The organism is Thermodesulfobacteriota bacterium (genome assembly GCA_040757775.1).
Classification (GTDB): domain Bacteria; phylum Desulfobacterota; class UBA8473; order UBA8473; family UBA8473; genus UBA8473.
This window is the reverse complement of the sequence record JBFLWQ010000021.1, coordinates 1-57,671: the sequence shown is the minus strand read 5'-3', so window position 1 is coordinate 57,671 and position 57,671 is coordinate 1. Positions and strand designations below refer to the sequence as shown.

Sequence of the window (57,671 nt, the reverse complement as noted above, 5' to 3'; positions counted from 1 at the left end):
CATTGTTATAACCAATGGCCTTGCACCTTTTGCTATGACACTCCTTCCACCTGCCCCTGAAAAACACGAATCAAGTGCAACTATTATCTCTTTTGCCTGAAGTTTTCCAAGGGATTCATAGAGCCTTTTTATAGAATACCCTGTCTGGTCAATAAAGGATGGGTCTCCATCATAAGGTACAAGATAGGCATCCCCTGTCTTTGGGTTCGGAGCACCGTGTCCTGAATAGTAAACAAAGACTGTGCTATCTTTTTCAACATTGTTGGAAAGCCACTTTTCAAAATATTTTTCCATGTCACTTTTTAATGCTCTGTCATTTATAAGTGTAACCACATTTTCTTCCGGATAGCCCATTACCTTTGTGAGATAGTCTGTCATAATCTTTGCATCATGTACTGCAAAATCAGCCTTGGGAAGTTTCTGCCGGTATTGCTCAATGCCAATAACGATAGCGTAGGAGTTTTTGTTGGGTTTTGCTTTTATTGCAGGAAGTTCGTCAACATCAGTTTGAACGGATGGAGCAAAGGCTTTTTCAAAGGAACCCGAAACACTAGGTGTCTCTTCTTTTGCCAGAATTTTCTTGTAGCGTGCCTCTTCAGTATCGGTAAGCAAGCGGACAATTATCGTATAGCCTTTTTCTTGAGCTAATATGAGAGGTGTTTTGTTTTTATAATCTGCAATGCTGTTATTAGCACCTCGATCTATTAGAAGACGCACAATATAAACATGCCCATTATTTGCCGCATAATGCAAGGCTGTTCGACCCGTATCAGATTTTGCATTTATGTTAGCTCCTCTATCCAATAAAAGGCGCACTATATCAACATTGTCAACATCGGACATCGCAGCATAATGTAACGGTGTTAATGTCCGTTCAAAAAGTTGTGAAGGCCCTGCCTTAGCATTCACATCAGCACCATTGTCTAACAGAATACGCGCTATCTCTGTTTGGCCATTTATGGAGGCAAGATGCAAGGCTGTTCTGGCCCCAGAATCCTTCTCGTTCACATTTACACCCTTAGCCAATAAAGCCTTTACAGTGTTAATATCACCTTTGTATGCTGCATCTATAAATGGCGTTGCACATCCTGCCAGAACGATAATCACAGCAAAAATTAAAATGGATGCAGATATGGATGCAGATATTTTCTTCATAAGGCACCCTCTAAAAATCTATTCAAGATAAGTTAAATATTTCGATTATTCCAAAGTTTGTGCAGTCTGTCCAACTGAAACCTTTATCCATTTTAGTCTGCCTGATAATACTCGGTTATGATCTGCAGAACCTTCAGGTAGTGGTTGTCAGTAGTTACAACTTTTAACCCATGCTGCATGGCAGAAGCAGAAATCCATAAATCATTGGTAGGTATCGGGGTGCCTTCCTTCCTGAGATGATTAACAATCACAGCATATCTTTCTGATGTCTCTTCATCAATAGCCACAACCCTAACCCTTGGAGAGGAAAGAAATTCCTCAAGAATCGCCTTGTTTTTTTCCATAATTCCTCATCCACTTTTTGCTGTAGCTGAAGGTTGTTATTGAATATTGCAGCATCGTTTTTTGACCACACACCAGACAGATTGTCCAGATCATGATAAAACGCTTTCTTCTTTCTGTCCTTTGTTTTCACACCTGTTGCCTTTTCCAATAGGGTAATGAAAGCCTTATTAAGACTTAAACCTTTTGCTTTTGCTTCCTTCTTAACCATCGCTTCAATCTCATCAGGTATACTTCTCAGCGTAATCTGTTTCACGTGCATCACCCCCCCCTTGACCCTAAAAGTAATTCATTATGATTCTATTGTTGCAGTAATATCCATTTATGTCAAGAATATACATGATAGGAAATCGCTGAATTGAATACCACATAGCGACACATCACCTTACCCTTAACGTCCTCATCCTGTTTATAGCCGCTGCCACCTCAAATATCCTGGGAAGGGCGTAATTGCCCATCTTATTATGGGAGAGTATGTCCAATCCTCCCTTTCCCAAATCATTCATTACTTTATTCAAGCCATCTCTAAGGGGATCCCCTTCCCTCAAGTATTTCTGGGAATAATAGTGGATTATCTCTCCTATAGCCCTCGTCTGACTCATATCAAGAAGCTGTTCAACATGAGACAGGTCAATGGAGATCCTACCGTAAAGGATAGTCCTCAAACCTTTAGCATCTATCTTTACATCTCTCTTGCCCCTCTGTGGATTGAAACTCTCTGACAATGGAACACGATGGGATACCTTACCAAAATTGCCTCCCCCCTCCTTTTTTCGTTCACCTGGAAAGCTTTTTATTATCTCCCTGGTTTGATTAGTAACATCCATTGGTCGGTATTCGTCCAGCATCAAGACCGTGTCTGCCACATCGAAATAGTCTCCGGACCCACCCATAACAAGGACAGTAGAAACACCCAGTTCTTCGTACAGTTGTCTCACCTTATCAATAAAGGGGGTAATAGGCTCTTTGTCCTTGGAGACCAGTTCCTGCATGCGGAGATCCCTTATCATAAAGTTTGTAGCAGAGGTATCTTCATCCATCAGGAGAACCGATGCCCCTGCTTCCAGTGCCTCCATTATATTTGCCGCCTGAGATGTGCTTCCACTGGCATTATCGGTAGAGAACGCAGCAGTCTCCTTTTCAAAAGGGAGATTCTGTATAAAAGGGCTTATGTCCACTTTTTCAATCCGTCTTCCGTCCTCAGCCCTTATCTTCACCGCTGCCGGATGTGTTACCACATTCTCCCTTCCATCTCCAGGAATATGGCAATATACACCCCTTTCTACAGCATTCAGGAGGGTGGATTTTCCGTGAAATCCACCTCCCACTATCAGAGTAACCCCTTTTGGGATACCCATTCCTTTTATCCTCCCTCTGTTCGGGGTCGTTAACTCCACTTCAAGGGATGGAGGGGATTGGAATGAAACAACATGGCAGGAATGCTCCAGAGAAGGCAACAGAGGACGATCATCTACCCCGCTTCTGCGGGGAAGAATGGAACCATTGGCTATAAACGAAATTAAATCAGAATCCTCTAATTTTCCCCGAATGAATTCCTGATCCTCCACCACTTCTACATGACCTGCCAGTTCCTTTGAGTTCAGACTACGGAACACCAGAGACCTTTTCGCAAGCACAGGGACTTCATGTAAGAACATATCAGAAGCCTCCCGTGAGAGAACGGTTCTTCCTGAAGCAGGCAAACCCATTACAAACCTTGCCTCAACAAAATCCCTGGTTATCAGGACAGAAGTCCTCTCCAACACCTCCTGGCATGGGGCATCGATCCCTATGACTCCGCTGTTCCCTATCCCCCTGCCACCTTTGACAGAGCTCTTTATATTTCTCTGGAATTGCCTTGTAAGGTAATCTCCCAAGGCAATTCTCCTTGTCCTGGTGTTCAACAGCTCATCCGGGAATCCTGCTATTCTCTGAGAAACCCTGACCCTAGCTCTTGAAGGAGAGGCAAAAGGGTCGCCCTGAACATGGTCTATAAAGAGAGTGAAGTCTGAGAAGTCATATTCTCCCTCTATGTCTTTATATGCCTTATATCCTCTGCGATCAATACGGTCTAATATCCTTCGCAGGTCTTCTCTGGATCTCATATTTTTCCGGTTCTTCTCCCTCATTTAGTTTATACTGAAAAATGAAAAATTTCCTTTGGAGCAAACATGGGCAGGATTTTTGGGGTACCCATCTTGGCGAGCGTAATGCAGAAAATTCACATGTTTGACCCGCCAGAGGCGGGGAGTTTGTGAATTTTCAATAGAGCAAGCTTAGATGGGTCAAAAAACCTGAACCAGAGAGCGGAAAAGGTAATTTTTCAGGATGGACTATTTATGTTTCACAAACCAGACAAAAAGCCCAATGGATACAAACCCTGCAAACCCTCCAAAGAGGAAAATGAAATCTATTCCCAGAAAATCCATAAGGATTCCCCCGAGCAGCGGACCCCCGGCAACACCCAAACTCATGGACATGTCGAATACCCCCATTATAGCCCCCATACCCATATTCCTTCCCTCTTCTATTGCTAAGGCAGTTGTCGCAGGTAAAGAGATGGCTCCGGCAACTCCCATTGCCATGTTTAAAACCAACAAATGAGTGAAATCAGATGTATAAGGTATCAGTAATATTGCCAGGGAAGCTATAAACCCTCCGACAATAACCAGCTTTTTTCGACTCACCCTGTCTGCCAATTTTCCAAAGGGTGCCTGCAGAAAGGAGGTCAGTAATATATTTGCTGAGATCAAAAGCCCTATTTCAGAACCGCTCAATCTAAGGTATTGGTGGGCAAAGACAGGCAGAAAGGTCGCAACCATCCCCCTTCCCATAGAATTGATGAGCCTGAATGCTGTTATCCCCTTAACTATGTTGTTGTTCAGCATCGTCCAGTAAGACATCCTGGGATTTCCCCACTGTTTCTTATACAGATGGAGTTCAGGGAGAAATAACAGAACCAGTACAAAGGCTATAAAGCTCAGCCCCCCCATAGCATAAAAGGCTGCATTCATGCCGAAATGGTCCTTTAAAGCCCCACCCATAAAAGGACCAACACCAAACCCGGCAAATAGAGAAATATTAAATGCCCCTATAAATGTCCCTTCTTTATTCACGGGCGATATTTCACCTATGTAAGCCATTGCTATGGGGACAATCATGGCTCCAAAAAAACCCTGCAAAAAACGAAATATGGCAAGCTCATAAACATTACCCGCATAGATATAGATAATTGAAACCAGGGCATATCCAAACAGTCCGATGCAGATGAATATCTTTCTGCCCTTTTTATCAGACAGCCTGGTTATGAGAGGCACGAATATAGAACGGGAGATGGCAAAGCCAGAAAAGATTATACCCAGCCAGATTCCGGTGGCTCCGAGGTTCTGGGCATAAAGGGGAAAGAGAGGGACGATGATCCCTATCCCAATCATAGCAGAAAAAACAGCCAAAAACAACGTTATGAATACCCTTTTTACCAATCAGATACCTCTCCAGCCCTCAGTTTATCTCAAAAATCCTGCGGTTATTGTCCCAATTAAAAAGCTTCACTGAGTAACCTCTGGATTTTTTTAGCTCTCTCCCCCATTCCATGTATTCCGGATGACAGCTAAAGAATATTACCTGTCTGCTCTCGGCTAACTCCTCAAGTATCTTTAAAGATTTCGCCTGGCAATGGGGATCATAGTTGGCAAAGGAATCGTCTATCATCAACGGCAGGGTTACACCCTTTCCCAACAGTTCCAGAGAGGCAATTCTGAGGCTGAGGTAGAGCTGATCAATGGTTCCAAGACTGAGACTGGCTATGGGGATACTGCTGTTAACCTTCGAGGAAAGGATTATCTTTGGCCATGCTTTGACCAACTGGACACTGTCAAACTCCTCCGGCACAATCTCTTTAAAGTATTGATTGGTTGTCTTCTCCATCTCTGGCAGATACTCTTCCTGTAACTCTCTTACCGCTTCTTCAAAGGTTGCTATAGCCTTTCCGTAGGCTTTATAGATTAAATCCAGTTCCTTCAATCTGCCTTCGATATAGGTCCTTCTCTCCTCCAGCCCTACAGGGTCTTGTATTGTGTCTTTCAGGGTATCCAGCCTCTCCTTCGCCCTTATCAACTCGTGCTCATCACCCTTGAGTTTTGGTTCCAGTTCTTTCTCAACCTGTCGCCACTTTTCTGTCTCTTCTGTAGCAGGACAGAAAGAAGTCAAATCAGACTCGGTCAATTCCAGATTGTATTGACGGACTCTGCTATCCAGAGTCCTCTGTTTACCCTCCAACTCCTTTAGCCCCTCTTTACCCAGGATTCCCTGCCTTTCGGATTCTCTGTTTCTCTTTTCATCTGTCAGTCTTTGATAATCATTCAATCTCTCTCTCAGCTCACTTACAGAACCCGTACTGGTATCATTGAGGACATTCCTGAACATCCCTTCATACATTTCGTATTGCTCATTAGCCTCCAGGAATTCTTCTTCGGTATCAGCGACATTTGAGTCAAGAACAGATTTTAGCCCGCTCAATTCCTTATATCTCCCCCATTCCTTCTTTAAAGTTTCAATGTCCTTCTGCCGGGTATCCTGAAGAAGAGCGATAATCCTCTCCTCTATATCTCTCAACTGGGCATGGTTTCTTTCGATACCATCCCTCAATATCCGGAGTCTGGTTGACAGCCGTCTTTTATTTTTCAATGCAGGATACAATGCCAGAAGGAACGTCGAAACCCCTATCAGGACAAGCAGCCCTCCAATCCATTTTAACATTCCATGGAGGCTGAACAACAGAATTATCCCTGCTAAAGAGAGCAGTACGCCGCCAATCTTTCCCCATAAAGGAATTCTGGAAGACTGATACTCTGATTCCACACTGGTCAACTCGGCATTAGCAGCCTCAATCTCTTCTTTAATCTCTGAACTGCGATACTCCCACCCTGGAAGGTCCTGATCGATGGATTTTCCACAATTCTCAACTGGCTTCAATCTGTCGAGCTCTATCTGAACCTTGTGCCTCTCTTCCCCGGTTATTTTCTTCTTTTTCTCCAATCTTATGAGTTTATCCTCTATAGCCTCTTTAGACGCTATCCAGTCAGGCACTTCATTCTTTATGATATCCCTATGACCTTCGATAGACTGTAATGCCTCAATTCTCTTATTAATCCTGGAAAGGCTTTCATCAATTGCTTTAACCCTTTGAATTTGCTCTGAAATCCTATCTAAATCTTCAGCAGACTTCTGTAGCTCTTTCTGGATATTACTCTTCTTTTCTAGTTTCTCCAGCAAATATCTGACCTCTTTCAGTTGTTCTCTCTCTACTGGAATCTCCTCTTCCAGTTTACTTATAGTATCTGTCAGCCTTGATAGCTCTTTAAATCCGTCTTTTGCATGTTCGAAGGCAGAAGTAACTGACTCTCTCTCCTCCTGGAGTATGTCATATTCCCGTTTCGTGGTCGGGGTATGCCTTATTTCAGTTGTTTTTGAAGCCTTTATTGCGAGTCTTTTTGTCCTGAAGATATCTATTATCTCTTTTGCATTGCTCTTGATGGAACCCGTAAACACCCTCTGGATTAAATGCCCTACCTCGGACAGATTCTCGCTTACCTTAGACAGCTCCTGCTGTCTTATACAGCAGGTAGAGGTAAACAGACCCAGATTTTCCATGCCGGTGTGCTCAGACACATACTGTTTTACCTTTTCTGAGTCATTTGTTAACTCTCTATATGTCTCATTATCAACAAGTTCTCCGAAGGAAACCCTGTTCTTTATAAAATCCCTTTCGATTTGAAAGAGCCTGCTGTTAACCTGGTATCGAATTACTGTACAGAACTCGTTGGGATTGGTCCATGACCACACAAAAGACCTGTTCAGCCGCTCACTCTGTTTACCCATGCCAAAAAGCCCGATCACAAGTGCATCCTGAAGGCTTGATTTACCAGCCCTGTTTCTTCCAACAAGTATATTAATATTATCGCCAAATTCCACTCTCTGGTTATCAGAGTAAACCCTTATTCCGGCAAATTCGATGGACCTGATTTTCATTTCTTTTCGGCCTCTCTGATGGCATTGATTCCAAGGTTAAGGGCTGTCTTAAGAAGCTGCTTTTCCTCCTCATTCTCTGCTCTGTCTATCTGGTCTTCTAATTTGCGGCAGAACCTTCCGATTATGAACCTTGGATCCACAGGAATGTCTATGGGGGTATCTAACTGGTTTTTATTGATCTTCAACATGTAGAAGTACCCACTGAACCTCTCCTGTAACTCGTCAATGGTCTCTAATATATCCATTGTCGGCTTGCCGGTCAGGTTAAGTTTGAGAATCTTATTATCACCGGCATGCTCCCTGATCTTCATCTCCAGCGTGTCTTTTTCCTGGAAGTGTGTACAGTCAATGTTTAATATCTCTATGATCTTCCTTTGAACCTCTTCAATGGTTATGTTAACTTCACCGTGGTCAGAGATCTCCCCCAATATTACATACCGCTTCCCGGCATTTCGCTCATCCAGGTTCAGTCCCTCCGGGACACCGGGATAGAAACATACCCTTTTCTCCTCTGAAAAAATCTCCATGTGCCGATGGTAGTGCCCCAGGGCTATATAGTTGAATGGCAATCTTTTCAGCTCTTCCAATGAGAAAGGCTGATCCCGGTACTCCTGATTTGGATACTCATATGAACCGTGAAAAAGCAGGATAGAGTTTTGCTGACTGATCTTGAATTCAGGTCTCTCAAACAACCTGGAATTGGATTGATGCCTGTTGTAAGCACATCCGGCTACTGAGACTTTGAAACGCTCAAGACCTATTGTTTCAAACTCTGAAGAAGTAAATATGTGGAGGTTCCGGCCAAGAGAACTAAATTCTCTATCCCAGATTCCATCTGGAATATAATAATCGTGATTCCCGGGGGTTATGAAAATAACCACATTGTTATCGCTTAACATCCTGAAGGTTTCAAAGACAAATTCCAGATCCTTTTTGGATGGATTGGGTGAATTAAACAGATCGCCGGATATAAGAAAAAGATTAACACCCTTTTCTATAGCCAGACTCGCTATTCGACGAAAGGTGAGACGGATGTCTTCCCTCCTTTCTTCCCCTTTTTCATCGAATTGATCAAACTCTCTTCCTAAATGGATGTCGGCAGTATGTATAAATTTAATCATAATAGAAACCTACCATAAAAAAATTCTCTTTGTCAAAGCTATTTTCAGTGTCTGAATCACAGACCCCGACTTCTGACTTGACACAGATATTAACTCTTATATATACTGCTTCAATCTATTGATGGACTCGCAAAAAGTCCTGTTTCGTCATTCCGAGGATCGAAAGCAACGAGGAATCTTTAACGATATCAGATTTCTCGTCCACCAGAGGCGGACTCGAAATGACATGAGGCCAGGATATTATCAGGAGGGATAATGGAACACGTACTAAAGGCGTTCTTAGAACCAAAAAGTATTGCAATAGTTGGAGTCTTCAAGACACCTAATAAAGCAGGACACCTTATCACAAGAAACTTAAGAGAGTTCGGCTTTAATGGAAAGATATATCCCGTTAATCCTGAAGGAGGTGATGTTTTAGGGTTTAAAATATACAAAAGCATCAAAGATCTCCCTGAAAATATAGACCTTGCCGTCTCTCTGGTGCCTGCAGATAATACCCCTAAATTGCTGCACGACTGTGCAGCCAAAGGAACCAGGAATGTATTGCTGGTCTCCGGAGGGTTTTCTGAATCTGGTGAAGCTGGGTCAAAACGGCAGATGGAGGTAGTTAACCTGGCAAAACAGAAGGGAATAAGAATAATGGGGCCCAATGCAGTTGGCCCTGTTAATACCTTTAACAACCTTGTGCTCCACTTTTATCCCCTGGATTACCTTAAGGAAGGAGGAGTAGCATTTATAGCTCAAAGCGGCCAATTCTGCTGTCCTGTTATGGAATATATTATATCATCTATGCATGTCGGGATAAGCAAATCCATAGACCTTGGAAACTGCTGTGATATAGACGAAGCTGAGGTAATGGAATATCTGGAAGAAGACCCTGAAACAAGGGTTATTGCTATGTATATGGAGAGCATTAAGGCAGGCAAACGATTTTTAGAGGTTGCAAAAAAGGTTTCTAAAAAGAAACCTATAGTGGTATTTAAAACAGGAAGGACGGAGGATGGACAGAAGACCGCTGCTTCTCACACAGGTGCTATAGCCGTAGATGACACAATATTCGATGTTGCGCTCAGGCAGGCCGGGATTATTAGGGCTCAAGACCTGGATGAATTCCTTGATTTTACAAAGATATTTGACTCTTTACATACACCAAAAGGCAACAGGATAGCGGTTATAACTTACAGTGGAGGTATTGGGTCAATGGTTGCCGATGCCTGTGAAGAGTTTGACATGAAACTGGCTGAATTCTCAAAGGACACCATTGAAAAGATTAAACAGGTCTTGCTTCCGTCCACAAAGATAGCAAATCCCTTAGACTGTTTTTCTGTTGGATTCCCACCGAATATTAATGATGTATACGGTGTACCTCTGGTTGCCTTTATGCATGAACCCAATGTGGATATTGTCCTTTTCTGCCTCATGGTAAACAGGCGGATTTGGAAAATAGATTTAAAACAAGTGTTAAGTGACTTAAAGCAATGCCAGAATAAACCGGTGGTAGGATGGGTAATAGGTGAGGATAAGGTGGTGAGAGAACATACCAGGATACTTGAAGAAAACGGTATCCCTGTATTTGCATCCCCTGAAAGGGCAATAAGGGCATCAGGTGCCTTATGGAGATATTATTCCCGTATCTTTGAAGGATAGGGGCTAAAACTGGAGTGGGTAATTTTTCAGGTCGGCGAGATCAGCGATGGAAGATAGTTCAAATAACAGTGACTTGAAAAGAGAAGTAGGCCTGTTTTCTGCATTCATTCTGGTGGTTGCCAACATAGTAGGAACAGGAATATTTACTACATCCGGCTTTATTATAAGGGAACTTGGCAACCCTCAAAGTATGCTCCTTTGCTGGTTTCTCGGTGGTCTCTTTGCCCTTTCAGGTGCACTCTGTTATGGGGAACTCGGCGCCATCTTTCCCAGGGCAGGAGGAGAATATGTCTTTTTAAGGGAGAGCTTTGGGAGGGGGGTAGCATTTCTATCCGGATGGATATCCCTCATTGTTGGATTCTCAGCCCCTATAGCCGCAGCTTCCATTGCCTCTGCCACCTACCTTTTACGTACCCTGCCAGCTCCACTAAACCCAATTATCACTATTCCATGCTCTGGTATTAATATCCTTACCATATCACCGATTACCGTACTGGCCGCAGCAATTATCATCATCCTCTCTCTGATTCATTATCACGGTCTGTCTTTGGGGACATTCATTCAAAACTCTCTCACTGTATTCAAAATAACCGTTATTATCGCTCTTATTGTAGCCGGTCTATCCTTTGGCAGTGGTTCATTAAGCAACCTTTCTGAAGGGATGAATTTAAAATCAATTTTAACTGACAAGTTTGCAATATCGCTAATATTTATCTCTTTTGCTTACAGCGGCTGGAACGCTGCTGCCTACCTGGGGAGTGAGATTAAAAAGCCAGCCAGGAATATTCCTCTTTCCCTTTTTTATGGCACATTTTTTGTGATGGGTCTCTATATGCTTTTAAATATTCTGTATATCTATGCCCTCCCCGTAGAAGATATGAGTGGTGTTCTGGAAATAGGAAATCTGGCTGCTGTTTCGCTATTCGGGGAACATGTGAGCAGATATTTCACAGCAGCCATTGCTATAGGCATTCTGTCAGCTCTGAGCGCCATGATAATGACCGGACCCAGAGTCTATTATGCCATGTCCAGAGACGGTGTGTTTTTTAAGCTTTTCAGTAAGGTGAGCAGTATTCACAGAACGCCAGCCCATTCCATTTTTCTGCAGGGTGCTATTGCTGTATTAATGGTTATTACATCCTCCTTTTATAAATTACTCCTCTACATTGGATTTACACTGGCATTGTTCTCTATGATAACAGTGATGGGGATGATTGTTCTAAGGATAAAAAAACCTTTCCTGAAACGCAGCTACAGAACGTTTGGATACCCGATTACACCGTTGTTATTTATCTCGGGGAATCTATGGATTATCTATTTTTCCATAAAGAGCAAACCTATTATTTCGCTTTTTGGTATAGGAACAATAGGATTAGGTTTTTTGTTTTACCTGTATTTCAAGATAAGGAACAATACGGCGAAAAGGGAAATTTTCAGGGGAGACTAACTATAGCAGTATTCTGTGCCAACAACACACTTAAGTGTGTTGTTGTATGTGTTTCGACATCTATTGCTTCTTATAGACAGTAATCCTCTTTCCTATTCTGCCTGCTGAATTCAGCTCCTTAAATGCTTCGTGTTCAATATAGCCAACGAGTATGGCTCCAGGCTTCAACTCTTTAGCCAATTTATCTTCAAGACGTTTCTCTTCAAAGCTGCCGCTCATAAAATAGTAGATAACATCGTATCCGGAAAAGTCCGCATCAAAGAAATCACCTCTGATAAGTTCTGTTTTAGACAGGTCAAACCTCTTGGACAGTTTTTCCCGAGCCTTGAGACTCGAATTAAATATATCCTCATCGAATTCAATCCCGGTTGAGGCAGCACCAAAAAGAGATGCTAAAAAAACCACCCTTCCATCACCACTTCCAAGGTCGAGAAAGTGAACTCCCGGTTTCAATACTTTGTTGAAGGCTGTCAATACGTTTGGGTCCTTTATTCTGGTTGGAACAAAGATACCTTTTTCGACATAATAGCCCCCTGTTTTATAACTGAACAATTGATTCTCAATCTTCTTTGACAGGGACTGGTCACACGCTTCTACTATAATATCCAGCATTTCCTCTGTAATTACCTGAGATGACTGAGTATGAACAGGAAATAGACCTCCTTTAATTGAGGACTTATCCTCTGCAATGCAATAAGGGGCTATAGAATAAGAAATAAAGAAGAAAAAAATAGACAGGACAAACCTTAGAAGCAAAGTATCGTTTTTTTTGTTGGTATGAACAGCTTTTATATTTGACATTATATTCTCGTCAATAATTGTATTGCCATCATCCAACATAAACTTCACCGGGAAAGCCGCTTTTTGGGCAATCCGGTGGAACGTATTGTTGGGCAAGCTTTAGGGACTAATTTGATTTCCAAATCGCAGCCTACGGCTTGTGCATACTGAATATGCTTGTCTGCAGATTCCAGCCGTGATACTGCACTTTTTGTCGTTCCCATTAGTTCTGCAACAGCCTCTTGAGTGAGGCCGGACTTTGAGCGCGCCGATAGCATCTCACGGGCAAGGAGATATTCTCCCTCCAAATTTTCGTATGCTTTACGGAACCCTTCACGCTTCTTAGCCTTCTTGAGAAATGCTTTATGATCATGAGAAACGGGTTCATATTTTAAGTCAGCCATTTCGAACCTCCTTCATTCTTTTCCGGGCTATCCTTAGTTCCCGCTCAGGAGTGTATTGAGTCTTTTTGATGAACGCATGGAGCATTACCTTAAAAAGTAACCATAATGAAGTCGATGATTTACTATATCTGACTTTATATCCTTTACAGGCATCCTTTCACGAATTATGTAACGGTATAATCCTGCCTTCGAGATATCACCGATAAATAGGGCGCCAACAAGCCTGGTTCCGTCCGGGGTAAAAACCAATTTACGATAGGTCTTTGGAGTGGCTCTAATGTGTGTCTCATAATCGGTCCCCTTCGTATGGACGATACCCATAGACACGAATGGTTCATCAGCCACCTGGGTTGCATTTAAAATGCCAAAGGTTCCTGAATAAATACTTGGCTGGCCCGCCATATTCCGTCCGGCACAGTTACCCATCTCCGCTGCATTAGTCCAGAGCCCGGTTACAATTCTTTCTCCTGTAATTGGATCAAATGTCACTGCCACATCCCCGGCTGCAAAGACATTCTGAATATTGGAGCGGGTGAACTTGTCAACTACCACGCCCTGGTCTACAAGGATACCGCTTTTGTCAAGAAATTCTACATTGGCACGGATTCCCTTGCCGATACAAACCATTTGACAGGCAATCTCCCTGCCACTCTCCAGCAGTACTCCAATGACCCCTGTGGAATCGGATAAGATTTGGGTAACATTCGATCCAGTCATCAATTTCATGCCTGCTTTATTTAAAGCTTCACGAATCAATACTGTATCGTCAGGCTCCATCAGCCTTGAGAGAACATTAGGGGATTTCACGATTAATGTTACATCCAGTCCTCGTTCAAGCAAAGCAAAGGCTGCTTTGAGATTTAATAAACCTCCTCCCAGCATCACAGCATGTCTGGCAGTCTCTGCTCTACGAGCTATGGCACGGGCATCGGCAATGGTCCGTAATACAAAGACACCTTCAGCTTCCACCCCTTTGATGTCAGACGGAATATTAGGCAGACTGCCGGTGGCAACAAGCAGTTTATCGTATAGCAATTCCTCACCACTCTTAATAGAAACCTTTTGCTCGGCTGTATTCACTGCCTTCACTCTGGAATCAAGTCGGACACCAATATTGGCACCCTGGTAGGGTCCCTGACCTATAAGCATCATCTCCGGGAACTTCTTTTTGCCGTTTATGATAAAAGGGACCATAGGCCGGAAATACGGCATATCCTGTTCTTCTGATAGGACTATGATAGAACCCTGTGAATCCAGTTTCCGAATTGCCTCTGCAGCTGCCATTCCGGCTGCGCTTGCCCCAATGACAACATATTGCATCTGTTTTACTGCCACATTATCTCCCTTCTCCAGAGACCATCTCTCTGGCCACATCTTGACGGACATCACCAGAAAATGCCGCAACGCTCCGATAAACCAGAGCCTGGGTGGGACAGGCATCCACGCAGGCAGGAGACTGAATGTCCGGACATCGGTCACAGCGATACGCCTTGCGGGTCTCCAGATGTCGTCCAATAACACCATAGGGACAAACCATTACACACGTCCAGCATCCTATACACTTATCACTGTTGGTTATGACAATTCCTTCCTCGGTACGACTGATAGCACCACTTATGCAGGCGTGCATACATGGGGCATCCTCGCAGTGGCGGCATAATATCGGAACCTTACGATCCGGGGGCACCCATTCCACATAGACACGGGTTTTAGGGGTTGGCTGTTCTGAGATGGCTTCGAACAGGTTTTTGCTTTTGGAGTGTTCTACTGAACAAGCAATTTTGCAGGTATGACATCCCACACAACGATCCAATCTGACAAATATCTCTTTTGACTGAGACATAATAGCCTCCTATTCCTTTTGTCAACTACTATCGGCTAAAGCCGATAGCTTTTTCTTTACTACTCTCGAATCTTGGAATCCTCGACCTCTCAAACCCTTACGGCGCAAAAGATCGAACTGAAACCCTTCCGCCTCAGGCAGAAGGGTTTTCCTCCCATTCCCCGAGAGGGACAATAATGTATGGTTTCCCGTTATCTAGCTCAGTCCCAAACCAGCCCGACGGGCATCAATGGCACTGAGAAGCTTGTCTGCTGAAGAATCAGGGTCAAGATCTACAATAAAGTAGCCGCCTGTTAAGTCCTTTACCTTTTCTGTTAATACCTGTGTTACCAAAGGGCTGCCCAGAACAGGGAGCATTACGCCTACGTGGGTTGGTAATCCTGCGGCAACCGCATAGGCACCAATGGAGACAGCCTTTTCAGATACAGCCTCTGCCGCTGAAGCCACCACAGGAAGCTTATCAGTATCAACTCCCAGATAATTGGCAACAGCAACAGCTAAAGCCACTGCCCGTGAGTTATCTACACATGAACCCATATGCAATACAGGCGGCAGAGGGCCACCCAGGTTATTTGCTTCCCCTATGGCTGTCAGGACGGCTTTAAGCCCATTGCCACATAATTCGTCCACATTGGCAGGATTCATAAAACCATGGCGCATGAGCGCACCGGCTCCACAACCTGTGGCAACCACCAAGACATTCTCCTTCAGCAATTTTCGCGCAATAACTGTAAAATTCTTATCCTGAGGTACCTTAACATTATTACACCCGGCAAAAAGACATACACCTCTGATGTTACCGGCCTTTATATTGTCAATGAGAGGCTTGAGGGGGTCTTTAGCATCCAGCCTGGATAATGCCGCAACAATGGCTTCTACCGAGAATCCGGCAACGACCGGAGTTTTAATATTCGGAATGTCCACAGGTCTTTTTACCCTCTTAGAAAAGTTTTTAACAGCAATACTGATAACTTGCCTTGCCTTTTCCGCTGCCGCCTCTTCTGAAAAGTCTACATGGGTGGCACCTGAGATCTTACATATATCCATAGTAGTAACAACTGTAGTACCCATACATTCAGCTACAGTAACCAGAGAAGGCATAATACATTGGTAATCAACTACCATGGCATCCAACGCCCCGGTCATGATAGCCATCTCCTGACTGACTGAGTGGGTACAGGATGGAATGCCATGACGCATCATTACCTCATTGCCCGTACAGCATATCCCCACCAGGTTGATACCTGAGGCACCGGCTGTCCTAGCCTCTTTCTCCATTTCCTTGGCAACGGACACTATCACATCGGACAAAACCGGATTGTGACCATGGACTGCTATGTTAACCGCATCAGCCCTTATCACCCCCATGTTTGCCTCTGTCACAACAGGCTTGGGAGTCCCAAAAAGGATATCGGCTAAATCTGTCCCCATGTAGCAGCCAGCCAGATCGGCAACACCACAGCGCAGTCCACCCAGCAGCAGGTTGACTGCATCAGCATCCACACCGTAGAGGGTACGGTGCATAATCTCAGAAATCTCATGATCGATGCCTTTTGGTACCAGACCCAGGTCAGTCAGGACTTTGACACGACCCGTAGTCACTACAGTCGCTGCCCATAAGACAGGGGTGTCCTTCTCATGGAAATCCTCAAGGGCTGCTTTAGCCACATCCAGCGCAATGTCATTTTCTTTTCGTCCTTCGACCGGGATACCTAAACGGGCAGCCACCGCCTTTAGCTTCTCCACATCCCTGACCATATAATCCCGGGCATTACCCTCTGCCATCTTCAATATTGTATGTGCCAGATGTCTGGCATGTCCGGAATGGGCTGCTGTCCCGGCGGCAATAGCCCTGTCTATGCCCCTGGCAACCATAACATCTGCACTGGCACCGCAAATCCCGGTCTTGGGCTCATCCCCAAACGGATCGATTCGACATGGTCCTTGCAGACAGTGCCGGCAGCAAAGGCCCGTCTCTCCAAAACCGCACTGTGGCATCATAGCATCATACCGATCCCAAACCGTTGTTACATCCATACCTTTTGCCTTATTTATCATCTCTTGAACCGCAGGATCGGTGCTCTTCTTTGAATTTTCCTTACTATCCGACATAATCTATTCCTCCTTATATAATAAAGAATAACTACCTAACTTAACCCTTTGAAAACACAAGAATTTTAGTATGTTACATAAGCTAGCTTTGTTACTCAAACTTAAACCCCTTCTCCTTAAAGAGCCTTATGCAAGCACCTACCACATCCGCATCGTACAGGATACCGCTGTTCATAGAGATTTCCTCCAACGCTCCATCCAGGCCTATAGCCGCACGGTAAGGCCGGTGTGAAGCCATGGCTTCAACAACATCAGCAACAGCCAGGATTCGTGCTTCCAGCAGGATAGCCTCCTTACACAGACCAGCAGGATACCCCGATCCATCCATCCTCTCGTGATGTTGAAGAATGGTCTGGGCAATTGGCCAGGGAAATTGTATATCCTTCAGTATATCGTAACCAACTTGGGGATGCACCTTAATCAGACTGAACTCGATCTCACTTAATCGGCCAGGCTTACTGAGAATCTCTGCCGGCACAGAAATTTTGCCGATATCGTGTACAATCCCTGCTAAGCTAATCCCACGAACCTGATCTTCTGAAAGGTCTATCTCTCTGGCTATGGCTGAAGCAAGGCTGGTTACCCGTTGCTGATGACCGGCAGTATGGGGGTCGCGCATTTCAACTGTCGTTGCCATGGCTTCAATAGTTGACTCCATAGCCTTTATTAGCTTCTGCGTATTCTGTCTGCGTTCTTCCTCCACCTGCTTGTGCTCGGTAATGTCCTCAAATATCCCCAGTACACCAATGATATTGCCCTGCTCGTCACGGTAAGGCACCTTGATCGTATGAACCCATCGCTCCTCACCGGCAACCTGGCATTTTTCCTCGATGTCAATCAACTTCCCGGTGTCTATAACTGTCCTGTCGTCGGCACGGTATTTTTCAGCCAGTTCACTGGGGTAAAACGCAAAATCGTCTTTGCCCACAATCTCTTCCGGTTTAATCCCCAGGCTATGAGCATAGTTCGCATTGCAGGAGAGATAGACCAAGTTTCTGTCTTTGATAAAGATAAGATGCGGCAGATGCTCTACCAGACTGCGATTGAACATTTCACTCCTGCGCAGGGCCTCTTCCGCCTGTTTGCGCTCGGTGACGTCCTCTGTCTTTTTCCTGCCTTTCATAGCTCGCCTCTTTTAACGACTCCAGCAGCAGCAATACATACCCCATTCCAAAAGTCTCTTTTGATTAGAAGCCCCATCCTCCTTATATTAATAGGTTGGTAGAGAGGCTTCAAATTCTAAAAGGATTCTTAATGGTCACTCTATTAATTGTCTGTCCATGAGACAGGTCCTCAGACAGCAATATTACAGTGCCACTCCTTATAGCTGCCTCAATAATCAGTGAATCCCAGAAGGAATACCCGTACCTTAAAAGAATCTCTATGGCTTCTAAAATAGACTCACCATCATTAATCACAACATCCCATTTCAAAAAATCACTCACAATTTCCCTGGCTAATCTTTTATCCAATGGTTTTGATAGCTTTTGGGTGACGGCAACAAAAAATTCCTGGAGTACCTAGGTACTTATGACCCCCAACCCTGAATCCCATAAATCAACGAGGATTTTCTTGGCTATTTCGTGTTTTTCTCATGCACTCACATCATAGGCATATATGATGATGTTAGTATCAAGGAAAACTTTATCGTCTGCCATGAACTTCTTCCCTCGTGGTTGTAATGTGTCCTTTTGTCCCAAGGTCAAGCCCTTCTTTGAGAATTTTTAATTGTCTCCCCCTCGCTTTTTTATAACCATTAGCTCCTCTGACTTTTTCCTCAAGTGATTCTCTTAAGAATTCACTCAGGGATTTTTCTTTGCTTGCGGCAATTATTTTGGCCTTCTTCAATAATGATTTAGGCAGGGATAGAGTTATATTCTGTCTGTCCATAGATATCCTCCTTTTATAAATAACTGATGCATATCAAGTAGTTACGTGAAATGTCAATGGCAAAATAAATAGTTAAATCATAGTGATCTGTCAAGGAAAAATTCAGGTGACGAAATGGGGCAAAGGGTACAGTCTGGTCTTCTTTTACAGAAGTTTTTACCAAGGTGGACTATTAAAGCGTGGTACTCATTGTAAAGCTCAACGTCTTTAGGCAGGTTCTTCATGAACAGGTTCTGGATTTCATGGTAGCTGGTGTTGTCGGAAACAAAATTATGGCGCGCGAAAACCCTTCTGGTATAGGCATCTACTACAAAGACAGGTTTGCATCCTGCATAGAGAAGTATGCTGTCGGCTGTCTCTTCACCTATCCCGTTAACACCCAGGAGCTTCCCCCTCAGAAGCTCCATGCCTTCAGAGAACATCAGAGAAAGGTCCCCATTGTATTCCCCGAATAAAAAATCCATGAATTTTTTTAATCTTCGGGCTTTTATGTTGTAATACCCTGATGGCCTGATAGCCTCTGCCAGTACGGATTCTTCGATACAATACAATCTCTCCGGGTGAAGCAGTTTGTCCTTTTTAAGTATGGTAATGGCCTTTTCTACGTTTTCCCAGGAGGTGTTCTGGGTAAGTATTGCCCCCACTATTACCTCAAAAGGGGTATCACCAGGCCACCATCCCCGCGGCCCAAAAGAATCATATAGCCTCTGGTAAATCAACATCAACGCTTGAAGCAAAAGGTATACCTTCTCAGGGGTCTTACATTAACCTATTTCTTCCAGAAGTATCTTATGGTCAATTAAGGAAATCTTCTTAATCCTGCTGTTCAGTATTTTCTGTTCCCCAAAGATATTCCTGATAAACACTTTGCCGTCTTCAGGCTCTATAATATCTACACTTTCCAGGATTAGTTCTTCCTCGCCATCTCGTTCCAAATATGCATTAGCTTCACACATTGTTTACCCACTCCTTAAGTTTTTCAGTTACCAGGCACTCTACCAAATGTGGTAAGGGTTCGGGAGCAACTCCCACAATCTCTACCTTTTCTTGCAACATAGGCAAGAGTAACTTTTTTGCCGGGCTGGAAGAAATAGCCTCAGCCATCTTTGGCGTAAGTTCCCCCATCATTGAATTGGCAATAACTATCCCCAGTGACCCTATGATTATATCGGCTGAAGGAACTGTTCTAACTATTGCATTCTCACCTGTTGCTCCTTTATTAGCCTTCGCTCTCATCATGGCAGAGGTAGCGATTGAATTGGTCCCCAGGGCTATTATTTCAATCCTCTCCTGAAACTCCTCTTTCAATCTCCTGATGAGGGCACTGCCAATGCCACCACCCTGTCCGTCAATAACACATATACGCATTATAGAAATCCAAATTCCTGGTTTTTATTTTAAAAGTCGACTACCATAAGCTAAAGCTGATGGCTTAAGGGTTCAAGGATTCAAGGGATCAAGTTCCCACGTTCTCGGCATCTTGAACCCTTACGGTGCAAAAGATCAAACTGAAGTCTTTCCGCCTCAGGCGGAAGGGTTTTTCTCCCATTCTCCAAAGGAGACAATAACACCGTAACTTATGGATGTCAAATAATTAGTTAGCCCTGAAAAAAGGCAAGTGTTCGTCCGAGCCCCTCCTTCAATGAAACCCCCGGCTCCCATCCAAGCTCTCTTTTAGCCTTTGACCAGTCTAAGACGCTACGGAATTGCTCTCCCTTTTTAGCCTCTCCATGGACAGCTTTAACTTTAGATTCTGCAAGAGTCTTTATCTCTGCAAACAGACTGTTAACAGTGGTTTCTATCCCTGTCCCAATATTGAACTCCCCAAAAACATCCCTCTGTAAAGTGAGTATGTTTGCCCTTGCTACGTCTTCCACAAAAACATAATCGCGGGTCTGTTCTCCACTTCCATTTATAACAGGCTGATCCCCTGCCAGCATTTTTTGGGAAAATATTGCAACAACCCCGGCTTCCCCATACGGATCCTGTCTTGGCCCGTATACATTACTGTACCTCAGAGAGACATAATTTAGACCATAGGTTTTGTGATAATAATAGAGATACTTTTCACAAGTCAATTTGGTAATACCATAAGGGCTTAGAGGTTTGGTGGGATGGGTTTCATCTGCAGGGAAACAACTCTGTTCACCATAAATTGCCCCTCCTGTAGAAGCAAAGATAAACTTTTTAACCCCATTTTTGATAGAATTTTCCAGCAGATTCAAGGTACCGCCAATATTTATATCCATATCATAAAGAGGGTCTTCAACAGAATCTCTGACATTTACCTGTGCTGCATGATGGATCACTGCTTCCGTTCTCTCCCTTTCCATGATTTCTTTTATAACCGAATCCCTTATGTCTTCCTTGTATAATACAGCCTTTGGATTCAGGTTTTCCTCTTTTCCTGATGAGAGGTTGTCTATTACAATCACTTCATGGCCTTTATCAATCAACATATCAGATACATGTGAACCGATAAACCCTGCACCACCTGTTAGCAAAACCTTCACCTTTTGATTCCTCCAATACTCACTTTCACATTTTTTTCCTATAACCCAAGGATACATTTAAGCTCCAGATGGGTCATTATCTTCAAAGGAGTATATAAGCTATTTTTATACGCAATAAACCCTACTCCCCCATTTTTAGCTGTTTCCATGTCTATCTCAGAATCTCCTATATACAAAGCTGCCTCTTCAGGTAATTTAAAATGATCCATGATTTTCAAAAGACATTCGGGATGAGGTTTGGGCATCTTCACATCCAGGGATGTAACCGAATACTGGAAATACTTCTCGAGGTCAAAACGGCGGAGGATAGTCTGTAAAGTGATGCCCCTGTTGGTAGCAATAGCTACATAATAGTTGTCTTTCAGCAACTCCAGCATTTCAATAAGCCCTGGTTCTATTTCCATGTACTGCAAATAAGGGGTATAGTCAAGACGGCTCGTAAATTTATGTGCCTCACTCAGTCTTGTATCTTCTTTAAAGAGAATGTCTATTACCTGTTTACTCGTATGGGTATGGGCAATATGGGTCAAAAGGGGATCTTTTTCATCTATAGGGGGCTTTCCAAATTTATCAAGTATAAAATTGTAATATGCCAGGTTTGCCCTTCTGCTTTCAAACATAACCCCGTCACAATCATAGATAACAAGCTTTACTTCCCTGTAAATCCTCAACTGGTACTGTCTCCCGATCTACAATTATTCTTCTGTAATTGCTCATGACGGCTACGTCACCCACGAACGATGAAAATTGATTTATGAAAATAGTAGGGGCGACATTTATGACGCCCGTATAATGCTGTGTGGTTCAATTATTTAAAGAGTACGGCAAACTAGACAATTTGTCAAGCAGCTTATCGCTTCGGGGATTTATCTGGAGCATAGTCTTAACCTATTGAAGAAACTAGATTTTTCTTGACAAAGCAAGGAATAGGCATCTAAAATACTTAAACGTCATTCCGAACCCCTAGCCCGTCATTCCGAGCAAAGCGAGGAATCTTGTTACCTCGCTTAAGGTAAACTCCGTAAGGAGCCTTGTTACTTTGCTCGGGGCAGGCTCCGTTAGGAATCTTAATATCTTAACATTACTGACGATTAAGATTTCTCGTCCACCAGAGGCGGACTCGAAATGACAAAAAAGGGAATTACGATGCAGTCTCCTGGTCAAGGGACTCTATACTGGCATGATTGATATAATAGATGAAAAGTTTGAAAGGCTGAAAGAGATAATCAGGGGTATGGGCTCTGTACTGGTTGCATTTTCCGGAGGGGTAGACAGCACCTTCTTACTAAAGGTTGCCCATGACGAATTGGGAGACAAAGTCTTAGCCCTAACCGGACTTTCTCCTACCTACCCGGAGTATGAATTTGAAGATGCCCAGAGACTGGCTTCAGAGATAGGTGTCAGACACTTGATTGTCCAAACCAATGAATTAGAGATGCCGGATTTCTATAAAAATACCAGGAGGAGATGCTATTACTGCAAAAAGGAACTGTTTGGAATATGTATGAAGAAGGCTGAGGATTTCCAGTTAGACTGGGTAGCAGACGGAACAAACTATGTTGATCGGGAAGATTTCCGACCTGGTATGGAAGCGGCAAGAGAGATAGGAATTCGCAGCCCCCTTTTAGAAGCCATGTTTACAAAGGATGAAATCAGAAAATTGAGCAGAAGACTACATCTTTCTATCTGGGACAAGCCTTCTTTTGCCTGTCTGTCATCCCGGTTCCCTTATGGAACAGAAATTACCTATGAACTGTTAAACAAGGTCGGTAAGTGTGAAAGATTCTTAAGGGACATGGGTTTTAAACAGTTTCGCGTAAGATACCACAAAGAGATTGCTAGAATTGAGGCTGATCTTCAGGAGATGCCCAGGTTCTATGATAAAAACACCATGCTCAAGATAGTAACCAAGTTTAAGGAATTCGGATTTACGTATATTACTTTGGACTTAGAGGGATACAGAACAGGGAAAATGAATGAGGCGTAAAAAGAAGATAGATAAGAAATACCTGCTTATTTTACTATTATTAATTCTTGTCATGATATTCTTCACCACCTTCAGGGAACGGGGAATTATCCATATTTACCGTTTATCTAAAGAGAGGGATCAGATAAAGGCACTTAATAATAATATCGAGGAACAAAACCGTAATTTAAAAACAAAGATTTATTCTCTGAAGAAAGACAGAAGTTACATAGAAGGGATAGCCCGACAGGGGCTGGGGTTAGCCAAAGAAGATGAGATTATTTACCAGTTTAAAAGTCCAAAGAATCCAAGGAATGAAAACCTTAATAACAAAAAAAAAGTTAAAAAAGGAATTAGAAATGAATCTTGACACTGCTGCTGGGTTATGATATTTTTTTATTCAATTTTAATTTTAACTACATATCATATTTCATTTGAAAATGCATTTATTCCTGTCATTGCGAATCCGCCAGAGGCGGATGAAGCAATCCCATCCTTTGAGTTTGCTTCGTCATTCGCCTATGGCGAACTCCTCGCAAAGACATTTTCTTTATTCTTTGTGTCTCTTTGAGGTATGTAAGTTTCATTTTATTTTGAGAGTCTTTAACTATGATTTTCTTTCCAAAGAAGGACATTATTGCCATAGATATAGGTTCCAGCTCTGTTAAACTATTGGAACTTCAGGAAATCAAAAATGGCTATCAGCTAAAGAATGTGGGGATTGGCTTCCTGCCTCCAGGTACTATTGTCGATGGAGCCTTAAAGGACCAGAGCGCTGTTACCAATATCATCAAAAATTTAGTGTCGAATCTTGACATAAAAACTAAAAATGTAGCCACTTCAATATCCGGACACTCTGTAATCATTAAAAATATATCTCTGCCCGTTATGAGTGAGAATGAGCTTGAGGAATCAATTAAATGGGAAGCAGAACAGTACATTCCCTTTGAGATTGATGATGTGAATATTGATTTTCAGATACTGGGAGAAAACCCCGAAGACAAGACTCAAATGAATGTACTCCTGGTAGCTGCTAAACAGGACATTATTAACGATTACATTAAGGTAATAAAAGAAGCCGGGTTGAATGCCGTTGTGATGGATGTTGATTCCTTTGCCTTAGAGAATATGTTTGAAATAAATTATCCATATAATGAAGGTGAGGTAATAGCCCTTGTTGATATTGGTGCCAGTATTTTGAACATGACTATTCTTAAAAATGGTATGTCTGTTTTTACACGAGATATATCTATTGGGGGCAATAAGATTACTGCGGAGATTCAAAAGAGGAAGGATATTAGCTACGAGGAAGCCGAACTTCTGAAGATAGGTGGACAGGTCAAGGAGATCGACTATAGAGAGATAGAGGATGTTGTTACGGAGGCATCTCTCTCACTGGCTACAGAGATTCAAAGGTCTATGGACTTTTTCTGGGCAACCTTTGCAGATGAACGCATCAATAAGATATATCTGAGCGGAGGATGCTCAAAGAGCATTGAATTAAAAAGACTCATAGAGGATAGGGTAGCAGATATTCCTGTAGAGGTAGTAAACCCATTTGCAGGTATTGATTTTAGTGAAAAGGCTTTTGACTCAGAATACCTTGAATACATCGCTCCGCTGATGGCTGTGGGTGTAGGTTTGGCATTAAGACGGGCTGGGGACAAATGATAAGGATAAATCTATTACCGATAAGGGAAGCAAGAAAGAGAGAAAGTGCAAGGCAATCTGTATCTATAGGTATTCTCTCTGTAGTATTGTTGGCACTTGTCCTTGGTTATTTTCATATTAATGCATCCAGGAAAATCAACACGCTAAACAATGAGATTAAAAGTACCGAAGATGAGATCAATCGCTTAGATAAAGTAGTGGGAGATGTCAAGGAATATCAAAAAAGGAAGAAAGAATTGGAGGACAAGATTAAGGTTATTGACATGCTGAGTCGTAAAAAGACTGGCCCGGTACAAATACTTTATGAACTCAGTAAAAGCACCCCAAACAGATTATGGATTAGCTCACTGCAAGAAACCGATCTAAAATTAACCCTGAGTGGTATAGCGCTGGATAATGAAACGATTGCCAGTTTTATGAAGAACATGGAAAGGTCAACCTATTTCTCAGATATTGAGCTTATTCAATCACAGCAAGAAATATGGGAAGGTTTGAAACTTAAAAGGTTCGATATCACATGCCAGGTATTACTACCTGAAAAGTAGCGAGTAATTGAAGTGGCTGATGCACTGGATAAAATAGCAAAATTGCCTACTGCAAAAAAGATAATGATACTTATAGGTGTCTTGTTTTTAATATCTGCTGCTTACTACTACCTTTTTTATATGTCCAAACAAAATGAGATAAGCGAACTTCAATCTAAATTGGATCAATTGCAGTCAGATTTGATAAAAAAACAGACTATCGCCAGAAAACTGGTAAAATTTAAGCAAGAAGTGGCAAAGTTGAATGCAGAACTTACCATGGCATTGACCCAACTTCCTGACAAAAAAGAAATCCCCAGTTTACTTGCCAACATATCCAGTTTGGGAAGGGAGGCAGAACTTGAGTTTTTGTTTTTCAAGCCAATGCCAGAGGTTAAACGAGATTTTTATGCTGAAATTCCTGTTGATATTAAGGTGTTAGGAAGATTTCACAAGGTTGCTGCCTTCTTTGACAAGGTGAGTAAGTTACCACGCATAGTAAATATTACAAACCTGAATATGAGTAATACAAAAATTCCTGATGGAGAGGATTCATTGACTGTCTCTTGCATGGCAACAACCTTTAAATTTCTTGAGAAAGAAGATAAAAGTGCGACTAAGAATACCAAAGGGAAGTAGTCGTTCTAAGATTGAAATACTACTTCTTTCCATTGTCCTGTTTTTTTCGTTTATTTTAATAAACTCAGAGACTAAATCCCAATCAACCGATTCCCTTCCCAAAAATATTGGTAGGAATAGGAACGTCAATGAATCTCAAAAAGCAACATCTGAGAAAAAAAGTGAGATTAAGAATGAAAAGGTTAAATACCAATACAGTGTTACCGGAAAGAGGGATCCTTTCAAACCGTTTATCTCCAAAGCTACAGTGGGTAAAAGCAAGAAAAAAGGTGACCATCTCACCCCACTTCAGAGATACAGTTTTAATCAGTTAAAGCTCATCGGAATCATATGGAGGGATGATAAAAATATCTCTGCTGCTATGGTTGAGGACACTGAAGGCAAAGGATATGTGTTAAAGAAAGGGACCCTTATAGGTGAAAATAATGGAAGGGTTATTAATATACTGAAGGACAGGATAATAATAAGAGAAGAGTACCGTAATTATCACGGAAAGACCAAAACCAGAACGGCTTCTCTCAAACTCCGTAACGCTGAAGAAGGAGAAACACCATGAAGTATCCAGGGAATATTGTTTGCAATAATCCCAATATCCAACGAAAAAAGCGGGTAAGGGGGTTGATGTTTTTCTCCATGGTAATATCCACCTTCCTGATTTTTGCGTGCTCTCCCAAAAGCCTTCAGATTAAATCAGAGACTATCAAATCGGAAGAGAGTTTGGCATCTAAAATCCAGAGGTTAGAAATTTCACAAGAGGCGGACAGAACTAAACTTACTATCCAGGGACTTGGCGCTATGTCATATACAGTGTTCAAGTTAGCCGATCCTCCTAAGATAGTTGTTGATATACCTAACGCTGATTTGGGGAAACTGACAGGAACTATAGAAGCAGGCAATGGTATTATAGACAATATAAACATTACAAAGTTTGATAATAAAACCGGGACAGTTGGCAGAATAGAGATTGCTCTGAATAAAATGGCAGATTATGAAGTGGCTAAGGATGCCAATAGACTCGTTCTCTATATAAAGAAACCCACAGATCCAGAATTAACCTCTGTCGATAAAACAAAAGCTAAAGAAGGGGGAACAGTTGAAGGCATAGATTTCAGGCAGATAACAGGAAAGTCTCAGATTATAATATCCACATCCAGTAAAGCCCGATATAATCTTTCCAGGGTGGCTAAGGATACACTGGTTCTGGAATTGGTTGAAATGGATATCCCGAAAAAACTCCGGGAAGTCATGGAGATTAAAGAAATTAACAGTGCTGTAAGACTAATTAAACCTAATCAAACCATAAGTTCAGGCAAAAATACTGCTAAGATTGATATAACATTGAGAACTATGGTACCATATCATATTATTCAGGAGGAAAACAGAATATATCTCGAATTCAATCAGCCCCAGAAGGCATTACATAAAGAGACAGCTTCCGCTCCGCCTGTATCTGCTGTACCAAGGACAGAGGTTGAAGCAGCTATGAGGGCAGGAGAAACCCGGAACTCTGAAGAAGGGTTTCAGACAGAAAAAGCTGAAAAGATGACACCTGCTGTGGAGTTAACCCCTGTGGAAGGGGGTGTAAAGGGAAAATATACTGGCAAAAGGGTCTCAATGGACTTTAAGGATGCAGATATAAGGAATCTCTTTCGGCTGATAGCCGAGGTTAGTAACCTGAACATAGTTTTCGGAGACGAAGTTAAAGGCAAGGTTACAATCAGAATGGTTGATGTCCCGTGGGATCAGGCGCTGGATGTCATTCTGGACACCAATAATCTGGGAATGATCAGGGCAGGAAATATTATCAGGATTGCCCCTTATGAAAAAATCGCCAAGGAAGAACATTCCCTGATAGAAAAAAAGAAAGGAACACAAGAGGTTGAAGAATTAGTTACAGAGACAATCCGTATAAACTATGCTGTGGCTAAAGACATTTTGCCCCATATACAGAACAAGTTATCTAAAAGGGGGAAAGCCTCTGCTGATGAAAGGACAAATTCTATACTCATCACCGACATTAAAGGGATTGTAAGCGAAGCAAAAAAGATAATAAGGGAGTTGGATACTCCAACCCCCCAGGTACTGATCGAGGCAAGAATAGTACAGAGCAATCCGACATTTACAAGAGAACTTGGCGTTCAATGGGGTGGAACATATTCAAGAGGTGTTTCATCGGGCACTTATACTGTTTCAGGAACAGCAGGCAGCAATTATGCTATAAATCTCCCCTCCAGTTTAACCCATGGAGGATTGGGGTTCGGTCTTGTAAATTCTTCAGCAACACTGGATTTAAAGCTAACAGCGATGGAAAAGGACGAAAAGGTAAAGATTATATCAAGACCAAAGATCATTACCATGGATAACAAAAAGGCGAAGATAGAACAAGGGGTAGCCCTTCCTTACCCTAAAATGAGCTCAGAAGGGACAGTATCAACGGAATTCAAAATGGCTACCCTGTTACTGGAAGTTACCCCCCACATCACACCGGATGGAAGTATTATAATGAAGGTCTTGGCAAAGAAAGATCAGAAATCTTCTCAAACAGGATATGGTGGAGAACCAGGCATAGATACCAGGAGCGCAGAAACAGAGGTTATTGTGAAAGACGGGGATACTACGGTAATCGGTGGAATTTATGAAAGTACGCAGACTGATGCAATAAGCGGCGTCCCGTTCTTATCAAATATTCCCATCCTTGGGTGGCTGTTTAAGAGCAAATACAAAAAGGACGAGGTAACCGAACTTCTGATATTCCTTACCCCCACTATTGTCAAGCAAAAACCCGTCAACTAAAAAGATCATCATATCTCAAATATGGATTATCTCCAGATTGGTTGGTAAAATCATAACATAAGGAGTCAAGGGTTCGAGGATTCAAGGGTTTGTTTCCTAACCAATTTAACTCGAACCCTTGAATCCTTGAACCCTTTTAACATTGCAGGCCCAGGTGACCATTATGTTAAGGTATCTTACAGCAGGTGAATCACATGGAAGTTCTCTGACAGCCATCCTTGAAGGCATACCCGCTGGTTTGAGCGTTCGAGAAGAGGATATAAATATTGATCTTGCCAGAAGGCAGATGGGTTATGGCAGAGGGCAGCGAATGGAGATAGAAAAGGACATGGTCAGTATAACCTCTGGGGTTCGATGGGGCAAGACTATGGGCTCTCCTATCAGCATGGTTATACAAAACAAAGACTGGGAAAAATGGAAGGCAGAGATGTCTGTATCCTCTCAATATGAAGGGAAGGGGATTCGTCTTAACAGACCCAGACCAGGCCATGCTGACCTTGCAGGTGCTATCAAATACAACCAAAGGGATATCAGAAATATTCTTGAGCGGGCAAGTGCAAGGGAAACTGCATGTCGGGTTGCGATAGGAGCTGTAGCAAAATGTCTTCTTAAAGAATTCGGCATTAAGGTAATCAGCCATGTAACTGAAATAGGAGGAATAAGAATCAGTTCTCAAAACCTAAACCCTGAGGATGTATACGGAAGGGCTGAGGCTTCGGAACTGAGATGTATTGATGGCGATGCCGAAAGAGAGATGAAGGCAAAAATAGATGAGGCAAAAGCCAGGGGAGATTCACTTGGAGGGGTATTCGAGATAATTGCCACAGGTGTACCTGTTGGGTTAGGAACTTATACCCAGTGGGACAGAAAACTCGATGGGAAGATAGCACATGCCCTGATGAGTATACAGGCAATCAAAGGGGTAGAGGTTGGTCTGGGGTTTGAGACTGCTAGGAGATGGGGGTCTCAGGTTCATGATGAGATATACTATAAATCACCGGCCAGAGATGACAAAGGGTTATCTGAAGTACCTTATGACACAGAAGCTCAAGGGCTTAAACCAAAGGAGGGTTTTTTCAGAAAGACAAATAATGCGGGCGGTATTGAAGGAGGAATCTCTAACGGTGAACATATAATTACCAGGGCTGCTATGAAACCCATCCCTACTTTAACCAAACCTTTAAAATCAGTAGATATTGATACCAAAGAGGGCTTTAATGCCAGTGTGGAGAGGTCTGATACCTGTGCTGTTCCCGCTGCAGGAGTGATCGGTGAATCAGTGGTAGCCATTGAAATTGCCAATGCTTTCCTGGAAAAGTTTGGAGGGGATTCTGTTGAAGAGACAAGGAGAAACTATCAGGGGTACCTTAGTTATGTTGATAGTTTTTAGGTAAGGGGTTTAGGAGTTTAAGGTTAAAGGGTTGAAGGGTTGAAGGGTTGAAGCTGAAACATGGCGATGAAAAAGTTCAACAGGAATATAGTACTGGTAGGATTTATGGGGACAGGAAAAACAGAGGTGGGAAGGATTCTGGCAAGGGACTTTTCCTTTGAATTTATTGATACCGATGATGTGATAGAAAAAAGACTCGGCATTAAAGTACATGAGATATTCAAAAAGTATGGGGAAAGTTACTTCAGAGATATAGAGAGGGAGGTAGTTAAGGATCTGTCAGAGTTGAAGGGGTTGGTTATAGCTGCTGGTGGAGGGGTGGTAATTAATCCTGAGAATATCAATGACCTGAAAAAGAATGGTATAGTAATATGTCTAACAGCAAGCCCGGAAGTGATTCTCTCCAGGGTAAAGGGAAATGATGCTCGTCCACTATTAACTGTTTCTGACAAACTTACCAAAATAAAGGAACTGTTGAAATCAAGAGAAGTATTTTATGCCAGGGCTGATGTAACCATTGATACTACAGATAGAGAGGTTTTAGAGGTCGTTAAAGAAGTCAAGGGGGTGTTGTAATACTTTAATATGATCAGAAAAGCAAGAGTGGGAGATATCAAAGAGATTCAGGATTTAATAGGGGTTTATGCTAAAAAGGGCGAGATGCTGCCTCGTTCTTTGAGTGAGCTTTATGATAATGTCAGAGACTTTAGTGTTTATGTGGACGAAAAGGCAGCCAATATCATTGGCACATGTGCTATGCATATCTGCTGGGAAGACCTGGCAGAAATCAGGTCTCTTATAGTACGTGAAGACTTCTGGGGCAAGGGTATTGGTACTAAACTTGTAGAGACCTGTCTATCTGAATGTAAAGTTTTAGGCATATATAAAGTCTTTGCTTTGACATATCAGACCGAGTTCTTCAGAAAACTCGGGTTTGAAACAGCAGACAAGTCTGTTCTCCCCCACAAGATATGGGCGGATTGTTTAAAATGCATTAAGTTCCCTGATTGTGATGAAACTGCTATGGTTTTAAATCTTTAAGAAGAACCTCTGCCTCTCCGATAGAATAGTCATGGCAGGTTTAAGCTAACGTGTATGGAATCTAAAGTAGCGGATACAGGATTTTATAATGCGGGCTGGAAAGACAAAAAATATATGCTGAAGCGAAAAGGGATAATTTTGCAAAGTTCTCGGATAATAGTTCGATCTCCACGGAGACGAGGCAACAATGACATCAGAAGAAAAAAAACGGGTTCAAAAATGGAACAGTGATCTATGCGGTGATATTCAGATAAGCCTCCTTATAACGGAGGACAAAAGGAGCGGAGAATTCGATGAATTCTGCGAAAATTTGAAGCGCCTTGCCCCAAAGATTCATATTGTCAGAGAAAAGGGGCAGCCACAAGAGATCCCGGCTATACGAATAGGCAGTATCCTTACTTACCATGCTATCCCTCTTGGTATGGAACTTGAGCCTTTTCTCGAAATCCTCTCTTTTTATAACAAGGGGTTCCCTCCTGTCCCAGGCTCTATACAGGGTCATCTTGAAAAGCTCCAGATTCCAACCACACTGAACCTCTATATCTCTCAACAGTGTCCTGTTTGTCCCGAGACAGTCCGGCAGATTATACCCCTTGCCTTGGTAAACGAATTTATTCAACTTACTATTACAGACTGCACCCTTTTCCCTGAAATAGCTCAATCAAATAGGATTCAATCTGTGCCAACTGTTGTACTCGACGAACATTTTCGATGGACAGGCCCATTACAACTGGAAGAACTCGTCAAGGTTATTATCAAACGTGATCTTGCTACCCTGGGTACCTCATATCTCGAAAAGATGTTAGAGGAGGGAGATGCCCTTCATATTGCAGCAATGATAGCTGACAGGCAACAGATTCCCCCGGTATTTATCGACCTCCTGACGCATGAGAAGTGGGGAATCCGTTTGGGTGCCATGACAGCAATGGAAGAAATAGCGGAGAATAATCAAGAACTGGCTGCTCAGGTAGTCGATCCGCTCTGGGAACGTTTCGATGATGCAGAAGATACAATCAAGGGCGACATACTCTATATTCTGGGAAAATCAGGCGATCACAGGATAGCACCCCGACTTAAGATGATTTTAAGCGGTCAGTACGATCCTCAAATAAAAGAAGCTGCAAAGGAAGCTCTTGAAACGATAGCATCAGAAAAAGGGAGTACCGGGTTATAAACCCAATCAGGTAATGTAAGATGTTGAAAAAAGTCATAGAAAAAGGAGAAGCTTTTCACTGGGCGTGGATCATCCTGGCAACCTGTTTTGTCAATCTTTTTATTAACTATTCTGTCCGCCTCGGATACGGAGTTGTTCTTCCAGAGATGATTCGCACCCTTGGCTTCGATCGAACTGCCGGCGGATCTATCTATAATTCCTACCTCTTCTCCTATATTGCCCTGACCCCCCTTACCGGTTATCTGACTGACAGACTTGGAGCACGTCGTGTAATTACAGTCTGCTGTCTCATCCTCAGCCTTGGCGTCCTCCTGATGGGAACAGTAAAAACCCTCGGGGCGGCCTGCTTCTTTTACGCCATAGCCGGTCTTGGTGCCACGGGGATGTGGACACCGGTAATTACCGTAGTCCAACGATGGTTCTCTCCAAACCGTAGAGGGTTGGCTCTTGGTATACTTTCCACAGGGTACGGGCTTGGGTTCGCAACCATGGGGGCAGCCTTTCCATGGATAGTGCTCCACTTCAACTGGCGCTATGGCTGGTATTTTTTAGGAGCCGGCGCGCTGGTGATGGTAATTGTCAACGGTCTGTTACTTAGAAGTGACCCCGAGAGTACGGGATATCTACCATGGGGACAGAGAGATGCCCCCCTAACAAATAACATGGACGTGAAGACCCAATCAAAAGACAGCTTTCTCCCCATCATTTTGAAGAACAGCAGGTTCTGGCTTATAGGGTTCTCTTATTTTTCCATATCTTATGGCCTCTACGGCATTACTACCTTTATGGTGGACTATGCCAAATATCAGATTGGACTGTCCCTGGAAAGGGCAAGCTTTCTGGCAACAGTGCACGGTATTTGTCAGGTGGCAGGAGTTTTAACGATCTTACCCTTGTCCGACTATATCGGCAGAAAAAGAACTATCATTATCTCCAACTCCTTTATTGCTGTCTTCATGGCGGGAATTCTCTTCACCGGAGATTCATGGGTAATGCTGTATGCCCTTGTGGGGGGGGTAGCAATTTTTTACGGGGCAACATTTCCCATCTATGGGGCTTGTGCAGGAGACTATTTCCCAAGGGAAATGATGGGTACTGTCATAGGGGCATGGACGCCCTTTTATGGTCTGGGGGCTATCCTGGTTCACTGGGTTACCGGTATACTTCGGGACAGAACAGGCACCTATGATTATGCCTTTATGATCAGTGCCACTATGGCTGCTGTTGGACTCCTGTTAATTTTACTGGTTAGGAAAACGACAGAGGGGGGAGAGGGGAGTTAACCTAACCTTTGACGATCTCCGCAGATAATTAAAATCTATGCGAACCTGAGGGCAGGTAATACAAGGAGGGAGAAAAATGAGAAGGCAAAAATGGTTTGGTCTGATGTCTTTACTATTTTTTGCCATTGCAGCAGGTTTTAACCCCGCAATCGCCGCTGAAAAGTCTGAGATTTTTGTGCAGTTGGGGCACACAGGATCAGGCGATATCCACACTGCGTTTTTTTCGCCTGACGGAAAATACTTCCTGTCAAAGCAGGGAGGGGAGTACTGCTTCAGACTCTGGGACGTTGCCAAGGAAAAGGAGATACGGGCTTTTTTCAGCGAGGCAGATAAGGTCATAAGTGCTGCTTTTTCACCTGACAGCCGTTCATTGCTGACAGGCGGCTCGGACAACACCGTTAAGGTGTGGGATATTGCAACGGCAAAGGAAATAAAATCCTTCTCCGGTCATTCTGCCCCTGTAGCATCGGTCGTCTTTTCTCCTGATGAAAGGCATGTACTTTCCGGAAGTGAGGATACTACCCTTAAGCTCTGGAATGCTGCGACTGGAGAAGAAGTGCGGACGTTCAAAGGCCATATCGGTACTGTCAACTCAGTTGGTTTTTCCCCAAACGGCCGTCAGGTCGTTTCCGGGAGTAGCGACGGAACGGTACGGCTGTGGGATGTAGCAACGGGAAAGGAGGTAAAAAGCTTTACAGGGAAGGAAAAAGTAGCTTCAGCAGCGCTTCTTCAAAATGGCAAATACATTTTGACCATGCGTTATGGGGAGAAGAACTATTTAAGCCTCTATGAGGTAAATACCGAGGGGGAACTATGGCAGAAGCAGATGGGGGATTATCTGCATATTGCCATATCACCGGACGGAAGCCATATCCTGTCGGGTGGCTATAAAATGCCTCTCCAGCTCTTTGAGACAGCCTCCGGGAAAGAAGTGAGGAACTTTTCCTATGATGAAAAGGGAACTCCTCTTGCGTTTTCACCCGACGGCAAAAACGTATTGAGCGCGATAAGGAGGGAACTTCTGCTATGGAATGCTTTTACTGGAAACACTTTGAGGACGTTTTCCGGCCTGGTAAAAGGCGTTACCGCCATTGCCGTATCTCCTGACGGCAGAGCGATCATCTCAGGGGAACACGACGGTACCGTCCGATTCTGGAACATGTCGGCAGGAAAGGAGACAAGGACTTCCAAAGCGCATGAGGGGTGGATCAATTCGCTGTCCTTTTCTCCTGACAGTAGGTTCGCCGTTTCGGGGAGCCACGATAAGAATTTCAAACTCTGGGATGCGATAACTGGAACAGAGCTAAGGACTTTTATCGGACATTCAGGTGAGGTTACTTCAGTCGTTTTTTCGCCTAACGGCAGATATCTCCTCTCGGGAGGCGGCTTTGATAAAACAGCAAGGCTCTGGGATGTTCAGACAGGGAGCCAGATACGGACATTTGTCGGGACGAGGGCTGTCTTTTCAGTCGCATTCTCCCGGGATGGAAAGTATGCCGTCTCGGCGGGTACAGGAGATTACTCTCGCCCCTACCCAATGAGGGAGAACTATGCCCTCAAAGTGTGGGATATTTACAGCGGCAGAGAATTGAACACATTTGACATACATACGACAAAAGACTTCGAAACTATGAGTATTAAATCGGCATTGTATTCTCCGGACGGGAGGAAGATTGTATTAGGTATCAGCAGTGTATTCAATCCCTTTGACCCTGATGCTTCCGTCAAACTCTGGGAAATATCATCAGGCGAAGTGGTCAGGGAGTTTAGACATCCTGGCCTTTCCTCTATTGCTTTATCACCGGATGGCAGGCTCGTGCTGTCGGGCAGCACAGATAATACCTTTAAGCTATGGGACATCTCTACGGGAAACGAGATAAGAACTTACAGGGGTCACGCTACATGGGTCTCCTCGGTTGCCTTTTCCCCGGATGGTCGCTACGCATACTCGGGAAGCTGGGATGGCACTGTGAGGATGTGGAATGTGGCAACCGGCAGTGAAATTGCCATGCTGGCAAGTTTCAGGAATGGCGAGTGGCTCATTATCACCCCCGAAGGCTATTACAACTCCTCTGCCAATGGCGACAAACATTTGAATGTCCGCATCGGCAATAACGTCTATGGCATAGACCAGTATCGTTCAGCATTCTATAAGCCTCAGATAGTTGAGACAGCATTAAGGCTTGGTGATACACAAAAAGCGATTGCAGAAACTCTCGGGGTTGATAAACAAAAGTCCGCTGTTACAGTTGCTTCAATCCAGAACATAGAGCCGCCGTTCATCGTTATCAAATCACCTGAAGACGGGAAAAAGATGAATTCAACTGATGCTGAAGTCTCCCTTTATATTGAAGACAGAAATCAGACAATAAAAAGGGTAAAGGTCTTTGTAAACGGGAGGCAGGTTACAGGCAGTGAGATTGCTTCGCCCCGACCTGTCGGGGCTCGCAATGACATCAGGGGGATTGAAATCACTCCCAAAGGTATAGAAGTACCTGAAGGCAAGAAAACCCTTGATTTAAAAATCCCTGTCAGTCTGGACATTGGAGAGAATCTGATAGAGGTAACAGCATTCAATGGCTTTTCCGAAGGAAGGAAATCTGTCCGCATATATCTTGAAGTGGCAGGACAGGCGTCCCGCCTGTCAGAAGCAATCCTTCCCAACCTCTGGATACTCTCCATAGGAATAAACAAATATCAGGACAAGAACCTAACCCCGCTCTCTTATGCAGTTGCTGATGCAGAAGGGATTGTTGAGGCATTCAAAAGCCAGAAGGGAAGATTATTCCGTGAAATAAACAGCCTTATCATCAGTGACAGCAGCTCAATAAAGCCGACTTACGACAGCATCCTTGATAACCTGAACTATTTAAGCAAGGCATCTGCAAATGATATTGTCCTTTTGTTTATAGCGGGACATGGGATAAATGATGATAGGGGAGATTTCTATTTTTTGCCTGCTGATGCAGTTATAATGAATGACGGTACGATAAAGAAATCAAAGGCTATACCATGGAGGGAGTTGAAGGCTATACTGGATTTGCCGTCTAAAAAACTCATATTTGCAGACACCTGCCACTCAGAAGGTGTGGCTGGAAAGAAGACAAGGGGTGTTGATAATGATCGTTTTGTAAAGGAGCTTCAGGAGGCAAATGCAGTGATATTCACATCAAGCCGTGGCAGAGAACTTTCTCAGGAATCAGACAAATGGAAACATGGGGCATTTACTTATGCTATAATTGAGGGGATAAGCGGGAAAGCTGACTTAATCAAGGATAACAAGGTTTCAATGAAGGAGCTTGATACTTATGTCTCGGAGACAGTGCCGAAGATAACCAACGGGGCACAGCATCCGATTACAAATACACCTGATGGTTATGTAAATTTCCCAGTGGCAGTAGTGAGCCATCCCTGACAGTCTCACTCAGGAATTTATGCTAAAGCAAAAAGGGATACTTTTTCAAAGGATATGTGTTTTCGTTTTAGAGAACCACTCGTCAGCCCTTTCAAGACCTTCGGGGTTTCCGATGTCTGCAAAAAGTTGACTGTTATCTATATATGCACAAATCAAAAACCCTTCTTCTATTAATCTCAGATAAAGGCTGACAATAGAGAACTTTCCTACCTCTTTGATCTCGTTAAATATCTCAGGGGAAATTACATGAATACCATTAAAAGCCAGGTGCCTAACTGGCCCTTTGTGTTGCCTTCTGACATCAATAAGACCCTTTTGGGAATAGTAAAGCCCACAAACAATATTCATCGAATCGACAACAAAATAATTCGTCGAGAGCCGCTCCTGGAGCACTAAGGTAACCAAGCTCTTTGATGCTAAGTGATAGCGATAAACTGACTTTAGGTCGGTTTCACTTATGATGTCTACATTATGAATGAAGAAAGGTTCTCTTCCCCAAAAACCTTCAGTATTCTTTAAGCCTCCCCCGGTATCCAGCAGCTCAGGTTCGTATACTGTTGTAAAGCTACAGTCTAAGTGCGTATTTTTTAAATGAGCCTCCACTTGCTCGCTTAGATAATGCGTATTGACAATTATCTCCTTTACCCCTGCTTCAACCAACTTCTTCGATACTAAGTCAATAACTGCCTCCCCCCCTAGTTTCACCAGTGCTTTCGGCACTTCCTTTGTTAAGGGTAATAACCTTGTTCCCAGACCAGCGGCTAAGATAAATGCCTTTCTACAGGGCTGTGCAAAGGCAGTATCCCATCGGAACTTCTCCATATGGATACATTCTGTGTTAAATCCTGCCAGAGTCAAGTCCCTCTTCATTCTTTCAGCCATATAGACCGACCGATGCTGTCCGCCAGTACAGCCATAAGAGACCATAAGATGCTCCAACCCTCGTGCTGAAAAAGACTCACAATGACTTTTTATAAGCTCTAGGGTCAGGTTGTAAAACTGGTGAACCTCTGGATAGTCCTCAAGATAATCACCAACCGGTTTATCAAGCCCACTATAATTCTGAAATTCTTTTTGCCTGCCTGGGTTGGGTAGCCCCCTGCAATCAAACACATAGCCACCGTGTCCATGGGGATCGTCAGGGGTATGGGAATAATTAAAACCGAAGCTATAAATCGACACACTTAATTTATTGTCCATTGTAATTAAAACCAAATAGTTCAGCGCGAACTAATTAAGCTTATCAACTTCGTTGGAGACAGAAAGGCATCTTCTGTACTTAATCGCTGTGCAAATTTTTGAAGTTGGGGCAAAACCTCTCCTAAGAGGCTTTGCCCATAAAAAATACTCATAAGGTTCTTTGATGCCTCAGGGACTCCTTCTAAAAACCTCCAGTGCCCCTCCTGAACCGCCAAAAACAGATAAACCCCTAATGCCCGTAAAATCCTGAAAAGGACGAAAAAATAATAGTTGGACATAAAGTCATTCCGGGTTACCAGCCTTGCTGAATCCAAAATTTTTCTCATCTCTTTTGAATCTTTCCCAGACGCTATCACTCTTTCCAGTTGATTTAAATAATTGGATAAAATGATTTTTCTTTCTTCATCGGAGATATTTGCTTTAGAGGCATAGAGTAGGGTTGCAACATCATATTGGAGTGGTCCCTGACGACCTGCCTGAAAGTCAACGTACCCGAGGCTCCTATCAGGGCGAACAATTATATTTCTGCATTGAAAATCCCGATAAAGGAAAAACATGGGCTGATGCCCCGCTAAAATATCTGTTAATCTGTTTAGTTCGTTTTCTATCCCAGCTATTTTTAAATAATCATTTGCCAGGACAAAAAAATTGGTCATAAAATATTGGAGGTCATCTTCTATATTCTTTCGGTCAAACACCGGGCTCTGGTGACAATTATGTTCATAATCAATACCCACATGTCCCAAAATCTGAAAATGAACCAGGTCTTTTGCACTTTGTATGTAGAGGGAGAGTATCTCTTCTTTAGATATGGAAGGAGATGAAATCCTTTCGGCAAGGGTTTCATCTCCCAGGTCTTCAATTATGTAGATCCCTTTATCAATACTGCTTGCGTACAACCTGGGAACAGGGAGTCCCACGGAGTATAAGTGGTTGCAAAAATATATAAAAGAGCGATTTTCTTTTTCATCCTGCCCATAGACACCAATCAAAGTTCCCTCATCATGGCACAGGCGGAAATACTTCCGCTTTGATGCATCTCCAGGTAAGGAGTCCATCTTCAGCAAATTTATATTACAGGATTTTTTTAGAAGGATATCGAATTGTTTTTTTAGTTTTGAATGAGATGTGGAATCAAGCATTTGAGGGTTAAGGTAATATCTAAATCATTCCTTTCCCGGCATCTTAAGCACTATATATAGTGCACTATCGGCTCTCCTGATAAGTAGAAGAAGGTTATCTCCTTTTACCCTGTTCAGGATAGCCATATAATTTCTCAAATCTTTAACGGGGTTACGGTTTATCTCTTTTATCAGGTCTCCTTGTTTTATTCCAGCCTCATCTGCCGGGCTGCCTGCAACAACATCGGTTACCAAGACCCCCTTTTCGCCTATGTATCCGAACTGTTTTGCAATATCCGGGGTCAGATTTTGCACTACCATCCCCAGCTTTTCTCTTACTTCTCCCTTTGAAGCGACTATTTCCTTCTCTGGAAATTCTCCAATTATAACCTTTAATGTACTTTCCTTCCCGTCTCTGATAATTTTTATTTTTGCTTCCTTCCCCACATTAAGAGTTGCTACAAACCTTGATAACTTATTTATCTCGTCGATCTTTTCACCGTCTACTTCTATTATTATGTCCCCTCGCTTAATCCCTGCTTTATCCGCAGGACTACCTTCCACAACATCAGCTACCAGCGCGCCTTCAGTCTCTCTCAACCCGAATGATTTGGCCAGATCAGGGGTGACCTTCTGTATCACAATACCCAACCATCCTCGAATTACCTTCCCCTTTTCTTTGAGTTGGGGGATAAGCCCCTTTGCCATATTAACCGGGATTGCAAAACCTATCCCCTGCCCACTGGCAATAATGGCGGTATTGATGCCAATCACCTCTCCTTTCAGGTTAATCAAGGGACCTCCGCTGTTCCCCGGATTTATAGAAGCATCGGTCTGTATAAAATTATCATAGGGACCAGCTCCGATAATTCTTCCTTTAGCGCTTACAATTCCTGCTGTAACTGTATGATCGAGCCCGAAAGGATTACCAATGGCAACTACCCATTCTCCTACCTCCAACTTATCTGAGTCACCCAGCTTAACTACAGGCAGGTTTTTCCAGGATTTTATCTTTATTAATGCAATATCGGTTTTGGGGTCTTTTCCTATTATTTCTGCTTTAAACTCCTTCTCATTTGAGAGTTTGACCTTTATCTCATCGGCACCTTGGATCACATGGTAATTGGTCAAAATATAACCATCCTCGTCAATAATAAATCCTGACCCCAAACTGGTCTGTTTGAAATCTTTGGGTACCATGTCCTCAAAAAATTTATCGAAAAAGTCTCTAAAAGGGCTTCTTTCACCAAAAGGACTCTGAAAAGGTGTAAATCCCTGCCTCCCTCTATGAATAACCTTTGTAGTACTGATATTGACAACTGCTGGTTTTAACTCTTTTGCCAGTTCAACAAAAGATGGCAGCTGGGTGGGTACTGTTGATGATTTGTTTTCACCATCCCTATCCTTTTCTACTCCAAAAGTAGAAATAGCCTTTAAAGAGGGCGTCAACTTCAGTTCTGAAGCCACAATTATACCCACTACAAAGGAAGCTATAATTATCCCTATTAAAGTCTTTAGCCCATATCTGTGTTCCATAATGTCCTCCTTTTACCTCATGAAGCCTGCACAGTCTGTCCTGAAAAATGCCTGCCTGTAGGCAGACAGGAAAAATTTACTTTGGGGCGAATCCGCATGGCGGATTAAAAAACCGTAAATCGCGAATCGTAATCCGTGAAACGGTTTTATTTTATTTTATATTCTATCTACGACTCCCGACTTTCGATTCCTGATTTTTAGGTGTCCAGATCCAATTTTACCATTAATCTTAAAGTAGTTCCTGTGTGTATAGTATCCTTAATCCCCATTTTATTCCAATATCGAATCTCTGAAGTTTTCAGATCGTACCTCTGAGCAATATTCCATAGGGTATCCCCTTTTCTTACAGTATACATTATCTCCTTTCTTTCAGATTCCAGGTATCCTTTTTTTGCAACCTTACTAAGAATGAAACCTCTTTTTTTATCTGTGTCTCTCTTCGCAATTTTAGAACTTCTAACAGGGATAATCAGAGTCCTTCCAGCTTTTATACTCCTTGAATTTTTTATCTTATTTAACCGCATGATCGGCTCTGTACTGGTATCGTACAGGCTGGCAATCCTTGAAAGAGTTTCTCCCCTTTTGACAGTGTGTCTTGTGAAGGTAGATCTCTCGCTAGGCTCTGTCTTGTCAAAATTTTTCGCAAATACCTCTTTTCTTCCTATGGGAACCCTAAGTTCATAATCAGGATAGTTTGGAGGTGTACATCCTTTTTTCAGTTCAGGATTTAACATCTTTATAGTATCGTAATCCGTTTTACACGCCCTAGCAATGACCTTCAGGTTGGTAGTAGCAGGAACATGGACTTTGTTATATGTAAATGGGAGCTTGTAATCTATGTCATCGAAACCGTATTTTTCAGGATCCTTAGCTATAATCACACTGGCTATCAGTTGAGGCACAAAGTCCTTTGTCTCTCTCGCGAGATAGGGATGCCTTGCTATCTCCCAGAAATCTCTGGTGTTATATATATCAATCGCCTGTACAATCTTATTTTCCCCTGCATTATAAGCAGCCGCAGCCAGATACCAGCAACCAAACATATCATAAAGATTTTTCAAGTATTTTGCTGCAGCTATAGTGGATTTTTCAGGGTCCCTCCTCTCATCGAGCCACCTATTAATCTTCAGTCCGTATCTTTGCCCTGTTCCTTTAATGAACTGCCAGGGTCCGCTGGCATGGGCACGAGAATATGCCTTAGGATTAAAACCACTTTCTATCATTGCCAGATAGACAATATCTTCGGGCAAACCATTTTTCCTGAATATCTCTTTCATCATTGGAAGATACCTTTGTGCCATGGACAACCATTTCAAAAAGACCTTCCTATTGCTTGTTTGAAAATAATGGATGAAATTCTCAACACTTTCATTAACTACAATGGGGATATCATACTTCTTTTCCTTTTCAGAAATCACATTCTGGTTTTCGTAGTCAGATTCCTCGCTTTCCGCAATGGGTCCTTCATTTGCCTGCTCTTTTAATAAATCAGGTGGAACAGTAGATTCCTGAATATCCCCATCATCTTTAAGCATAAAATCGTGATCATCAGAATAAACGCCCCCATTATTAGACAGTGTTTTTGTTGTATCCGATTTAACCCATCCTGTGGAAAAAAGAGAGACAAATAAGACTAAAATAATAACGTTTGTAACTGTAATGGGTCTCAATATTGATTTACCTATATCATCAGCATTACACATATAAAATAAACTCCTTTCTTTAAATGATGCCCTTGAAATTTTTTCACATAAATAGTACGGAGTGTATTGAAAGCCATCTGCCGACACATGATGTCCCAAATGTTCTTTAGTATCGCTGTGAAAATGGCTCTGTAAGCACTATCAATCGGCAGTTTATGCAAAGGCATCATTTCACTGTTTAACTTTGAAGTTGATAGACTAAACAAAATTTATAAAAAAGTCAAGGAAAAGCAGAGCATGTGAAAAAGCAGAACATGATAAATTCTTTATAACTATAGTTCATGGTTTATTTACGATGACTCAGGTAGTAACTTTTGTTGTTGACTACTATCTTCTTTCTTTGATAACATTGTATTTCATTTCCTTCAGGGTTAATTGACTATTTTTGCATAATACTATTCTAGTCTTCCATTATTCCAAAACTCTAACTGGGCGCAGCCCTTTAAGCTCTTAATCAATAGGAAAAAATATGAAGCATATTGTACTCGGAACGGCTGGCCACATTGACCACGGCAAGACATCACTGATAAAGCTTCTTACAGGAGTTGACACGGATCGGCTAAAAGAAGAGAAGCTTAGAGGAATAACTATCGAGCTGGGGTTTGCACCACTGACACTACCCAGTGGAGAAAGGATTGGGATAGTAGATGTTCCTGGTCACGAGAGGTTTATAAAGAACATGGTAGCGGGTGTTGGTGGGATTGATATAGTCCTCTTTACTATTGCTGCCGATGAAGGAATTATGCCTCAAACAAGGGAACATTTTGAAATCTGCAGCCTTTTAAGGATAAAAAATGGCATTATAGCTATAACGAAGACTGACTTGGTAGATGAAGAATGGCTGGAGATGGTTAAAGGAGATATTGAAGAATTTGTAAAGGGAACCTTTTTAGAGGGTTCTCCAATAATCCCGGTCTCATCTGTCACTGGCGAAGGGATCCCCCTGCTTTTAGCTGAACTGGATAGCCTGGCCGAAAAAGTCGAAGAAAAATCATCTGAAGGTCTGTTGAGAGTGCCGATAGACCGCGTGTTCACTATGAAGGGATTTGGTACCGTGATTACCGGTACCCTTTATTCTGGAAGCGTGTCAGTTGGACAAACAGTAGAGATTCTTCCCTCAGGAATAGAGACGAAGGTCAGGGGTCTTCAGGTCCACAATAAGGGGGTGGAAAATGTCACGGCAGGACTCAGAACAGCGTTGAATCTCCATGGGATTGACAAATTTTCTATTAAGAGAGGGGAGGTTATAACTAATCCTGGCACAATAGCCCCAACCTCTCTGATAGATGTTTATTTAGAGCACCTGCCTAGCTCTCCCAAACCAATTAAAAACAGGACAAAAGTAAAATTCCATACAGGGACAAGTGAGATTGTTGCTGTTATAATATTTTTTGACAGGGATAAGCTTCCTCCCGGTGAGGGTGCTTTTGCCCGATTAAAAATGGAAACCCCTGCTATAACTATGCATAAGGACAGGTTTATTATAAGAAGCAACTCCCCGGTTTACACCATAGGGGGAGGTGAGGTTTTAGATTCCTATCCAACAAAAAGAAAGAAATTTTTCAAGGAGATATTAACCGACCTGGAAGTCTTTCAGAGTGGCGATAAAAAGGATATAATAAAAACCCATGTTTACAACTCCGGGTTCAAGGGGTTGGGTGTACGAGAGTTACAGATGAGGGTCGATATAAGTCCTTCTGTTTTATCAACCCTGTTGGAGGGTTTAATGACTAACAGGGAACTGATTCAGTTTGACAAGGACACCATAAGGGTAGTCCATCAAGGTATCTATGACAATCTGAAAGAGAAAATGATAGAACAGATAAAAGGGTATCATATGGCTTATCCTATGAAGGAGGGGATATCAAAAGAGGAACTGAAGACCAAATTGCATAAAGACGTAAATGCAAAACTGTTTAATAAGGCTATAGTCGAACTCACTAAAATCGATAAGATACAGGGAGTAAAGGATAAGTTTCGACTCACCGATTATTCGGTATCATTGAAAGAATCCCAAAAGGAAATTCAAGAAAAAATTGTTGATATTTACTCTAAAGAAAAACTCTCACCTCCTACATACAAGGAACTGGTGGATAGGTTAGCCGCCGATGCATCAGAGGTGAAGGCTGTATTGGATATGCTGGTTGAAAAAGAAACACTGGTAAAGATAAAAGAGGAATTTTACTTCCACAGTGATGCCCTTGCCAGATTAAAAGAGGATTTAGTGGCCTTTCTCAGAGAAAATAAAGAGCTTACCATATCTCAATTCAAGGATATTACAAAATCGTCACGAAAATACTCTACACCTTTAATTGAGTATTTTGACAAGATAAGGGTTACCATCAGGGTAGGAGACAAGAGGATTTTGAGGGAAAGCAGTATGTGATGTTTCAGAAAATCATCCTGCACTTTAGAAAAGTGCTAGGATTTATATTTTCCGATCAGGGTCCTTTTTTTTCTTGATAGGGGGAGACTTTATAAGTGTTGGGCGTTTCATTTTCATTGAATTGCTAAACGAATGAAAAGCCCCGTCAGATATACAAAAGATTCAGCCTCACGTGGTGATATGGCGGGTTTACTCATACCTTCTTCTTGGGCATGCCTAAATTCGTTCGCATAAGTTATATACTCAAGCAGAATCTTCTTATATTCGTTTGACGCGTTAACTTTGGAGATAAATAACTCCCGATTAGCTGATAGATCTTTGTTTGAACGCTCAGTAATTATTTTTGATAAAGCCTCAAGAGCCTCATACATATCCGTAATTACATCTGAGAGAAGTTCTGGTCGTTTTTCAGAATGGAGAAGATGGTCAAGCCCTTTCTCAAATGGTTTAATTACAGATGAGTATTTTTTTTCTCGAAGCCAATGCAAACTGTCATCAACCAATTTCTCATCAAGCAATTCTGCCCCCGATTTAATGAACCTACCGTTGGTCCATTGCACCCCCAAATCGACTTCAGATTCGCTTAGTATCAACTTGATAAGCTGATCTACAGTACTTCGATAGCCACCTGAAGTTTGGTAGAATGTTTCCAGTGCCTGTAGATTTCGATAAAAATCATCACCAATTTGTTCGGCAAGATTTTTGTAATCTGGAAACTTATCACCAAGAGCAGACACGATCTCCCGGTGGATGCGATAGCGTTCACTATCTGAAATACCGAGAAAGAAATTATAAAAGACTTTATTGTAGACTCTGTTCACAAACCGCCTTTTTGCTTCATCTAAGCCAATTTCTATATCAAATCGCTGATTTAATTTCAAAATGCACCCTTAGACATTTTTTATTATGCCTAACCATTTATTTACATGATTAATTGCCCTGATAACTTGAAAAATTTAGTATTATCAGGTAAAATGGTTGTGTATGATCTTTTGAAAAAATACCTTATGGGAGAAAGAAATGTCAAGCAAAAATCGTTCTTAAAGCAAAAGCTTTGACAATACCAACCTGAAATAAGAGGTTTGATATGAGAAGGGGTCTTGTTTGCATATTGGTACTTTTAGCTTTATCTTTGGGATTTTTGGGCACTGCCTTGAGTCAGTCAAATGAGGAGGCAATTCGGCTCTATGACCAGGGGGTGAAGGCATATAAATATGGGAGGTATCAGGAGGCACTTAAGTATTTCAATAGGTCACTTGAGATATGCAGGGAACTAAACATCCCACAGGGTATAGCCGTGAACCTAAATAACATCGGTACGGTTTACGACTCCCTTGGTCAGCATGAAAAGGCACTCTCTTACTATGAGGGGGCTTTGAAGATATATAGGGAACTAGACATGCCAAAGGATATAGCCACGTGCCTGAATAACATCGGTGAGGTTTATAGATCCCTTGGTCAGTATGAGAAGGCGCTCTCTTACCATGAGGAGGCTTTGAAGATAAAGAAGGAACTAAACATCCCAAAGGATATAGCCACGTGCCTGAATAACATCGGTGAGGTTTACAGATTCCTTGGTAAGTATGAAAAGGCGCTCTCTTACCATGAGGAGGCTTTGAGGATAAGGAGGGAAGTAAAAATCCCAGAGTACATAGCCAGGAGCCTGAATAACATCGGTGAGGTTTACAGATTCCTTGGTAAGTATGAAAAGGCACTCTCTTACCATGAGGAGGCTTTTAAGATAAGAAGGGAGCTAAACATCCCACAGGATATAGCCATGAGCCTGAATAACATCGGTGAGGTTTATAGATCCCTTGGTCAGTATGAGAAGGCGCTCTCTTACTATGAGGGGGCTTTGAATATCTATAGGAAACTAAAAATCCCACGGGATATAGCCATGAGACTAAATAACATCGGTACGGTTTATCTTACCCAGAAGAGATATAAGGAGGCAGAGATAAAGTTTCTTGAGGCAGAAAAGGAGGAAGGAAAGACAGGCATTAAGTGGACAGGGAATCCTTTCTTAGTGGAGCTCTATATTGCCACAGGGAGACATAAGCCTGCATTAGAGCTCCTTAAGGAGATGACACCCGGATGGAATACCGATGACTCCTACCGAATCCAATTTCACACTCAACATGGGCTGGCATTAAAGGGCAGCGGGTTACTTAAACCTGCATCTAAAGAATTCTTTAAGGCAGTCTCCATTTCTGAGGAGATGAGGCAAAGGGTAAAGGAGAGAGGAGGGTTTTTTGGTGCAGGTTATTATGGTGGTCGTATCCGTGCATACAGGGGACTCGTCTCAACCCTTTCAGAGAGGGCAATAATGGGAGAGAAGGTAGATAAGGAATTTAGCCCTTATGGCAAGGATATATCGTCCAATGCCTTTTATTTCTCAGAGGCAATAAAGGCAAGGACACTCATTGAGGCGATGGCAGAGTCTGCAAGAAAGAGCCAGAGGGTTGAGATACCAGAGGAACTCAGGGAAAAGGAGCAATCTATCTTAAACCAGCTTTCTGCAATAGATTCACAGTGGGATGATGCATATAAAAGAGGAGAAGATGTTTTAAGAAGATTAAAAGAGAGAAAGGATGGGCTTAATACTGAACTCAATAACCTGATAACTGGATTGAGGCAAAAATATCCCAGATATACTGCCTTAAATTATCCCAAACCCATTCCCCCGGAAGAATTGCCACTTAAAGAAGATGAGGTCTTACTTGAGTATGCTCTTGATGATAATGCTGGTTATGTGTTTGTTGTCCGAAAGGGTGGGGTAAAGAGGCTCATAAAGATACCATTTTCAAAGGAAGCACTGGAGGCAAAGGTTAAGGCTTTTATAGAGCCAATGAATACAAAACAGATTGAAAAATTTTCTGTGAAAGAGGCAAAGGGGCTGTATGACTTGCTGCTTAGAGAAGCACTAAATGGTATTAAAGCGGATGAGAAGATAATCATCGTCCCTGATGGGATACTTGGGTTGCTCCCTTTTGATGCACTTGTGATAAAGGAAGGCAGTGGAGTGAAAGACAATCTCTATGTAGGTGATAGGTATAACATAACCTACTACCAATCAGCCACAGTTCTCGCACTTCAGAGGAATTTGAAGGAGAGAAAAACAGAAAGGTTGCTTTTTGCATTAGGTAATCCCATATATACGAAAGAAGACCCAAGATATATTGCATGGAAAGACAATAAAAAGGCAACTATAGTTGTAAATCTGGATAAATACTCCTTCAGAGGTATTGCAATAAAGGCTAAATGGGGTAAGACAACAGAGGCTGATACTACAGGTAAAGAGGTAGAGTTTCCACCTTTGCCCGAGACAGAGATTGAGGTAAGGGAAATTTCAAAGATGATGAATGTAAACCCTCAGCCCCCCGATGTCCTGCTTTCAGTAAGGGCAAATGAGACGGAGTTAATAAAGACAGGGCTTGAAAGATATAAGTATATCCACTTTGCCACCCATGCCTCTTTGCCGGGGATGATTCAGGGATTAAATGAGCCGTTTATACTGCTTGGACAGGTGGAAAATGAAAGTAAGGATGATGGATTTTTAACATTAAGTGAGGTTCTTGATTTAAGGCTTAATGCTGATATAGTGGTATTATCAGCATGTGTAACAGGGGTTGGTAGAGAGGTAGAGGGGGAGGGTGTCGCAAACTTTGCCCGTGCTTTTCAGCATGCAGGGGTAAAGAGTGTGGTTGTGAGTCTCTGGGAGGTGGCATCAGACCCGGCAGTTGAATATATGAAGAAATTTTATGGTTATTTGAAGGCGGGCAAAGGCAGGGGAGAGGCGATGAGACTTGCAAAAAATGAGATAAAGGCGAAATATCCAAATCCATTTTATTGGGCTGTTTTTATATTGCATGGGGAGGGGTAAGGCTAATGATGCAAGATATAAGACGTGAGGTTTAAATTTATGACTTGTTCAAATTGTTTTGAGGATGAATATTGAACAACGACCTCCACCGGACTGGCGGTAAGCCGCTACAAAAGGGCTTTTTCTACAGGCTCGTTAGCCCAAATAACAAATGATATCAAGACGATGAAACTTCTCTTGACAAGGTATTATTTCTGGAGTATATTTGTAATATGAAAATCAAGACATCTATAACCTTATCTGAGGACTTGCTGAAAGCAATTAATGAATACGCAAGGGAGTATAATAACCGATCCGAGTTTATTGAGGAGGCTATCCGGGTTTTTATCAGGCAATTGATTCATAGGCAGCAGGATGCCAGAGACCTCGAAATTATCAATCAGCGTGCGGATTATCTAAACCAAGAAGCAATGGATGTCCTTACCTATCAGGTGGATCTGTGAAACGTGGTGAATTGTATCGTGTTGCTAACCCTCCGGCCAAGGATCCAAAAAAATCCAGAGTTTTTGTTATTATAAGCCGCCAAGTCCTCATCGATTCCCGTTTCTCCACAGTCGTTTGTGCCCCGATTTATTCAACTCATGACGGCCTTTCCACTCAAGTATTGGTTGGGGTAAATGAAGGATTAAAGCACGATAGCAGTATTCATTGTGATGAACTCGTGAGTCTGCCCAAATCAGTTTTGACAAACTTTATTGGATCGCTTTCCCCACAAAAGATCGAGGAGCTTAACAGTGCTCTCAGCATAGCTTTGGATATTCGAAATCTTAAGGGCTAACAACACTACCTTCAGGCAAAAAGAGTCAAGTAACGATCTAATGCCTCCTTAAGAACGTTCTATAAAATCTCCTTCAAGCTGAAGCACCTTCTGCACCAACGTCTACTATTCCCTCCGGATCAATCTTGAATTCAGTGCCAAACCAATTCTGACACCACACCAATTGAAGCCTCTGCAAAAAATTCCTTAATAATCTTATTTCCCCCTATTGACCTTAGAGACATAGTGATTATTTTTAGAAAAAAGGATATAAATAGATAGGATAAGAGATATTTAAACCCCTGAATTACTGTCAGGGGTAAACTAAAAGGAGGTGTATATATATGGACGTTACCAGATGGAGACCTTTTAAGGAGTTAGAGACATTGAGGGGTGATATGGATACATTATGGGATAGGTTCTTTGGTGAGAGAACCCCTGTAATTCGAAAAGAAAGGGAATGGATTCCTCCCATTGACATCTCAGAGACAAAAGAGGCTGTTGTAGTAACTACAGAAGTGCCGGGTATAGACCCTAAAGATGTCAATATATCCTTTGTGCAGGACACGCTGACAATAAAAGGAGAAAAGAAGCAGGAAAAGGAAGAAGAGGGAGAAAACTATTACAGGGTTGAAAGAAGCTATGGTTCTTTTTCAAGATCCTTCAGGATTCCCGTTTCTGTTAACGAGAGTGAGATAAAGGCACAGCATAAGGGCGGTGTGCTTAAGATAACCTTACCAAAGGCTGAAAAAGTAAAACCCAAGGAGATTGAAATTACGGTAGAATAGTTTCAAGCTTATCGGTGTCTAGGGTAGAGAGAGACTACTGGATTTCTTAAGGGGCAGGATATTAAACTGCCCCTTAAGTTTTGAGGTGGACAATATGAAAATAAACATTGAAGAGGTTCCCGCTGAAAATGAAGTCATTAAGAGTAACGGCGATTCGTCTGCCTATGCGTTGCACGCAGACAGGCCTGCTAGTGCGTCACACACAGACAGGAATGTTGAAGTCATGAAACTAAGAATTGCCCTTGAGGAGAAGGAAAGACAGTACCTGTCTCTCCTTGCCGACTTTGATAATCTTAAAAGGAGGACCGACAGGGATTCAAGATTAAGGGTTCAAGAGGAAAAGAGTGAATTGATAAACAAAATTCTCGAGGTCATAGACAACTTTGAGAGGGCTATTGACTCGGCTAAAAATTATAGACATGACTCCTTCTTTGATGGTATATTGTCTATATACAGACAACTCATATCTGTTTTAAGAGAATATAGAGTTGAACGTATAGACTGTTTAGGGAAAGAGTTTGACCCCAACATTCATGAGGCTGTGGGAGTGATAAAAACCAGCGATTTTGACCGGAACACAGTAATAAATGAGGTACAGAAGGGGTATATAATGGATGCTAAACTCCTGCGTCCATCGAAGGTTCATGTAGCAGTATGAGAAGTTGAGGATGAAGAAATATGGCGATAAAATATAAAGATTACTATGAAATTCTGGGCCTTAAGAGAGATGCCTCAGGGAAAGAGATAAAGAATGCGTATAGAAAGCTTGCCAGAAAGTACCATCCAGATGTCAACCCTGACAAGAAGGAAGCAGAAGAAAAGTTCAAAGAGATAAATGAGGCATACGAGGTTCTGGGGGATCCTGAAAAGAAAACAAAATATGATCAGCTGGGACCCAACTGGCAGGCAGGCGCTGATTTCAGACCACCGCCCGGATGGGAAGGTGTCCATTTGAGAATGGGTGATTTCGGAGACTTTGCAAGCATGGGTGGCTTCAGCGATTTCTTCTCTACCCTTTTTGGGCAGGCAGAAGGGGGCAGATTTTCACAAAGAACAGCCAGGAGGAGCAGAAAGGCTCGTGGGGCTAATATTGATGCCGAATTAACGATTTCACTGGAAGACGCATATAATGGGGGAAAGCACAGTATTACTCTTCAGAAAGGTGAAGTATGCCCTAATTGCAGAGGGACTACAATGGTAGGTAATAGAAGTTGCACTACCTGCAATGGTATGGGAATGACAGCTAAACCACGACGACTGGATATCAAAATACCTGCTGGAGTCAAAGACGAATCCAGGATCAGGTTGGCCGGACAGGGAGAGACTGGCATTGGTGGCGGTCCTGCAGGAGACCTGTACCTCCATATCAAATTGAAACCGCATCCTCATTTCACTGTGGCTGACCATGATGTACAGATTGAACTCCCCTTAATGCCATGGGAGGCTATAATGGGCACAGAGGTAGAGGTATTAACTTTAAAGGGGTATGTTAAGATGAAAATACCTCCAGGCACACAGTCAGGGCAGCGCCTCAGGTTGAAGGGTTTGGGTTTGCCCAAGAAGGGTGGAGAGAGTGGAGATCAATACGTAAAGATAAAGATTGTTGTACCAAAAAAAGTCAGCGAAAAGGAAAAGGATCTGTACGGGAAGTTAGCTCAACTATATGATAATAAAATGGGTGATGCAATCTTTGGGAAAGCCAGGAGATAAATGCACTAGTTGTTAGATGAGGAGGTGATTTCAATGGATCCCAATAGACTTACTGAAAAGACAAGGGAGGCAATAAATAACGCTCAAAGCCTGGCGATAAAATACAATAATCAACAGGTGGATGTTGATCACCTTTTTCTAGCCCTACTGGATCAATCCGATGGTTTGGTTCCCCGGGTCTTTGAGAAGATGGGAGCCTCTGCCCAGGATATACGTCAACAACTACTTCATCATATAGAAAATCTTCCCAAAGTTACTGGTTCTGGTGCTGCAGCAGGTCAGATTTATATTACTGCCAGGCTTAACCGGGTACTGGTGGAAGGAGAAGAGGAAGCCAAAAGGCTTAAAGATGAATATGTCAGTGTAGAGCATGTGGTCCTTGGCATACTAAACGATGAAAAAGATACCATAACCATTCTTTTGAAGGGTTACGGAGTTACCAAAGACGGATTTTTGAGGGCTTTAATGGATGTAAGAGGTAAACAGCGGGTAACATCCCAGACCCCTGAGGATACGTATCAGGCATTGGAAAGATATGGCAGGGACCTGACCAGAGAAGCAGAGCGGGGCAAGCTCGATCCTGTAATCGGGAGGGATGAGGAAATAAGGAGGGTAATCCAGGTATTGTCCAGGCGTACAAAGAATAACCCTGTCTTAATCGGAGAACCTGGCGTAGGAAAAACCGCAATAGTGGAAGGATTGGCACAGCGGGTCATAAAGGGGGATGTTCCGGAGGGGTTAAAAGAAAAGAGGGTCATTGCCTTAGACATGGGGGCATTGATTGCAGGTGCAAAGTACCGTGGAGAGTTTGAAGAAAGGCTTAAAGCAGTATTGAAGGAGATTCAGGAGTCAGAAGGAAGATATATACTCTTCATAGACGAACTCCACACGGTTGTGGGGGCTGGTGCCGCTGAAGGGGCAATGGATGCCAGCAATATACTGAAACCCATGCTGGCAAGGGGGGAACTGCACTGTATTGGAGCAACAACGCTAAACGAATATCGAAAACACGTAGAAAAAGATGCCGCATTGGAGAGAAGATTTCAACCGGTATTGGTGGACCAACCCAGTCCGGAGGAGACCATATCGATACTCAGAGGTCTCAAGGAACGATATGAGGTTCACCATGGAGTACGTATCAAGGACTCTGCACTGGTTTCAGCGGCTGTACTGAGTAACAGATATATATCTGACCGGTTCTTACCTGATAAGGCCATAGACCTTATTGATGAGGCTGCTGCCAGGCTTCGGACAGAGATTGACAGCATGCCTTCCGAACTCGATGAAATAATGAGAAAGATTATGCAATTGGAGATTGAAAGGGAGGCATTAAAAAAGGAAACAGATAAGGCGTCTAAAGAGAGATTGGAAAAGTTGAAAAAGGACCTGGGTGACCTTAAAGCTGAAGCTGATTCGATGAAGGCAAGGTGGCAGATGGAAAAAGAAGGTATTCAGAAGGTCAGGGAGTTGAAGGAGGAGATTGAGAAGGTAAAGGTCCAGATTGAACAGGCGGAGAGAGGTTATGATCTCAACAAGGCGGCTGAGTTAAAGTATGGGAAACTTATCGAACTGGAAAAGGGCTTAAAGGCCGAAGAAGAAAAGTATCAACAAAATGGCGATCAAACAAAAAGGTTACTGAAGGAAGAGGTGGATGAAGACGATATAGCCGAGGTGGTAAGCAGGTGGACAGGCATTCCTGTCAACAGATTGTTGGAAGGTGAAATCGAAAAGCTCTTACGCCTGGAGGAGCACCTTCACAAGAGGGTAGTAGGACAGGATGAGGCAGTAACAGCAGTGGCAGATGCAGTAGTCCGTTCCCGTTCCGGGTTAAAAGACCCCCAGAGACCCATAGGCAGTTTCATATTCATGGGACCATCTGGTGTAGGAAAAACAGAGCTGGCAAGGACACTGGCTGATTTTCTCTTTGACGATGAGCAGGCCATGGTGCGCATTGACATGTCTGAATACATGGAAAAACACACAGTGGCACGTCTGATTGGTGCTCCACCAGGGTATGTAGGATATGAAGAAGGAGGGCAACTCACGGAGGCAGTGAGGAGAAAGCCATACTCAGTAGTTCTCTTTGATGAGATAGAAAAGGCTCATCATGACGTCTTTAATGTCTTGCTTCAGATACTGGATGACGGACGTCTGACCGATTCCCATGGACGTACGGTAGATTTTAAGAATACAATAGTGATAATGACATCAAACATCGGCAGCCACTATATTCTGGATTATCGTGAAGTGGACGAATCGAGTTACGAAAGGATGAAGGGTCTTGTCCTGGAGGCTTTAAGACAGCATTTCAGACCCGAGTTTCTGAACAGGGTTGATGAGATAGTTGTGTTCCACGCCCTTACTTCCGAACAGTTGAAGAAGATTGTAGATATACAGCTTGAGTACCTGCAAAAGCGGCTTTCGGAAAGAAGGATGGTTCTGAAGCTAACGGATATCGCCAAAGATTATCTGGCTAAGATAGGGTATGATCCGACTTATGGTGCCCGTCCTTTGAAAAGGAGCATCCAGGCTAACGTGGAAACCCCCATCGCCAAACTCATAATAAAAGGCGATATCAAGGAGGGGAATGAGGTAGTAGGTGATTATGACGGGAACGCTTTGATTTTTACAGCTAATTAAAACCTTGTCTCTACAGGTACAAACAGAGAGCTTTGAAATAGTATCCTTTTTCCAAAGCGTTCAACATACAGTATTAAGGGAGGAAAAGGAATTTGTTTTGTGAAAACCATCCAGACAGAAGGGCTATATCTGTCTGTCAGAAATTGGGAATAGGACTGTGTGAGGAATGCATTACCTGCAAAGATCCCAGTTTATACTGTAAATTCAGAGACCGATGTGTAGCATGGGAATTGATTAAAGAGAAAAAGATTGTCCAGGGGGAAAATTAATGAATTCAGGAGTGGCTCAAGAGATATCATTACTCATTGCACTGGGTGCAGGGGTATTTACATTTTTTTCTCCCTGTGTGTTACCCCTTATCCCCTCTTATATTTCTTTCATAACAGGATGCTCTGTCAATGAGCTCCTGGGTGAAAAGGTACAAAGGACGAGGGGAGAGTACTTTAGGAATATACTTTTGGAAACAATACTTTTTATCATAGGCTTTGGATTGGTTTTTACAGCTCTGGGAGCATCGGCAACTTATCTTGGGACTTTCCTCTTTAACAACAAAAAGACAATTGAGGTAGCCGGGGGTCTGATCGTTATTGCTTTTGGTATACACTTAACCGGAATCTTTAAAATAAAGTACCTGGAATATGAAAAGAGATTCCACCTGAAGTATAAACCCACAAATCTCTTCGGTTCGCTGGTTGTGGGGGTAGCATTTGCTATTGGGTGGACACCCTGTATAGGCCCCATATTAGGAGGAATGTTAACATACGCTGCAATGCAGGATACAGTTTATCAAGGGACATATCTCTTGGGTATGTATTCCCTTGGATTAGGTATCCCTTTTATTATTACAGGCCTGTGTATAAGTGCATTTTTCAGTTTCTTTCAAAAAGTGGTGAAGTATTCAAGAGCCATATCTATAGCAAGTGGTTCATTGCTTATTGTAGCTGGTATCCTTATCATGACCAATAACCTCAATATAATCCAGTCTATCTTTGGAGACTAATAACTGCTGACAGCTAACCGCTTATCAGTAAAGGAGGAAAGAGATATATGCCAATCTATGAATACCGATGTGGTAAATGTAACCATGTATTTGAAGAGTTGCAGAAGATGAATGAAGGTAATGAAGCACTTGTCTGTCCTATATGTAAGGAGCCGCGACCTGAAAAATTATTGTCCTGCTGCAATTCTATAGGGAAGTCAGAGAGTTCATCTTTCGCTTCGACGTCATCATCTCCATCTTGCGGTTCCGGCGGGTTTTCTTGAGGCTCATAACAGAAACCGTTGTATACGGTTTTTAACCTAAAGAATAACCTCCTTTCTTAAATCCTCTACCTTTTTAGCATCATCAGGTATCGTACCCTTAGGTACAAATTCCACCTTATTAACTCTAAGTCGGCATCTACTTTGGAAATCCGTCATAAAAGATTCAGTTATTGCATCTTTGTCTATATCTTCACTATTAAGCTCAAGTTTTGCAGTAATGAGGTCTTTCATATTTTCATGGGTACATATTATATGAAATCTGGATATTCCAGGTATCTTTGAGACTACATCTTCCACTTCGATAGGGTGAACAAACATACCCCTTATCTTGACCCCTTCTCCAACTCGGCCTAGAATCTTCGGGATACGGTAGGAGGTTCTACCACAGGGACATGGTTTATCTGTGACAGAAGATAGGTCGCCACTGCCAATACGAATCCTGGGTAAAATATTATTAAATGTGGTAGTAACTACCAATTCTCCTGTCTCACCACAAGGCACCTGTCTTCCTGTTGCAGGATCAACTATTTCAATAATAAAGTCCTCCTCGATATGCATACCTGACTTCTCATCACATTCACATGCAGGTATTCCCACAGGCAGATACGCATAGACCTCTCGGGTGTCTATGTTATAGTCCTCCTCTAAACTCCGTCTTACAGGAGACGATCCAAGGGCAAGGGCTCGTCTTATATGGAAATCGCGTTTCAGGTCATATCCCAACTCTTCTGCCCTTTTTATAATCGTCATGAAGAAAAGGGGAAACCCAACAAAGATAGTTGCTTTCAAATCATGCATAATCTGAATCTGAAGATCGGTATTTCCAAATCCGGTGGGTATTACTGTAACTCCCATAGAAGTCAAAATATCGTCAACCAGGAGTCCGGCAGGTACAATATGATAGGTTACAGCATTTATAACTATATCCCCTCTTCTTGCCCCAACCTTCCACAGCACCTTTTGTGCATGCTCTATATCTGTATCAGCAAGGGTCTCGTATTGGGGGCCAGGATGAACATATATCCTCTTCAGAGTTTCATAAGGTACGGTCAGGAAGCCGCCAAAGGGGGGATTTTCCCGTTGTATTTTTATATATTCATCCCTTGTTGTTATCGGGATCTTCTCTAGATCCTCTAAACTCTTTATCTGAGAAGGATGGAAGCCAGCTTCATCAAATCTTTTCTTAATTGCAGGTGCTTTTTCATAGGCATGCTTGGTTATCCCCTTTAATTTTTCAATAAGGTCCTTCTCCCTCTCCTCAACTGGCTGCCATTCTCTCTTTTCACTATAATCACCCATTTTTGTTCTCCTTTTAATTATCCACTATATACTTATAAATTCCTTTGAGCGATCATTAAAAAGTTTTTTGCTAAAATCACATCCTGCTTCTTTCTTCCATAAGTGCGGAGGTTATGTCTCCTGCCTCACCTATCATGTATATCCTGCCTTTGCCTATCCTCGATATCTTCCTCATAAGCTCCGGATTGGCTGACTCCTCATTGAT

52 protein-coding genes and 1 pseudogene (1 of these 53 running past the window's edge) are annotated in these 57,671 nt (G+C 42.6%); 26 read left to right on the top strand and 27 right to left on the bottom strand.

The window, feature by feature from the left end; all coding sequences use genetic code 11:
* The 7 genes from AB1401_12210 to AB1401_12180 all read right to left on the bottom strand — a co-directional run.
* Positions 1–1,155 carry the 5' portion of an ankyrin repeat domain-containing protein gene (locus tag AB1401_12210; GenBank protein ID MEW6616208.1) on the bottom strand. It extends 306 nt beyond the left edge of the window, so only the first 1,155 of its 1,461 coding nucleotides appear in the window; its start codon is at positions 1,153–1,155; the stop codon falls past the left edge of the window.
* 92 nt (positions 1,156–1,247) lie between these two features.
* The gene (locus AB1401_12205) at positions 1,248–1,442 is read right to left on the bottom strand and encodes a PIN domain-containing protein (GenBank protein ID MEW6616207.1); all 195 of its coding nucleotides are present in this window, start codon (positions 1,440–1,442) and stop codon (positions 1,248–1,250) included.
* Entirely contained in the window at positions 1,403–1,759 is a 357-nt protein-coding gene (locus tag AB1401_12200; GenBank protein MEW6616206.1) for a hypothetical protein, read from the bottom strand. Before AB1401_12200 ends, AB1401_12205 begins: the two co-directional genes overlap by 40 nt.
* A 118-nt stretch (positions 1,760–1,877) precedes the next feature.
* On the bottom strand, positions 1,878–3,602 hold the full coding sequence (locus tag AB1401_12195; protein ID MEW6616205.1) for an ABC-ATPase domain-containing protein: 1,725 nt from the start codon (positions 3,600–3,602) through the stop codon (positions 1,878–1,880).
* Positions 3,603–3,830: 228 nt separating this feature from the next.
* Positions 3,831–4,979: an MFS transporter gene (locus tag AB1401_12190; protein MEW6616204.1), complete on the bottom strand. Its 1,149-nt coding sequence runs from the start codon at positions 4,977–4,979 to the stop codon at positions 3,831–3,833.
* 19 nt (positions 4,980–4,998) lie between these two features.
* Positions 4,999–7,527 (bottom strand): AAA family ATPase, encoded by a 2,529-nt coding sequence (locus tag AB1401_12185; GenBank protein ID MEW6616203.1) that lies wholly within the window; start codon positions 7,525–7,527, stop codon positions 4,999–5,001.
* Positions 7,524–8,648, bottom strand: a complete 1,125-nt coding sequence (locus AB1401_12180) for a metallophosphoesterase (GenBank protein ID MEW6616202.1) — start codon at positions 8,646–8,648, stop codon at positions 7,524–7,526. The genes AB1401_12185 and AB1401_12180 overlap by 4 nt, the downstream gene beginning before the upstream one ends.
* 255 nt (positions 8,649–8,903) lie before the next feature.
* Here AB1401_12180 and AB1401_12175 point away from each other — a divergent pair, with 255 nt between their 5' ends.
* Both AB1401_12175 and AB1401_12170 read left to right on the top strand, forming a co-directional pair.
* Positions 8,904–10,295, top strand: a complete 1,392-nt coding sequence (locus AB1401_12175; protein ID MEW6616201.1) for a CoA-binding protein — start codon at positions 8,904–8,906, stop codon at positions 10,293–10,295.
* A 46-nt stretch (positions 10,296–10,341) separates the two neighbouring features.
* Entirely contained in the window at positions 10,342–11,742 is a 1,401-nt protein-coding gene (locus AB1401_12170; GenBank protein MEW6616200.1) for an amino acid permease, read from the top strand.
* Positions 11,743–11,802: 60 nt separating this feature from the next.
* On the opposite strand, the gene AB1401_12165 is transcribed toward AB1401_12170, so the two are convergent.
* The 14 genes and pseudogenes from AB1401_12165 to AB1401_12100 all read right to left on the bottom strand — a co-directional run bounded on the left by AB1401_12165 (position 11,803) and on the right by AB1401_12100 (position 21,955).
* A complete protein-coding gene (locus AB1401_12165; protein MEW6616199.1) occupies positions 11,803–12,543 on the bottom strand; it encodes a class I SAM-dependent methyltransferase in 741 nt (246 codons plus the stop codon).
* A gap of 44 nt (positions 12,544–12,587) precedes the next feature.
* Positions 12,588–12,926, bottom strand: coding sequence for a helix-turn-helix transcriptional regulator (locus AB1401_12160; protein ID MEW6616198.1), 339 nt, complete (start codon positions 12,924–12,926; stop codon positions 12,588–12,590).
* A pseudogene (locus AB1401_12155) lies at positions 12,919–13,014 on the bottom strand (type II toxin-antitoxin system RelE/ParE family toxin). Before AB1401_12155 ends, AB1401_12160 begins: the two are co-directional and overlap by 8 nt.
* Complete coding sequence (locus AB1401_12150; GenBank protein ID MEW6616197.1) at positions 13,011–14,261, bottom strand: FAD-dependent oxidoreductase; 1,251 nt, start codon at positions 14,259–14,261, stop codon at positions 13,011–13,013. Before AB1401_12150 ends, AB1401_12155 begins: the two are co-directional and overlap by 4 nt.
* 1 nt (position 14,262) lies before the next feature.
* The gene (locus AB1401_12145) at positions 14,263–14,769 is read right to left on the bottom strand and encodes a 4Fe-4S dicluster domain-containing protein (GenBank protein MEW6616196.1); all 507 of its coding nucleotides are present in this window, start codon (positions 14,767–14,769) and stop codon (positions 14,263–14,265) included.
* A gap of 195 nt (positions 14,770–14,964) precedes the next feature.
* Positions 14,965–16,881 (bottom strand): anaerobic carbon-monoxide dehydrogenase catalytic subunit, encoded by a 1,917-nt coding sequence (gene cooS / locus AB1401_12140; protein MEW6616195.1) that lies wholly within the window; start codon positions 16,879–16,881, stop codon positions 14,965–14,967.
* Positions 16,882–16,972: 91 nt separating this feature from the next.
* Positions 16,973–18,004: an HD domain-containing phosphohydrolase gene (locus tag AB1401_12135; protein MEW6616194.1), complete on the bottom strand. Its 1,032-nt coding sequence runs from the start codon at positions 18,002–18,004 to the stop codon at positions 16,973–16,975.
* Between the two features lie 109 nt (positions 18,005–18,113).
* A complete protein-coding gene (locus AB1401_12130) occupies positions 18,114–18,353 on the bottom strand; it encodes a hypothetical protein (GenBank protein MEW6616193.1) in 240 nt (79 codons plus the stop codon).
* Between the two features lie 172 nt (positions 18,354–18,525).
* Positions 18,526–18,771, bottom strand: a complete 246-nt coding sequence (locus tag AB1401_12125; protein MEW6616192.1) for a CopG family transcriptional regulator — start codon at positions 18,769–18,771, stop codon at positions 18,526–18,528.
* 77 nt (positions 18,772–18,848) lie between these two features.
* Positions 18,849–19,508, bottom strand: a complete 660-nt coding sequence (locus tag AB1401_12120) for an endonuclease III domain-containing protein (GenBank protein ID MEW6616191.1) — start codon at positions 19,506–19,508, stop codon at positions 18,849–18,851.
* Between the two features lie 27 nt (positions 19,509–19,535).
* Complete coding sequence (locus AB1401_12115) at positions 19,536–19,727, bottom strand: CooT family nickel-binding protein (GenBank protein ID MEW6616190.1); 192 nt, start codon at positions 19,725–19,727, stop codon at positions 19,536–19,538.
* Positions 19,720–20,139 carry a DUF3842 family protein gene (locus tag AB1401_12110; protein ID MEW6616189.1) on the bottom strand — a complete coding sequence of 140 codons (420 nt, stop codon included), beginning with the start codon at positions 20,137–20,139 and terminating at the stop codon, positions 19,720–19,722. Before AB1401_12110 ends, AB1401_12115 begins: the two co-directional genes overlap by 8 nt.
* Positions 20,140–20,369: 230 nt before the next feature.
* The gene (locus AB1401_12105) at positions 20,370–21,284 is read right to left on the bottom strand and encodes an NAD-dependent epimerase/dehydratase family protein (protein MEW6616188.1); all 915 of its coding nucleotides are present in this window, start codon (positions 21,282–21,284) and stop codon (positions 20,370–20,372) included.
* 38 nt (positions 21,285–21,322) lie between these two features.
* Complete coding sequence (locus tag AB1401_12100) at positions 21,323–21,955, bottom strand: HAD family hydrolase (GenBank protein MEW6616187.1); 633 nt, start codon at positions 21,953–21,955, stop codon at positions 21,323–21,325.
* Positions 21,956–22,464: 509 nt separating this feature from the next.
* Between AB1401_12100 and larE the strand changes: the two genes are divergently transcribed.
* The 13 genes from larE (at position 22,465) to AB1401_12035 (ending at position 37,180) form a co-directional block, all read left to right on the top strand.
* Complete coding sequence (larE, locus tag AB1401_12095) at positions 22,465–23,271, top strand: ATP-dependent sacrificial sulfur transferase LarE (GenBank protein ID MEW6616186.1); 807 nt, start codon at positions 22,465–22,467, stop codon at positions 23,269–23,271.
* Positions 23,261–23,620: a septum formation initiator family protein gene (locus AB1401_12090; GenBank protein MEW6616185.1), complete on the top strand. Its 360-nt coding sequence runs from the start codon at positions 23,261–23,263 to the stop codon at positions 23,618–23,620. The genes larE and AB1401_12090 overlap by 11 nt, the downstream gene beginning before the upstream one ends.
* Before the next feature lie 239 nt (positions 23,621–23,859).
* Complete coding sequence (pilM, locus tag AB1401_12085) at positions 23,860–24,921, top strand: type IV pilus assembly protein PilM (GenBank protein ID MEW6616184.1); 1,062 nt, start codon at positions 23,860–23,862, stop codon at positions 24,919–24,921.
* Positions 24,918–25,466, top strand: a complete 549-nt coding sequence (locus tag AB1401_12080) for a PilN domain-containing protein (protein MEW6616183.1) — start codon at positions 24,918–24,920, stop codon at positions 25,464–25,466. The genes pilM and AB1401_12080 overlap by 4 nt, the downstream gene beginning before the upstream one ends.
* A gap of 12 nt (positions 25,467–25,478) precedes the next feature.
* Positions 25,479–26,084 carry a type 4a pilus biogenesis protein PilO gene (locus tag AB1401_12075; GenBank protein MEW6616182.1) on the top strand — a complete coding sequence of 202 codons (606 nt, stop codon included), beginning with the start codon at positions 25,479–25,481 and terminating at the stop codon, positions 26,082–26,084.
* Entirely contained in the window at positions 26,056–26,640 is a 585-nt protein-coding gene (locus AB1401_12070) for a pilus assembly protein PilP (protein ID MEW6616181.1), read from the top strand. Before AB1401_12075 ends, AB1401_12070 begins: the two co-directional genes overlap by 29 nt.
* Complete coding sequence (gene pilQ / locus AB1401_12065) at positions 26,637–28,877, top strand: type IV pilus secretin PilQ (GenBank protein ID MEW6616180.1); 2,241 nt, start codon at positions 26,637–26,639, stop codon at positions 28,875–28,877. Before AB1401_12070 ends, pilQ begins: the two co-directional genes overlap by 4 nt.
* Positions 28,878–29,040: 163 nt before the next feature.
* Positions 29,041–30,267, top strand: a complete 1,227-nt coding sequence (aroC, locus tag AB1401_12060) for a chorismate synthase (protein MEW6616179.1) — start codon at positions 29,041–29,043, stop codon at positions 30,265–30,267.
* Positions 30,268–30,327: 60 nt separating this feature from the next.
* On the top strand, positions 30,328–30,843 hold the full coding sequence (locus tag AB1401_12055; protein ID MEW6616178.1) for a shikimate kinase: 516 nt from the start codon (positions 30,328–30,330) through the stop codon (positions 30,841–30,843).
* Positions 30,844–30,852: 9 nt separating this feature from the next.
* The gene (locus AB1401_12050; GenBank protein ID MEW6616177.1) at positions 30,853–31,308 is read left to right on the top strand and encodes an N-acetyltransferase; all 456 of its coding nucleotides are present in this window, start codon (positions 30,853–30,855) and stop codon (positions 31,306–31,308) included.
* A 187-nt stretch (positions 31,309–31,495) separates the two neighbouring features.
* Complete coding sequence (locus AB1401_12045) at positions 31,496–32,482, top strand: thioredoxin family protein (protein MEW6616176.1); 987 nt, start codon at positions 31,496–31,498, stop codon at positions 32,480–32,482.
* Positions 32,483–32,502: 20 nt separating this feature from the next.
* Positions 32,503–33,765, top strand: a complete 1,263-nt coding sequence (locus tag AB1401_12040; protein ID MEW6616175.1) for an MFS transporter — start codon at positions 32,503–32,505, stop codon at positions 33,763–33,765.
* Positions 33,766–33,841: 76 nt separating this feature from the next.
* Positions 33,842–37,180, top strand: coding sequence for a caspase family protein (locus AB1401_12035; GenBank protein ID MEW6616174.1), 3,339 nt, complete (start codon positions 33,842–33,844; stop codon positions 37,178–37,180).
* A 45-nt stretch (positions 37,181–37,225) separates the two neighbouring features.
* On the opposite strand, the gene AB1401_12030 is transcribed toward AB1401_12035, so the two are convergent.
* The 4 genes from AB1401_12030 to AB1401_12015 form a co-directional block, all read right to left on the bottom strand.
* Positions 37,226–38,380, bottom strand: coding sequence for an RNase adapter RapZ (locus AB1401_12030; protein MEW6616173.1), 1,155 nt, complete (start codon positions 38,378–38,380; stop codon positions 37,226–37,228).
* A 20-nt stretch (positions 38,381–38,400) separates the two neighbouring features.
* Positions 38,401–39,438: a phosphotransferase gene (locus AB1401_12025; GenBank protein MEW6616172.1), complete on the bottom strand. Its 1,038-nt coding sequence runs from the start codon at positions 39,436–39,438 to the stop codon at positions 38,401–38,403.
* A gap of 108 nt (positions 39,439–39,546) precedes the next feature.
* Positions 39,547–41,037 carry a DegQ family serine endoprotease gene (locus AB1401_12020; GenBank protein ID MEW6616171.1) on the bottom strand — a complete coding sequence of 497 codons (1,491 nt, stop codon included), beginning with the start codon at positions 41,035–41,037 and terminating at the stop codon, positions 39,547–39,549.
* Positions 41,038–41,234: 197 nt separating this feature from the next.
* Positions 41,235–42,740, bottom strand: coding sequence for a LysM peptidoglycan-binding domain-containing protein (locus tag AB1401_12015; GenBank protein MEW6616170.1), 1,506 nt, complete (start codon positions 42,738–42,740; stop codon positions 41,235–41,237).
* 469 nt (positions 42,741–43,209) lie between these two features.
* On the opposite strand from AB1401_12015, the gene selB reads away from it, so the two are divergent.
* Positions 43,210–45,126 (top strand): selenocysteine-specific translation elongation factor, encoded by a 1,917-nt coding sequence (gene selB / locus AB1401_12010; GenBank protein MEW6616169.1) that lies wholly within the window; start codon positions 43,210–43,212, stop codon positions 45,124–45,126.
* A 113-nt stretch (positions 45,127–45,239) separates the two neighbouring features.
* On the opposite strand, the gene AB1401_12005 is transcribed toward selB, so the two are convergent.
* A complete protein-coding gene (locus tag AB1401_12005; GenBank protein MEW6616168.1) occupies positions 45,240–46,007 on the bottom strand; it encodes a hypothetical protein in 768 nt (255 codons plus the stop codon).
* Positions 46,008–46,213: 206 nt separating this feature from the next.
* On the opposite strand from AB1401_12005, the gene AB1401_12000 reads away from it, so the two are divergent.
* The 10 genes from AB1401_12000 to AB1401_11955 all read left to right on the top strand — a co-directional run bounded on the left by AB1401_12000 (position 46,214) and on the right by AB1401_11955 (position 56,167).
* Positions 46,214–49,009 (top strand): CHAT domain-containing tetratricopeptide repeat protein, encoded by a 2,796-nt coding sequence (locus tag AB1401_12000; protein MEW6616167.1) that lies wholly within the window; start codon positions 46,214–46,216, stop codon positions 49,007–49,009.
* Positions 49,010–49,221: 212 nt separating this feature from the next.
* Positions 49,222–49,452 (top strand): ribbon-helix-helix domain-containing protein, encoded by a 231-nt coding sequence (locus AB1401_11995; GenBank protein ID MEW6616166.1) that lies wholly within the window; start codon positions 49,222–49,224, stop codon positions 49,450–49,452.
* Positions 49,449–49,787 (top strand): type II toxin-antitoxin system PemK/MazF family toxin, encoded by a 339-nt coding sequence (locus AB1401_11990; protein ID MEW6616165.1) that lies wholly within the window; start codon positions 49,449–49,451, stop codon positions 49,785–49,787. Before AB1401_11995 ends, AB1401_11990 begins: the two co-directional genes overlap by 4 nt.
* A 323-nt stretch (positions 49,788–50,110) precedes the next feature.
* Positions 50,111–50,554 carry an Hsp20/alpha crystallin family protein gene (locus AB1401_11985; GenBank protein ID MEW6616164.1) on the top strand — a complete coding sequence of 148 codons (444 nt, stop codon included), beginning with the start codon at positions 50,111–50,113 and terminating at the stop codon, positions 50,552–50,554.
* A 94-nt stretch (positions 50,555–50,648) separates the two neighbouring features.
* On the top strand, positions 50,649–51,212 hold the full coding sequence (locus AB1401_11980) for a nucleotide exchange factor GrpE (protein MEW6616163.1): 564 nt from the start codon (positions 50,649–50,651) through the stop codon (positions 51,210–51,212).
* Between the two features lie 20 nt (positions 51,213–51,232).
* Positions 51,233–52,264 (top strand): J domain-containing protein, encoded by a 1,032-nt coding sequence (locus AB1401_11975; protein MEW6616162.1) that lies wholly within the window; start codon positions 51,233–51,235, stop codon positions 52,262–52,264.
* 33 nt (positions 52,265–52,297) lie between these two features.
* A complete protein-coding gene (gene clpB / locus AB1401_11970) occupies positions 52,298–54,904 on the top strand; it encodes an ATP-dependent chaperone ClpB (GenBank protein MEW6616161.1) in 2,607 nt (868 codons plus the stop codon).
* 92 nt (positions 54,905–54,996) lie between these two features.
* Complete coding sequence (locus AB1401_11965; GenBank protein MEW6616160.1) at positions 54,997–55,173, top strand: hypothetical protein; 177 nt, start codon at positions 54,997–54,999, stop codon at positions 55,171–55,173.
* Positions 55,173–55,904 carry a cytochrome c biogenesis protein CcdA gene (locus AB1401_11960; GenBank protein MEW6616159.1) on the top strand — a complete coding sequence of 244 codons (732 nt, stop codon included), beginning with the start codon at positions 55,173–55,175 and terminating at the stop codon, positions 55,902–55,904. Before AB1401_11965 ends, AB1401_11960 begins: the two co-directional genes overlap by 1 nt.
* 47 nt (positions 55,905–55,951) lie before the next feature.
* Positions 55,952–56,167, top strand: a complete 216-nt coding sequence (locus AB1401_11955) for a zinc ribbon domain-containing protein (GenBank protein ID MEW6616158.1) — start codon at positions 55,952–55,954, stop codon at positions 56,165–56,167.
* A 36-nt stretch (positions 56,168–56,203) separates the two neighbouring features.
* Here AB1401_11955 and AB1401_11950 read toward each other — a convergent pair whose 3' ends face one another.
* A complete protein-coding gene (locus AB1401_11950) occupies positions 56,204–57,466 on the bottom strand; it encodes a hypothetical protein (GenBank protein MEW6616157.1) in 1,263 nt (420 codons plus the stop codon).
* Positions 57,467–57,671: the final 205 nt, after the last annotated feature.

Excerpts from the sequence above, each read along its gene's own strand:
- AB1401_12200 (MEW6616206.1), bottom strand. The coding sequence starts at position 1,759 with ATGCACGTGAAACAGATTACGCTGAGAAGTATACCTGATGAGATTGAA.
- AB1401_12195 (MEW6616205.1), bottom strand. The coding sequence starts at position 3,602 with ATGAGATCCAGAGAAGACCTGCGAAGGATATTAGACCGTATTGATCGC.
- AB1401_12185 (MEW6616203.1), bottom strand. The coding sequence starts at position 7,527 with ATGAAAATCAGGTCCATCGAATTTGCCGGAATAAGGGTTTACTCTGAT.
- AB1401_12180 (MEW6616202.1), bottom strand. The coding sequence starts at position 8,648 with ATGATTAAATTTATACATACTGCCGACATCCATTTAGGAAGAGAGTTT.
- AB1401_12175 (MEW6616201.1), top strand. The coding sequence starts at position 8,904 with ATGGAACACGTACTAAAGGCGTTCTTAGAACCAAAAAGTATTGCAATA.
- AB1401_12170 (MEW6616200.1), top strand. The coding sequence starts at position 10,342 with ATGGAAGATAGTTCAAATAACAGTGACTTGAAAAGAGAAGTAGGCCTG.
- AB1401_12165 (MEW6616199.1), bottom strand. The coding sequence starts at position 12,543 with ATGTCAAATATAAAAGCTGTTCATACCAACAAAAAAAACGATACTTTG.
- AB1401_12160 (MEW6616198.1), bottom strand. The coding sequence starts at position 12,926 with ATGGCTGACTTAAAATATGAACCCGTTTCTCATGATCATAAAGCATTT.
- AB1401_12145 (MEW6616196.1), bottom strand. The coding sequence starts at position 14,769 with ATGTCTCAGTCAAAAGAGATATTTGTCAGATTGGATCGTTGTGTGGGA.
- cooS (MEW6616195.1), bottom strand. The coding sequence starts at position 16,881 with ATGTCGGATAGTAAGGAAAATTCAAAGAAGAGCACCGATCCTGCGGTT.
- AB1401_12135 (MEW6616194.1), bottom strand. The coding sequence starts at position 18,004 with ATGAAAGGCAGGAAAAAGACAGAGGACGTCACCGAGCGCAAACAGGCG.
- AB1401_12125 (MEW6616192.1), bottom strand. The coding sequence starts at position 18,771 with ATGGACAGACAGAATATAACTCTATCCCTGCCTAAATCATTATTGAAG.
- AB1401_12115 (MEW6616190.1), bottom strand. The coding sequence starts at position 19,727 with ATGTGTGAAGCTAATGCATATTTGGAACGAGATGGCGAGGAAGAACTA.
- AB1401_12110 (MEW6616189.1), bottom strand. The coding sequence starts at position 20,139 with ATGCGTATATGTGTTATTGACGGACAGGGTGGTGGCATTGGCAGTGCC.
- larE (MEW6616186.1), top strand. The coding sequence starts at position 22,465 with ATGATTGATATAATAGATGAAAAGTTTGAAAGGCTGAAAGAGATAATC.
- AB1401_12090 (MEW6616185.1), top strand. The coding sequence starts at position 23,261 with ATGAGGCGTAAAAAGAAGATAGATAAGAAATACCTGCTTATTTTACTA.
- pilM (MEW6616184.1), top strand. The coding sequence starts at position 23,860 with ATGATTTTCTTTCCAAAGAAGGACATTATTGCCATAGATATAGGTTCC.
- AB1401_12080 (MEW6616183.1), top strand. The coding sequence starts at position 24,918 with ATGATAAGGATAAATCTATTACCGATAAGGGAAGCAAGAAAGAGAGAA.
- pilQ (MEW6616180.1), top strand. The coding sequence starts at position 26,637 with ATGAAGTATCCAGGGAATATTGTTTGCAATAATCCCAATATCCAACGA.
- aroC (MEW6616179.1), top strand. The coding sequence starts at position 29,041 with ATGTTAAGGTATCTTACAGCAGGTGAATCACATGGAAGTTCTCTGACA.
- AB1401_12055 (MEW6616178.1), top strand. The coding sequence starts at position 30,328 with ATGGCGATGAAAAAGTTCAACAGGAATATAGTACTGGTAGGATTTATG.
- AB1401_12050 (MEW6616177.1), top strand. The coding sequence starts at position 30,853 with ATGATCAGAAAAGCAAGAGTGGGAGATATCAAAGAGATTCAGGATTTA.
- AB1401_12045 (MEW6616176.1), top strand. The coding sequence starts at position 31,496 with ATGACATCAGAAGAAAAAAAACGGGTTCAAAAATGGAACAGTGATCTA.
- AB1401_12040 (MEW6616175.1), top strand. The coding sequence starts at position 32,503 with ATGTTGAAAAAAGTCATAGAAAAAGGAGAAGCTTTTCACTGGGCGTGG.
- AB1401_12035 (MEW6616174.1), top strand. The coding sequence starts at position 33,842 with ATGAGAAGGCAAAAATGGTTTGGTCTGATGTCTTTACTATTTTTTGCC.
- AB1401_12030 (MEW6616173.1), bottom strand. The coding sequence starts at position 38,380 with ATGGACAATAAATTAAGTGTGTCGATTTATAGCTTCGGTTTTAATTAT.
- AB1401_12025 (MEW6616172.1), bottom strand. The coding sequence starts at position 39,438 with ATGGACTCCTTACCTGGAGATGCATCAAAGCGGAAGTATTTCCGCCTG.
- AB1401_12020 (MEW6616171.1), bottom strand. The coding sequence starts at position 41,037 with ATGGAACACAGATATGGGCTAAAGACTTTAATAGGGATAATTATAGCT.
- AB1401_12015 (MEW6616170.1), bottom strand. The coding sequence starts at position 42,740 with ATGTGTAATGCTGATGATATAGGTAAATCAATATTGAGACCCATTACA.
- selB (MEW6616169.1), top strand. The coding sequence starts at position 43,210 with ATGAAGCATATTGTACTCGGAACGGCTGGCCACATTGACCACGGCAAG.
- AB1401_12000 (MEW6616167.1), top strand. The coding sequence starts at position 46,214 with ATGAGAAGGGGTCTTGTTTGCATATTGGTACTTTTAGCTTTATCTTTG.
- AB1401_11995 (MEW6616166.1), top strand. The coding sequence starts at position 49,222 with ATGAAAATCAAGACATCTATAACCTTATCTGAGGACTTGCTGAAAGCA.
- AB1401_11985 (MEW6616164.1), top strand. The coding sequence starts at position 50,111 with ATGGACGTTACCAGATGGAGACCTTTTAAGGAGTTAGAGACATTGAGG.
- AB1401_11980 (MEW6616163.1), top strand. The coding sequence starts at position 50,649 with ATGAAAATAAACATTGAAGAGGTTCCCGCTGAAAATGAAGTCATTAAG.
- AB1401_11975 (MEW6616162.1), top strand. The coding sequence starts at position 51,233 with ATGGCGATAAAATATAAAGATTACTATGAAATTCTGGGCCTTAAGAGA.
- clpB (MEW6616161.1), top strand. The coding sequence starts at position 52,298 with ATGGATCCCAATAGACTTACTGAAAAGACAAGGGAGGCAATAAATAAC.
- AB1401_11960 (MEW6616159.1), top strand. The coding sequence starts at position 55,173 with ATGAATTCAGGAGTGGCTCAAGAGATATCATTACTCATTGCACTGGGT.
- AB1401_11955 (MEW6616158.1), top strand. The coding sequence starts at position 55,952 with ATGCCAATCTATGAATACCGATGTGGTAAATGTAACCATGTATTTGAA.
- AB1401_11950 (MEW6616157.1), bottom strand. The coding sequence starts at position 57,466 with ATGGGTGATTATAGTGAAAAGAGAGAATGGCAGCCAGTTGAGGAGAGG.